At 63.0% G+C, this 57,671-nt stretch carries 41 protein-coding genes and 2 pseudogenes (1 of these 43 running past the window's edge); 34 read left to right on the top strand and 9 right to left on the bottom strand.

Annotation, left to right across the window (positions count from 1 at the left end; genetic code table 11):
- From BEN49_RS23935 to BEN49_RS23840, 20 genes are all read left to right on the top strand, one after another.
- A protein-coding gene (locus tag BEN49_RS23935; RefSeq protein WP_204376197.1) for a GNAT family N-acetyltransferase crosses the window boundary here: on the top strand, positions 1-163 show its 3' portion. It extends 467 nt beyond the left edge of the window; the window shows 163 of its 630 coding nt (coding positions 468-630); its start codon lies beyond the left edge, outside the window; its stop codon occupies positions 161-163.
- Positions 163-1,356, top strand: coding sequence for an argininosuccinate synthase (argG, locus tag BEN49_RS23930; RefSeq protein WP_070747325.1), 1,194 nt, complete (start codon positions 163-165; stop codon positions 1,354-1,356). The genes BEN49_RS23935 and argG overlap by 1 nt, the downstream gene beginning before the upstream one ends.
- Complete coding sequence (gene argC, locus BEN49_RS23925) at positions 1,343-2,326, top strand: N-acetyl-gamma-glutamyl-phosphate reductase (RefSeq protein WP_070747320.1); 984 nt, start codon at positions 1,343-1,345, stop codon at positions 2,324-2,326. The genes argG and argC overlap by 14 nt, the downstream gene beginning before the upstream one ends.
- Positions 2,327-2,392: 66 nt before the next feature.
- Complete coding sequence (locus BEN49_RS23920; RefSeq protein ID WP_070747319.1) at positions 2,393-3,556, top strand: aspartate aminotransferase family protein; 1,164 nt, start codon at positions 2,393-2,395, stop codon at positions 3,554-3,556.
- A 126-nt stretch (positions 3,557-3,682) separates the two neighbouring features.
- Positions 3,683-4,768, top strand: coding sequence for a glutamine-hydrolyzing carbamoyl-phosphate synthase small subunit (gene carA, locus BEN49_RS23915; protein WP_070747317.1), 1,086 nt, complete (start codon positions 3,683-3,685; stop codon positions 4,766-4,768).
- 475 nt (positions 4,769-5,243) lie between these two features.
- Positions 5,244-5,495: a GIY-YIG nuclease family protein gene (locus tag BEN49_RS23910; RefSeq protein WP_070747315.1), complete on the top strand. Its 252-nt coding sequence runs from the start codon at positions 5,244-5,246 to the stop codon at positions 5,493-5,495.
- A gap of 120 nt (positions 5,496-5,615) precedes the next feature.
- Positions 5,616-8,849 carry a carbamoyl-phosphate synthase (glutamine-hydrolyzing) large subunit gene (carB, locus tag BEN49_RS23905; protein ID WP_070747314.1) on the top strand — a complete coding sequence of 1,078 codons (3,234 nt, stop codon included), beginning with the start codon at positions 5,616-5,618 and terminating at the stop codon, positions 8,847-8,849.
- A 144-nt stretch (positions 8,850-8,993) separates the two neighbouring features.
- Positions 8,994-9,938: a Rossmann-fold NAD(P)-binding domain-containing protein gene (locus tag BEN49_RS23900; protein WP_070747312.1), complete on the top strand. Its 945-nt coding sequence runs from the start codon at positions 8,994-8,996 to the stop codon at positions 9,936-9,938.
- 189 nt (positions 9,939-10,127) lie between these two features.
- Positions 10,128-11,144, top strand: coding sequence for a LacI family DNA-binding transcriptional regulator (locus BEN49_RS23895; RefSeq protein WP_070747310.1), 1,017 nt, complete (start codon positions 10,128-10,130; stop codon positions 11,142-11,144).
- A gap of 307 nt (positions 11,145-11,451) precedes the next feature.
- Positions 11,452-14,520, top strand: a complete 3,069-nt coding sequence (locus BEN49_RS23890) for a SusC/RagA family TonB-linked outer membrane protein (protein ID WP_083326433.1) — start codon at positions 11,452-11,454, stop codon at positions 14,518-14,520.
- A gap of 30 nt (positions 14,521-14,550) precedes the next feature.
- The gene (locus BEN49_RS23885) at positions 14,551-16,230 is read left to right on the top strand and encodes a RagB/SusD family nutrient uptake outer membrane protein (RefSeq protein WP_070747306.1); all 1,680 of its coding nucleotides are present in this window, start codon (positions 14,551-14,553) and stop codon (positions 16,228-16,230) included.
- A 225-nt stretch (positions 16,231-16,455) separates the two neighbouring features.
- Positions 16,456-18,093 carry an alpha-L-fucosidase gene (locus BEN49_RS23880; RefSeq protein ID WP_070747304.1) on the top strand — a complete coding sequence of 546 codons (1,638 nt, stop codon included), beginning with the start codon at positions 16,456-16,458 and terminating at the stop codon, positions 18,091-18,093.
- Positions 18,094-18,416: 323 nt separating this feature from the next.
- Positions 18,417-20,654, top strand: coding sequence for a GH92 family glycosyl hydrolase (locus BEN49_RS23875; protein ID WP_204376196.1), 2,238 nt, complete (start codon positions 18,417-18,419; stop codon positions 20,652-20,654).
- Between the two features lie 175 nt (positions 20,655-20,829).
- Positions 20,830-22,338 carry a glycoside hydrolase family 28 protein gene (locus tag BEN49_RS23870; RefSeq protein ID WP_083326431.1) on the top strand — a complete coding sequence of 503 codons (1,509 nt, stop codon included), beginning with the start codon at positions 20,830-20,832 and terminating at the stop codon, positions 22,336-22,338.
- A 444-nt stretch (positions 22,339-22,782) separates the two neighbouring features.
- Positions 22,783-24,327, top strand: a complete 1,545-nt coding sequence (locus tag BEN49_RS23865; protein ID WP_239692085.1) for a tagaturonate reductase — start codon at positions 22,783-22,785, stop codon at positions 24,325-24,327.
- A gap of 217 nt (positions 24,328-24,544) precedes the next feature.
- Positions 24,545-26,197, top strand: a complete 1,653-nt coding sequence (locus tag BEN49_RS23860; protein ID WP_070747300.1) for a UxaA family hydrolase — start codon at positions 24,545-24,547, stop codon at positions 26,195-26,197.
- Between the two features lie 209 nt (positions 26,198-26,406).
- A complete protein-coding gene (uxaC, locus tag BEN49_RS23855) occupies positions 26,407-27,855 on the top strand; it encodes a glucuronate isomerase (protein ID WP_070747299.1) in 1,449 nt (482 codons plus the stop codon).
- Positions 27,856-28,024: 169 nt separating this feature from the next.
- Positions 28,025-29,041 carry a sugar kinase gene (locus BEN49_RS23850; protein WP_070747297.1) on the top strand — a complete coding sequence of 339 codons (1,017 nt, stop codon included), beginning with the start codon at positions 28,025-28,027 and terminating at the stop codon, positions 29,039-29,041.
- A 112-nt stretch (positions 29,042-29,153) separates the two neighbouring features.
- On the top strand, positions 29,154-29,807 hold the full coding sequence (locus BEN49_RS23845; RefSeq protein ID WP_070747295.1) for a beta/alpha barrel domain-containing protein: 654 nt from the start codon (positions 29,154-29,156) through the stop codon (positions 29,805-29,807).
- 104 nt (positions 29,808-29,911) lie between these two features.
- Positions 29,912-31,291: an MFS transporter gene (locus BEN49_RS23840; protein WP_070747293.1), complete on the top strand. Its 1,380-nt coding sequence runs from the start codon at positions 29,912-29,914 to the stop codon at positions 31,289-31,291.
- A 117-nt stretch (positions 31,292-31,408) separates the two neighbouring features.
- Here BEN49_RS23840 and BEN49_RS30340 read toward each other — a convergent pair whose 3' ends face one another.
- Together BEN49_RS30340 and BEN49_RS30335 are read right to left on the bottom strand one after the other, a co-directional pair.
- Positions 31,409-32,230 carry a trehalase family glycosidase gene (locus BEN49_RS30340; protein ID WP_262490253.1) on the bottom strand — a complete coding sequence of 274 codons (822 nt, stop codon included), beginning with the start codon at positions 32,228-32,230 and terminating at the stop codon, positions 31,409-31,411.
- Positions 32,227-33,045 (bottom strand): trehalase family glycosidase, encoded by an 819-nt coding sequence (locus BEN49_RS30335; RefSeq protein ID WP_094123217.1) that lies wholly within the window; start codon positions 33,043-33,045, stop codon positions 32,227-32,229. The genes BEN49_RS30340 and BEN49_RS30335 overlap by 4 nt, the downstream gene beginning before the upstream one ends.
- Positions 33,046-33,347: 302 nt before the next feature.
- On the opposite strand from BEN49_RS30335, the pseudogene BEN49_RS23830 reads away from it, so the two are divergent.
- Positions 33,348-36,022: pseudogene (locus BEN49_RS23830) on the top strand (MGH1-like glycoside hydrolase domain-containing protein).
- A gap of 122 nt (positions 36,023-36,144) precedes the next feature.
- On the opposite strand, the gene BEN49_RS23825 reads toward BEN49_RS23830, so the two are convergent.
- Both BEN49_RS23825 and BEN49_RS23820 read right to left on the bottom strand, forming a co-directional pair.
- Entirely contained in the window at positions 36,145-37,326 is a 1,182-nt protein-coding gene (locus BEN49_RS23825; RefSeq protein WP_239692084.1) for a tol-pal system protein YbgF, read from the bottom strand.
- A 277-nt stretch (positions 37,327-37,603) separates the two neighbouring features.
- Complete coding sequence (locus tag BEN49_RS23820; protein WP_239692083.1) at positions 37,604-38,638, bottom strand: Gfo/Idh/MocA family oxidoreductase; 1,035 nt, start codon at positions 38,636-38,638, stop codon at positions 37,604-37,606.
- Between the two features lie 84 nt (positions 38,639-38,722).
- On the opposite strand from BEN49_RS23820, the gene BEN49_RS23815 reads away from it, so the two are divergent.
- A complete protein-coding gene (locus BEN49_RS23815) occupies positions 38,723-39,148 on the top strand; it encodes a DUF983 domain-containing protein (RefSeq protein WP_239692082.1) in 426 nt (141 codons plus the stop codon).
- Here BEN49_RS23815 and BEN49_RS23810 read toward each other — a convergent pair.
- From BEN49_RS23810 to BEN49_RS23800, 3 genes are all read right to left on the bottom strand, one after another.
- Positions 39,108-40,469, bottom strand: coding sequence for an efflux RND transporter periplasmic adaptor subunit (locus tag BEN49_RS23810; RefSeq protein WP_070747289.1), 1,362 nt, complete (start codon positions 40,467-40,469; stop codon positions 39,108-39,110). The two genes, BEN49_RS23815 and BEN49_RS23810, sit on opposite strands and share 41 nt — an antisense overlap.
- A gap of 125 nt (positions 40,470-40,594) precedes the next feature.
- Complete coding sequence (locus tag BEN49_RS23805) at positions 40,595-45,112, bottom strand: CusA/CzcA family heavy metal efflux RND transporter (protein WP_070747287.1); 4,518 nt, start codon at positions 45,110-45,112, stop codon at positions 40,595-40,597.
- A gap of 198 nt (positions 45,113-45,310) precedes the next feature.
- Positions 45,311-45,724, bottom strand: a complete 414-nt coding sequence (locus BEN49_RS23800; RefSeq protein WP_070747284.1) for a hypothetical protein — start codon at positions 45,722-45,724, stop codon at positions 45,311-45,313.
- 513 nt (positions 45,725-46,237) lie between these two features.
- On the opposite strand from BEN49_RS23800, the gene BEN49_RS23795 reads away from it, so the two are divergent.
- From BEN49_RS23795 to ureG, 9 genes and pseudogenes are all read left to right on the top strand, one after another.
- A complete protein-coding gene (locus BEN49_RS23795) occupies positions 46,238-46,843 on the top strand; it encodes a hypothetical protein (RefSeq protein ID WP_070747282.1) in 606 nt (201 codons plus the stop codon).
- A gap of 216 nt (positions 46,844-47,059) precedes the next feature.
- Positions 47,060-47,299: pseudogene (gene ureA / locus BEN49_RS29955) on the top strand (urease subunit gamma); the annotation flags it as partial.
- Positions 47,300-47,435: 136 nt separating this feature from the next.
- Positions 47,436-47,792 carry an urease subunit beta gene (locus BEN49_RS29950; RefSeq protein WP_070747278.1) on the top strand — a complete coding sequence of 119 codons (357 nt, stop codon included), beginning with the start codon at positions 47,436-47,438 and terminating at the stop codon, positions 47,790-47,792.
- On the top strand, positions 47,789-47,989 hold the full coding sequence (locus tag BEN49_RS23780; RefSeq protein ID WP_070747276.1) for a type II toxin-antitoxin system HicA family toxin: 201 nt from the start codon (positions 47,789-47,791) through the stop codon (positions 47,987-47,989). Before BEN49_RS29950 ends, BEN49_RS23780 begins: the two co-directional genes overlap by 4 nt.
- 105 nt (positions 47,990-48,094) lie before the next feature.
- Entirely contained in the window at positions 48,095-48,475 is a 381-nt protein-coding gene (locus BEN49_RS23775) for a helix-turn-helix domain-containing protein (RefSeq protein WP_068230552.1), read from the top strand.
- 187 nt (positions 48,476-48,662) lie between these two features.
- Positions 48,663-49,172, top strand: a complete 510-nt coding sequence (locus BEN49_RS27350; RefSeq protein WP_125917191.1) for a hypothetical protein — start codon at positions 48,663-48,665, stop codon at positions 49,170-49,172.
- A 1-nt stretch (position 49,173) separates the two neighbouring features.
- Positions 49,174-50,889 (top strand): urease subunit alpha, encoded by a 1,716-nt coding sequence (gene ureC, locus BEN49_RS23770; RefSeq protein WP_070747274.1) that lies wholly within the window; start codon positions 49,174-49,176, stop codon positions 50,887-50,889.
- A gap of 105 nt (positions 50,890-50,994) precedes the next feature.
- Positions 50,995-51,669 (top strand): urease accessory protein UreF, encoded by a 675-nt coding sequence (locus tag BEN49_RS23765; RefSeq protein ID WP_070747272.1) that lies wholly within the window; start codon positions 50,995-50,997, stop codon positions 51,667-51,669.
- 139 nt (positions 51,670-51,808) lie between these two features.
- A complete protein-coding gene (gene ureG / locus BEN49_RS23760; protein WP_070747270.1) occupies positions 51,809-52,597 on the top strand; it encodes an urease accessory protein UreG in 789 nt (262 codons plus the stop codon).
- A gap of 184 nt (positions 52,598-52,781) precedes the next feature.
- Here the strand turns inward: ureG and BEN49_RS28530 are convergent, their stop codons facing one another.
- Both BEN49_RS28530 and BEN49_RS23755 read right to left on the bottom strand, forming a co-directional pair.
- Entirely contained in the window at positions 52,782-52,925 is a 144-nt protein-coding gene (locus BEN49_RS28530; RefSeq protein WP_158023067.1) for a hypothetical protein, read from the bottom strand.
- Positions 52,901-53,638 (bottom strand): urease accessory protein UreD, encoded by a 738-nt coding sequence (locus BEN49_RS23755; RefSeq protein WP_070747268.1) that lies wholly within the window; start codon positions 53,636-53,638, stop codon positions 52,901-52,903. The genes BEN49_RS28530 and BEN49_RS23755 overlap by 25 nt, the downstream gene beginning before the upstream one ends.
- A 372-nt stretch (positions 53,639-54,010) precedes the next feature.
- Here BEN49_RS23755 and BEN49_RS23750 point away from each other — a divergent pair, with 372 nt between their 5' ends.
- From BEN49_RS23750 to BEN49_RS30330, 3 genes are all read left to right on the top strand, one after another.
- Entirely contained in the window at positions 54,011-54,703 is a 693-nt protein-coding gene (locus tag BEN49_RS23750; protein WP_070747266.1) for a hypothetical protein, read from the top strand.
- Entirely contained in the window at positions 54,700-55,698 is a 999-nt protein-coding gene (locus tag BEN49_RS23745) for a PspA/IM30 family protein (protein ID WP_070747264.1), read from the top strand. Before BEN49_RS23750 ends, BEN49_RS23745 begins: the two co-directional genes overlap by 4 nt.
- A 90-nt stretch (positions 55,699-55,788) precedes the next feature.
- A complete protein-coding gene (locus BEN49_RS30330) occupies positions 55,789-57,567 on the top strand; it encodes an OmpA family protein (protein ID WP_070747262.1) in 1,779 nt (592 codons plus the stop codon).
- Positions 57,568-57,671: the final 104 nt, after the last annotated feature.

The following is a 57,671-nucleotide window of genomic DNA, read 5'->3' as shown; positions in this document are numbered from 1 at the left end:
GGAGAACGAGCGCAAAATGTGCCTCTGCACCGGCATGCTCTACGACGCGGCCGACCAGCTCGTGCAGGTGCAAGTGCCCGATTTTGCCGCCCTGGGGCCCCCGCCTTTCCCGGGGCCCCAGACCCCGCTTCCGACCCTGAAACTGACTCTGCCTCCTAAATGATGAAGAAAAAAGCCATTCTCGCCTACAGCGGCGGCCTCGACACGTCGTACTGCGCCGTGTATTTGTCGCGCGAACTCGACTTGGAAGTTCACACCGTCATCGTCAACTCCGGCGGTTTCTCGCCCGAGGAGCTGGCGGCCATCGAAAAGCGCGCCTACGAGCTGGGCTCGGTGCAGCACGAGGTGATTGACGTAACGCAGCGTTTCTACCACGATTGCCTGCGCTACCTGCTATTCGGCAACGTGCTGAAGAACGATACCTACCCGCTGAGCGTCAGCGCCGAGCGCATGTTCCAGTCGCTGGCCATTGCCGAGTACGCCCGCCAGAACAAGGCCGACTACATCGTGCACGGCAGCACCGGTGCCGGCAACGACCAGGTGCGTTTCGACGTGGCCTTCGCCGTGATTGCGCCCGATACCGAGATTATTGCCCCCATCCGCGACAAGAAACTCTCGCGCCAGGAAGAGATTGAATATTTGCAAAAGAACGGCTTCGAAATGAGCTGGGAGAAGGCGAAATACTCCATTAATGTGGGCATTTGGGGCACCAGCGTAGGCGGCGTCGAAACGCTGACTTCGCACCTGGCCCTGCCCGACAGCGCCTACCCGTCGCAGCCCACCGCTACGGAGGCCCAGCAAATCGAGATCACCTTTGAAAAAGGCGAGCCCGTGGCGCTTAACGGCGAAACGCTGGATTCGGTCACGCTGATCCAGCGCCTCAACGCGCTGGGCGCTAGCTACGCCATTGGCCGCGACACGCACGTGGGCGACACGATTCTGGGCATCAAGGGCCGTGTGGGGTTTGAGGCTCCGGCAGCGCTCATGCTCATCAAGGCGCACCACTTGCTGGAAAAGCACACCTGCTCGCGCTGGCAGCTGCTGCACAAAGACAACCTGGCCAACTGGTACGGCACGCTGCTGCACGAAGCGCAGTACCTCGACCCGGTGATGCGCGACATGGAGGCCTTCCTGGCTTCGTCGCAGGCCCGCGTGTCGGGCAAAGTGACGGTGCGCTTGCAGCCCTACCGCTTTGACTTGCTGGGCGTTGTATCGCCTTACGACATGATGCAGTCGAAGGCCGCTACCTACGGCGAAACCAACGACGCCTGGGACGCCCGCGACGCCAAGGGCTTCATCAAAATCTTTGGCAACCAGTTGAAAATTCACGCCAGCCTCGACGATGCAAACAATTAAGGCGGGCATCGTGGGCGGGGCCGGCTACACGGCCGGTGAGCTGCTGCGCATCCTGCTGCCGCACCCCAACGTGGAAATTGCGGCCGTGGTGAGCAGCTCCAACGCCGGGGCCCCCGTGGCCCTGGTGCACGACGATTTGCTGGGCGATACCGACCTGGTGTTTGCCAGTGAGTTATCGGGCGCGGAAGACGTGGTATTCCTCTGCCTGGGCCACGGCAACTCACGGGCTTTCCTAGAGAAAAACCCGCTGCCGGAAACTACGCGCGTCATCGACCTAAGCAACGATTTCCGCCTCGCCGCCGACCGCGACGTAGCCGGCCGTCACTTCGTGTACGGCTTGCCCGAGGCCAATCGGGAGGAAATCCGGGGCGCGACCAGCATTGCCAACCCGGGCTGCTTTGCGACCGCCATCCAGCTGGCGCTACTACCACTGGCCGCCGCTGGGGCCCTAACCGAAGCCGTGCACGTGTCGGCCCTCACCGGCAGCACGGGCGCCGGTAGGGCCCTGAGCGACACGGGTAACTTCTCGTGGCGTAACAACAACGTGTCGGTCTACAAAGCCTTCACGCACCAGCACTTGGGCGAAATTGGCGAGACGCTGACTGGTTTGCAGCCCGGCTTCGGCCGGCCCATTCACTTCATCCCGTACCGCGGCAATTTCACGCGGGGTATCTTCGCCTCGGTCTACACCACGTCGGATTTGCCGCTGGCCGGGGCCCAAAAGCTGTACCAAGAGTACTACCGCGACGCACCGTTTACGGTGGTTTCCGAGCGCGAAATTCAGCTCAAGCAGGCCGTTAATAACAATAAGTGCTTCCTGCACTTGGCCAAGCACGGCGACCAGCTGCTCATTACCTCCGCCATTGATAACCTGGTAAAAGGTGCCTCGGGCCAGGCGGTGCAAAACATGAATTTGTTGTTCGGCCTCGACGAAACCACGGGCCTGCGGCTAAAATCAACGCTCTTTTAATTACGCTGAGTCGTTCTTTCTTTCGAATAAAATGACCCAGCGTAATTAATACCTAATTAATCAGCCATGAATTTATTCGACGTTTACCCGCTCGTGGATATTACGCCCGTACGGGCCCTGGGGGCCCAACTCTGGGACGACAAGGGCCAGGAGTACCTGGATTTCTACGGCGGCCACGCTGTTATTTCCATCGGCCACAGCCACCCGCATTACGTGCAGCGCCTGACGGAGCAATTAAATAACATTGGCTTCTACTCGAACTCGGTTAAAATCCCGATTCAGCAGGAGTTGGCGCACAAACTGGGCCAGGTGTCGGGCTACGAGGATTACGCGTTATTCCTGTGCAACTCGGGGGCCGAAGCCAACGAGAATGCCCTGAAGCTGGCCTCGTTCCACACCGGCAAAAAGCGCGTGGTGGCTTTCAAAGGCGGGTTTCACGGCCGTACCTCGGGCGCGGTGGCAGCCACGGACAACCCCAAAATTGTGGCCCCCTTCAATGCGGGCCACGCCATTTCCTTCGTCGAGTACGACCTGAAAGCCGTGGCCGAAGTGCTGCGCGGCGGCGACGTTTGCGCCGTCATCATCGAGCCGATTCAGGGCGTGGGCGGCATCATCATGCCTTGCGATGATTTCTTGCAGGGCCTGTCGCTGCTCTGTGGGGCCCACAACGTGCTGCTGATTGCCGATGAAGTACAGAGCGGCTACGGCCGCAGCGGCAAGTTTTTCGCGCATCAGCATGCCGGCATCCGGCCCGATATTATTTCGGTGGCCAAAGGCATGGGCAACGGCTTCCCCATCGGCGGCATCCTCATTGCGCCCCAGTATAAAGCCTCCTACGGCCTGCTGGGCACTACCTTTGGCGGCAACCACCTAGCCTGCGCCGCCGCCCTGGCGGTGCTTGAAGTTATTGAAAACGAAGACTTGCTAGCGCACGCCACCGCCATGGGCGACCACCTCCGCACCGAGCTACTGGCCCACGCCGGGGCCCTGGAAATCCGCGGCCGAGGCCTGATGGTGGGCATCAAGTACGATTTTCCCATCAAGGAAATCCGCGACAAGCTGCTGTCGGAATTTCACATTTTTGTAGGCAACGCCTCCGACCCCACGGTGCTCCGGCTGCTACCGCCGCTTAATATCACGAAGGCGGAGGTTGACCGGTTTTTAGGGGCCCTGTATACATTGACGGGGAAGCCGGCAGAAGCTGTTCAACCAGCCTCGGTATTAGATTAATAGGATATAGAGACGCAATATTTTGCGTCTCTTTGTTTATCAGCCTTTTCCGAAACGACACATATTAATATGGTCTGCACGATGACGGCTTAATAACTTTGCGTCTCTAAAACAGCAACAACTTAGATGTCCCAAACAGTAAAACTCATCCTCGAAGACGGCACCGAAATCCAGGGCGAATCCTTCGGGGCCCTAACTTCCGCCGCGGGCGAAGTGGTGTTTAGCACGGCCATGACCGGCTACCCCGAAAACCTCACCGACCCGTCCTTCGCCGGCCAGATTCTGGTGCTCACCACCCCCATGGTGGGCAATTATGGCGTACCCGGCGAGGAGCTGTACGAGTCGATTTCCACCATTTTCGAGTCCGATAAAATCCACATTGCCGGGCTGGTGGTGAGCTACTACTCCGAGGAGCACAGCCACTGGCACGCCGCCAAGAGCCTCGGCGACTGGCTCAAGGAGTACAACATCCCTGGCATCTTTGGCGTCGATACCCGCATGCTCACCAAGAAGCTGCGCGAGAAAGGCGCCATGCTGGGCAAAATTGTGGCCGAAACCGACGTGCCAATGCACGACCCCAACCTCGACAACCTGGTGGCGCAGGTGAGCCCGGCTGGCGTGCAGCACTACGGCAGCGGCCAGCACAAAATCGTGCTCGTGGACTGCGGTACCAAAACCAACATCATCCGCTGCTTCCTGGAGCGCGACGTAGAGCTGATTCGCGTGCCTTGGGACTACGATTTCACGACCCTCGACTACGACGGCCTGTTCCTAAGCAACGGCCCCGGCGACCCCAAAATGTGCGAAGCCACCATCCAGCACCTCCAAAAAGCGCTGCAACAGGACAAGCCGATTTTCGGCATTTGCCTGGGCAGCCAGCTCATGGGCCTGGCGGCGGGCGGCGACACCTTCAAGCTGAAATACGGCCACCGCAGCCACAACCAGCCCGTGAAGCTCACCGGCACCCAGCACTGCTACATCACCAGCCAAAACCACGGCTTCGCGGTGGATACCGCCACCCTGCCGGCCGAGTGGGACATGCTGTTCGAGAACCTGAACGACGGCACCTGCGAAGGCATCAAGCACAAAACCAAGCCGTTCTTCTCCACCCAGTTCCACCCCGAAGCAGCTGGGGGCCCCCAGGATACGGAGTTTCTGTTTGATGACTTTTTGAAAGCGGTGGTGGAATATAAGAGCGCTAGCAAGGAATAGAAACTGTCGTTATGCTGAGCGCAGCGCAGCGGAGTCGAAGCATCTCTACCGCTTCGCTGAATACGTTACCCAGAGTCAATTATATAGTGTCCGCTCTTCATCAACTTCAACATGAAATTATTGGCCTTGTCAGTTTTGATGATGTTGACTTTCCGCAAGCATGTCGTGGGAAAATATGAAGGCGGCAGTCCACATCATTCGCATCTTATTGTAACGCTATTCAGTGATTCCACTTTCACATATTCAACTTGGTATCACAGTAGTCCTAAAACTACCCGAACCTATAAAGGCGTGTGGTACAAGTCACCAAACAAATTGGTACTAGACTCTGAAAAAGAGCACGGAATGTTTCATAACGAAACCTTCGACTTGAAAGGTGACACATTGCGATTATACTCTCGAAGAGATTCTATCGGAAATCCACGCTTTTACAGAGAGTACTTCACTCTTGTTCGCAAGCCATAATTAATTCAGCATGTACGTCTTGACCAATCAAACCCAAACCGTCCTCTACATCGGCGTTACCAACGACCTCATCCGACGACTTCATGAGCACAGCAGCAACCGAGGCGATGCCAGCAAATTAACCGGACGGTATCAGGCTGATTTACTCGTGTACTTTGAAACAGCCCCCGATGCCACGCAGGCCATAACACGAGAAAAGCAATTAAAAGGGTGGATGCGCCGGAAGAAAGACGCGTTAATTAATGCGCTTAATCCGAGTTAGCAGGCTATTGATTTAGAAACTTGGTAAGGCTGAATTTACTAAATCCAACGAAGCGGTAGAGATGCTTCGACTTCGCTGCGCTCCGCTCAGCATGACGTTCTTTTGAACACATACGACCTAATGAACAAACCCAACAAAGTACTCATCCTCGGCTCCGGAGCCCTAAAAATTGGCGAAGCCGGGGAGTTCGATTATTCCGGCTCGCAGGCCCTCAAGGCGCTGAAGGAGGAAGGCATCCGCACCATCCTCATCAACCCCAACATTGCCACTGTGCAGACGTCGGACAACATTGCCGACGACGTGTACTTCCTGCCCGTGACGCCCTACTTCGTGGAGGAGGTCATTAAGAAGGAGCAGCCCGATGGCATTTTGGTGGCTTTTGGGGGCCAAACGGCTCTGAACTGCGCCGTGGCCCTGTACCGTGCCGGCGTGTTTGAGAAGTACAATGTGCAGGTGCTGGGCACGCCCGTGCAGAGCATTATCGACACCGAGGACCGGGATATTTTCAAGGAGAAGCTGGAGCAGATTGGCGTGCTCTCGGCCCGCAGCGTGGCCGTGACCACAATGGACGACGCGCTGGCGGCCGGCGAGAAAATCGGTTTCCCGATTATCGTGCGGGCGGCGTTTGCGCTGGGCGGCCTGGGCAGCGGCTTCGCCAACAACCTGGAGGAACTTAGGGCCCTGGCCCAAAAATCCTTCACTACGTCCGACCAGATTCTGGTGGAAGAATCGCTGAAGGGCTGGAAGGAAGTGGAGTACGAAGTGGTGCGCGATGCCTATGATAACTGCATCACGGTCTGCAACATGGAGAACTTCGACCCCATCGGAATTCACACCGGCGAGAGCATCGTAGTGGCCCCATCGCAGACGCTCAGCAACCGCGAGTACCACAAGCTACGCAGCATCGGCATCCAGACCATCCGGCACCTAGGCATCGTGGGCGAGTGCAATATTCAGTACGCGCTGGACCCCGTTTCGGAAGATTACCGCGTGATTGAGGTGAACGCGCGCCTGTCGCGCTCCTCGGCGCTGGCCTCCAAAGCCACGGGCTACCCGCTGGCCTTCGTGGCCGCCAAGCTGAGCCTGGGCTACTCGCTGGCCGAACTGAAAAACAGCGTAACCCAGACCACTTCGGCCTTTTTCGAGCCGGCGCTCGACTACGTGGTGGTGAAGCTGCCGCGCTGGGATTTAGGCAAGTTTGCGGGCGTTAACCGCCAGATTGGCAGCGCGATGAAGAGCGTGGGCGAGGTCATGGCCATCGGCAAATCCTTCGAAGAAGCCATCCAGAAAGGCCTGCGGATGCTAGACACCGGCAAGCGCGGCTTCGTGGCCAACCGCCCCGAGGACGCGCTGGACAACGCCGCCATCGACCAGCTCTTGAGCGAGCCGAACGAGGAGCGCATCTTCGCCATCAACAGCGCCTTCGAGGCCGGCTACACGCTGGAGCAAGTGCACCAACTAACCAAAATTGACCACTGGTTTTTGCAGCGCCTCTACGGGATTTTTGAGCTAAGCAACCAGCTCGCCGCCGGCCGCAGCGCGGGCCTGCAAGGGCTGGAAACCAAGCTCCTGCGCGACGTGAAACGCGCTGGTTTCTCGGACCAGCAGATTGCCGTGAAGCTACTGGGCGAAGGCGACGTGAAGGCCGACGAGCTGTTGGTGCGTGCCTACCGCAAGGCCCTGGGCGTGCTGCCCGTGGTGAAGCAGATTGACACGCTGGCGGCCGAATTCCCTGCTAAAACCAACTACCTCTACACCACTTACTACGGCACCGAAAACGACCTGGAACGCGAAACCGCGCAGTCGGTGGTGGTGCTGGGCTCGGGCGTGTACCGCATTGGCTCATCGGTCGAGTTTGACTGGTGCGGCGTGCAGGCCGTGCAAACGGCCGCCGAGGAAGGCTACAAAACCATCATCATCAACTACAACCCCGAAACCGTTTCGACCGACTACGACGTCAGCGACCGGCTGTATTTCGAGGAGCTGAGCTTCGAGCGGGTGATGGACATTCTGGATTTTGAGCAGCCCGGCGGCGTCATCCTGAGCACCGGCGGCCAGATTCCGAATAACCTCGCTACTCGCCTGGCCGATGCCAACGCACCGATTCTAGGTACGGCTCCGGCCCGCATCGACGAGGCCGAGAACCGCCACAAGTTCAGCAGCATCATGGACGAGCTGGGCATTGCCCAGCCGCGCTGGAAGGAGCTGACCTCGCTGGCCGCCATGCAAGAATTCGTGCGCGAAGTCGGTTTCCCAGTGCTCATCCGGCCGAGCTACGTGCTATCAGGCGCAGCTATGAACGTGGTTTCCAATAACTTCGAACTGGAAGAGTTTCTGAAAACGGCCGCCGAGGTTAGCGCCGAGTACCCAGTGGTGGTGTCTGAGTTCATCCAGGAAGCCAAGGAAATTGAGCTAGACGCGGTGGCCGACCACGGCGCAATTGTGAGCTACGCCATTTCCGAGCACGTCGAGTTTGCCGGCGTGCACTCCGGCGACGCGACGATGTATTACCCGCCGCAGCGCGTATATGTAGGCACGGTGCGTAAGCTGAAAATTATCGCCGAAAAAATTGCCAAGCGCTACGAAATCAGCGGGCCGTTTAATATCCAGTTTCTGGAAAAGAACGGCACTATCCGGGTGATTGAATGCAACATCCGCGCGTCGCGGAGCTACCCGTTCGTGTCGAAAATATCGGGCAATAACCTGATTAAAAAAGCCACCCAGGTGCTGCTCGGCAAACACGTAGAGCGCGACGAAAGCGAGCGAATTTACGACTTGCCTTTCGTGGGCGTGAAGGCCCCACAGTTCTCTTTCACCCGCCTGCCCGGGGCCGACCCGGTGCTGCGCGTCGACATGGTGAGCACCGGCGAAGTAGGCTGCCTAGGCGACACCGCCGAAGAAGCCCTGCTAAAATCAATGCTGAGCGTGGGCTACAAAATCCCGCAGAAAACCGTGCTGATTTCCGGAGGGCCCATCATCTCCAAAGTGGCGCTACTCGCACCCACCGAGCTGCTGGTGAAAAAGGGCTACACTGTTTACGCCACGCAAGGCACGCACCGTTTCTTCGCCGAAAACGGCATCCCCAGCAGCCTGCTCTTCTGGCCCGACGACCATATGGAGCCCAACGTGCTCACGTATTTGAAGGAGAAGAAAATCGACCTGGTAATTAATATCCCCAAAAACCTGTCGAAAGGCGAGTTGGATAACGACTACAAAATCCGCCGCACCGCCGTGGATTTTGGGGTGCCGTTGCTGACGAATGCGCGACTGGCGAAGGCATTCATTCAGGCGTTCTGCACACTGGAAATGAAGGACTTAAAGATTAAGAGCTGGAACGAGTATAAGGCGATGTAGCCATCGTAGTGATAATAGGAGGAACGTCGTGCTGAGCTTTTTTAAGCATCCCTACCGCTTTGTTTTAATGACACTGCAATGAAACGGTAGATATGCTTCGACAAGCCCAGCATGACGTTCTGATTTTTTAAATAATCCACGCATATGAAAAACTTCACCTCCTTTGCCGATGCGGGCGACTACAAAGCCCTGTTGCAGCAGGCCCTGGAAATAAAGGCTAACCCTTACGGATACCAGCACATCGGCAAGAATAAAACCGTGGGACTGATATTTTTCAACCCCAGCTTGCGCACCCGACTTAGCTCGGTGAAAGCGGCTTATAACCTGGGGGCCCAAGCCTGGGTGCTGAACGCGGGAGCCGACTCCTGGACGCTGGAAATGGCCGACGGGGCGGTGATGAACGGCGGCACCCAGGAGCACATCAAGGACGCCATTGCGGTGATGAGCCAGTACTGCGACGTGCTGGGCGTGCGCACATTTCCTACCCTCAAGGACAAGGAGGCCGACTACAGTGAAGAGGTTTTCAACAAGATTCTACAATACGCCACGGTGCCGGTTATCAGCCTGGAAAGTGCTACGCTGCACCCGTTGCAGTCGTTTGCCGACCTGATTACGGTGGCCGAGACCAAGCAAAAGGCGCGCGTGAAAGTGGTACTGACCTGGGCCCCCCACGTGCGCGCCCTGCCCCAGTGCGTGCCCAATTCGTTCTGTGATTGGTTTTCAGAAATCGACTGGGTGGATTTTGTCATCACCCACCCCGAGGGCTACGAGCTGGACCCCAAGTTCACAAAGGGGGCCCGGATTGAGTACGACCAGCGCAAGGCCCTGGAGGGGGCTGACTATGTGCAGGCTAAGAACTGGAGCAGCTACCGTGACTACGGCCAGGTGCTCCAGAACGACCCGGCCTGGATGCTCACGCCCGAGCACATGGCCCTGACGGATAGCGCGAAATTCCTGCACTGCCTACCAGTACGCCGCAACGTGGAGGTATCCGACGCGGTGCTGGATGCGCCGGGCTCGCTCATCATCCAGGAAGCCGGTAACCGAACCATTTCCATGCAAACCGTGCTGCACGAGCTGCTGAAATAACCAGCGTAGCAGCGGAGTTGCGCACTGCCACCAGGGCCCGCCGGTAATCGGCGGGCCTTTTTTTGGTTAAAGATTGGGTAATACCGGCGTTTTCTTTACTGCCTGGCCCCGGAAAACCGTAGCTTTATTCACGCCAACCCGCCCCCTGCGCGACGGCCTTTTCTCACCCGGCCCCGCTTGTCTTCCCCAATGGACAAAGTCAATATTAAGCGCTTAGCCGAAGAGCTAAAGTTGTCCACGTCCACCATTTCCCGGGCCTTGCAGGACAGCTACCAGATTGGCGCGGAAACCAAGCAGCGCGTGCTGGAGCTGGCCAAAAAGCTCAACTACCAGCCCAATGCCCACGCCAGCAGCCTGGGGAGCCGCCGCAGCAAAACCATTGCCGTCGTCATCCCGGAAGTTTTCGATAGCTACTTCGCGCTGGCCATCAACGGAATCGAGGCCGTGGCCCAGGCCCGGGGGTACCACGTACTCATTTACCTCACCCACGAGCGGCTGCAGCTGGAGCAGGAAATTCTGCACGCCTTCCAGAGCGGCCGGGTGGATGGCGTGGTAATGTCGGTATCGGCCGAAACCACCTCCACGGCGCACATCCAGGCCCTGCGGGCGCAGGGTGTGCCGGTGGTATTTTTCGACCGCGCGGCCGACGACATCGACACGGCGCGGGTGACGACCAATGACGCCGAAAGCACCTACCAGGGCACCTGTCACCTGCTCGAGCGCCAGTGCACCACTTTGGTACTGCTTTCCATTTCGCGGCACCTTTCCATCAGCCGGCAGCGCATCGAAGGCTACCGCCGGGCCCTGGCCGAGCACGGCATCTCACAGCGCGACGACGTCATCGACTGCGGCCAGGACCCGGAAGCCAACTGCGAGTTAGTGAAGAACACCCTGGAAGCTCGCCCCGGCATCGACGGCATCATTTCCACCGTCGAGATGCTGACTGAGAGTGCCTACCAAGCGTGCGCTGCCCTGCACTTGCGCATCCCGCACGACGTGAAAGTGGTCAGCTTCTACAATGCGCGCTCGGCGGCTATTCTTAATCCTTCGCTGACCACCATCAGCCAGCCTGCTTTCGAGATGGGTAAGACCGCCGCGACGCTACTGCTCAAAGCCCTGCGAAACCCGAAAAGCACCCTGGTGGCCGAAAATGTCGTGCTGCCATCCGTACTCACCATCCGCAATTCGACGACCTTTGTTGGGTAGTGCAGGTGGGCAAATGCGGGGCCCCGGGGGCAAAGTTTACTGCGGGCGTTTCACTTTGTTAATCAACGCTTCATCTTCGGAAACAGGGCGAAAAGGCGAATTAATTGGCCTGGAGAGGACCTCCAGTGACCAAAACGTTTGTACCAGATTACGCAAGCGTTTGCGCAGATATAGCGTTGTCAATAGCATCTACTGCCGCGCTAGGGTATGTATTTCGTGGGCCTAATTGCTCACTTTTTATACCCTTTTTGTGTATGCGGACAACCTTTACGCGCTTACTAGCAGGCAATAGCTTAGCGGCCGCGCTCTGCTGCCTCAACTTCCCGGCACAGGCCAAGGTCGCGGCCCCGGCGGGCGGCTTGGGGCCCCACGCGTTGCCGGCGGCAGCCCTGCGCTGGGGGCCCCAACGGTAACGATTACCGGCAAAGTGACCGACGAAAAAGGCGAGAGCCTGCCCGGGGCCACGGTGCTACTGAAGGGCACTACCAACGGCACGACCACCGACATGAGCGGTAATTTCTCGCTCGCGCTGCCCACCGCGAAGGGGGTTCTTATTGTATCCTTCGTCGGCTACCAAACCATAGAAGTACCGATCAGCAACAACCTGGATATCAAGGTTGTCCTGAAGGCCGATGCCAAGTCGCTGGATGAGGTGGTGGTGGTGGGCTACGGCACCCAGAAAAAGCGCGACCTGACCGGCACCGTGGTGTCGCTCGAAAGCAAGGAGATTGTGAATTCCAAGGCACCCAACGCCCAAGAGGCGTTGCAAGGCCGCCTGTCGGGGGTAGACGTAAAACGCTCCTCGGGCAAGCCCGGCGCCGACCTGACTATCGAGATTCGGGGCGCCAACTCCATTGGCGGCAACACCCAACCGCTGTACGTGCTGGATGGTATTCCGGTGTCGAACATCAACGACATCAACCCGGCTGATATTGAGCGCATCGACGTGCTGAAGGATGCCTCTTCGACGGCCATTTACGGCTCGCGCGGCGCAAACGGGGTCGTAATTGTGACGACGAAGAAGGGCTCGGCCGGCGGCGCGCGCATCACCTACGACGGCTACGCGGGCTTTGTGGAAGCCTACAACCTGCCACCCATGATGAACGGGGCAGAATTTGCGGCCTACACCCGCGAATACAGCCGCACCCGCGCCATCGATCAAGGCCAGGACCCGGATGTGGTGGCCACCGATGAAAAGATATTTTCGGCTACAGAACTGCGCAACATCAAGAACAATAGCTTCACCAACTGGATAGACCTCATCAAGCAGCGCGGCCTGCAAACCAGCCACCTGCTTTCGCTTAACGGCGGCGATGGCAAAACCAACACCTTCTTGTCGCTCGGCTACCAGGACTACCAGGGCGCCGAGAAAGTAGCCGACCTGAAGAAGTACACCCTGAAAATCGGCGTTGATAAAACGCTCAGCGACAAGTTCAAATTTGGGGCCTCGACCTACGCGGCCTTCGTAGACAACAAGCCCGGCGGCTTCGAAGCGTTTCGGAGCGCCCACCGCCTGCGGCCCACCGGCAGCGCCTACAACGAAGACGGCAGCGAGCGTTTTATCGCCTTCGAAACCGAGGCGCAGGTTACCAACCCGCTCTTCGACTTCCGCAATGAAGTTCGGCGCACGCAGTACATCCGCCTCCTGCCGAACGTGTATGGCGAGTGGATGATCCTGAAGGACCTGAAGTTCCGGTCCACTTTCACCACCGATATCACGTACCAGCGGGGCGGCTCGTACTTGGACACCTATACCAAATCGCGGGCCGGCACCCAGCCCAGCAGTGCCAGCTACGACACGTACCACGTCTTCAACTACGACCAGGAGAACTTCCTGAGCTACGCCAAGGAATTTGGGCCCCACAGCCTCAGTATTTTAGCGGGCACCACGGCCAACTATTACCAGAACGACGCCAGTTCCACCAACGTTTCGGGCCTGCCTTACAGGTCGCTGTGGTACAACCTGGGCACGACTACGGCCGTGACCATTGGGGGCACCACTACCCCCCCTTCTACCGTTGCCACTAGCAACTACGCCAAGCAAACGACCATGTCGTACCTGGCGCGGGCCAACTACTCGTTCCACAACCGGTACTTGGTGACGTTGACCGGCCGCTACGATGGCAACTCCATCCTGGCCGAAGGCAAGAAGTGGGACTTCTTCCCATCGGCAGGCTTTGCCTGGGTAGCCAGCGACGAAGATTTCTTCAAGCAGTACGAATTCTTGAACCTGCTGAAGGCGCGGGTGAGCTACGGCGAATCGGGCAACGCGGCTATTTCGAGCAACAACCCGCTGGGCTTGAACCCCTACGCCACGCAGGTAACGGTGACGCCCTCGTACTACGACTTCAACGGCGTGACGGCCAATGGCTTTTCGCCCTCGGGCCTGGGCAACAAAAACCTGACCTGGGAGAAAACCCGCGAGTACAACGCCGGCCTGGAAATCTCGCTCTTCAAGGGCCGGATTTCGCTTGATGCGGACTACTACAACAAGACGTCGCGCGGCTCCATTCTGGTGCAGCAAATTCCGGCTGGCAACGGCTTCAACTCGGTGCTCTCCAACGTGGGCCGGGTGCGCAACGAAGGTGTCGAGCTGAACCTGAACACGGTGAACGTAACCAACAGTAAGTTCACCTGGAAAACGAACATCAACTTTGCCCACAACCACAACGAGATTCTGGACCTCTACGGCGACGGCAAAGACGACGTGGGCAACAGCTGGTTTATCGGCCAGAACGTGCGGTCGTACTACGACTACAAAGTGATTGGCGTGTGGCAGACCGACGAAGCGGTGAAGGCCGCCGAGTACGGGCAGAAGCCCGGCCAGTGGAAATTGCAGGATACCAACGGCGACGGCAAGATTAGCAGCGACGACCGGGTGGTGCTGGGCAACAACTCGCCCAAGTGGTTTGGGGGCATTTCCAACACCGTCAACTTCGCCAACTTTGACTTGAACGTGACCGTGTACACCCGCCAGGGCGTGACGGAATACAACCAGTTTCTGTCGGCGCACGAGTTTGGCGACCAGGGCCGTGCCCGCTTCAACTCCTTCAACCGCTCCTACTGGACCCCAACCAACCCGACCAATGAGTGGGCCAACGCCGCCATTGAGCAGGACGGCAACCGCCGGCGGGCTTCGGGCTACACCGATGCTTCCTACACCAAAATCAGCAACATTACCCTCGGCTACAACGTGCCGAAGGCCATGTCGGGCCGCTTTGGCGTGGGCGGGCTACGGCTGTACGCAACGGCTTACAACCCCTTCATCTTCACCGACTACGTGGGCTGGGACCCCGAAACGGCTAGCCTGAACACCTACGGGCAGCAAAGCTTCCGGACCCGCACCTTCCTCTTTGGGGTGAATGTGTCGCTGTAACCTAACCTTCTACAAGCCCACTCTTACTTTATGAAACGCTACATCAACGGCCTGTGCGCAACGGGCTTTCTGGCCCTGCTGGCCCTAACCGGCTGCAAGGACTACTTGACCGAAGAAAACCTGGGCGGCCTCACTGCCGAAACCTACTACGGCACCCCCCAAGGCTTCCAGGACCTGGTGAAATCGAATTACGCGCCCCTGCGGCCCCTGCTCGCCTACTCGGGCATGTTTTTCCTGGGCACCGATATCTTTACGGCGACGAACGTGGGCACGACCGATGCCTTCAACAGCTACGACAACAACCTGAATTCGAGCAACTACGACCTCGATTCGTACTGGAAAGAGGCCTACTACGCCATTCAGTTGACGAACACGACGCTCTTCTGGTCGACGCAGGTAGCGGGCCTGGACGTAGCAACGGTGGCCACCCGCGTGGCCGAAGCCAAGGCGCTGCGGGCCTACCACTACTTCCTGCTGACCGAAACGTTTGGCGACGTACCCCTGGTGCTGGCGCCTTCGACGCAGCCTTCGTTTGGCTTTACCCGCGCGGCGGAGAAGGACGTGTACGCCCAGATTATCAAGGACCTGACCGAGGCCACGGATGCCTTACCGGCTACCACCCCCGACTTTGGCCGCGTGACGAAGGGCATGGCCCAGCACCTCTTATCCAAAGTATACCTGACCCGCGGCTACAAGAGCTACGGCGCTGGCCAGGCCGACTTCACCAAGGCGGGCCAGCTCGCCGAGGCGCTTATCAGCTCGGGCACCTACGCGCTGAGCAGCAACTTTGCGAGCCTCTTCGACCCCAGCAACGCCGGCTTCCAGGTAAACCCGGAGGTTATTTTCTCGGTGCAGTACAATCCGAACGTCGAGAGCAACCGTTACTCCTACATCAACAACCCCGGCGCGTTAATCACGGGCAACGGCCTCCAGAACCAGTTCAACATGGAGTTTCAGACGTATCCGGCCATTGGTCGGAGCGCCTACTACAACAAGTCGAATCTCTACATTGCGCCTACTTCGTACCTGTACACCCTGTTTGACAAAACGCGCGATTCGCGCTACCAGGGCACTTTTGCGACGGCCATTTATGCCCAAATAGCGACGGCGGGCTTCGCATTAGGAGATACGGTGATCTACTTCCCCGACGTGCCTTTTTCGGCGGCCCGCAAGGCTACCAAGAAGTACTACGTGTACAACTTCGACGAGTACGAGACCAAGACCAGCTTTTCGCCCCGCTCGCTGCCCTTTGCCAAGAAGTTCCGGGAAGTGAACGTGCCCTACAGCGACGACAACAAGGGCGTTCGCGACACCTACGTGTTCCGTTTGGCTGAAACCTACCTCATTGCGTCGGAGGCGTATTTGAAGGCCGGTGACATGGCCAAGGCGGTGCAGTACTACAACGTGATCCGGACCCGGGCCGGCAAGCCCGGCACCAACCCCGCCACCAACCGCACCTACAAAGACGAGTTGAAGGCCACCAGCATCACCATCGACAATATCCTGGACGAACGCGCCCGCGAGCTGTTTGGCGAAGAGCTGCGCTGGTACGAGCTGAAGCGCACGGGCAAGCTGCTGGAGCGCGGCAATCTTTACAATAAGGAGCTGGCTAAATTCAACCGATTGAAACCCACCAACCTGCTGCGTCCCATCCCCCAAACCCAGATTGACTTGAACCGCGGCGACTTCCCACAAAACCCGGGCTACTGAGCAGCAGCTTCGTTGCCTTAATACATAGAACAGGCAGGCGGCCGCGCCCTCCCCAGCAGGCAACCGCCGGGGGAGGGGCGGCCGTTTCGCTGTACTGCCCCTCCTTCTGGACTGAAGTCGTCGCACCGGTTGTGCAAAGAGGAAGACCCCCAGCAAATGATTGGCCCGGACCGGACTTATTTGCACGGGCCCCGCTACCTTCCTACCCCCCTTTTATTCGCTACCATGAACCGACGCTCCATCGTAAAAGGCCTGGCCTCCGTAGTGCCAGCAGCCTTGGCAACCCAGGCGCTGGGCAAGTTTCGGCCATTTTTTGACTCCAACACCTCCGTTCCGGGCAAGTTTCAGCCCACTTGGGAGTCGTTGCAGCAATACCGCGCGCCCGAGTGGTTTCGGGATGCCAAGTTTGGCATCTGGGCGCACTGGGGGCCCCAGTGCCAGGCCGAGCACGGCGACTGGTACGCCCGCGGCATGTACGAGGAGGGCAGCGACAACTACAAGTACCACGTGCAGAAGTACGGGCACCCGTCGAAGTTTGGCTTCAAGGACGTTATCAACCAATGGAAGGCCGAGAACTGGCAGCCCGATGAGTTGCTGGCCCTGTACAAGCGGGCAGGGGCGCAGTACTTCATGGCGCTGGCCAACCACCACGACAACTTCGACCTATTTGATAGCACGCACCAACCCTGGAACTCAACCCGCCTGGGGCCCAAGAAAGACCTCATCGGCGGCTGGGCCAAGGCGGCGAAAAAGCAAGGCTTGCGCTTCGGGGTGAGCGTGCACGCTTCCCACGCCTGGAGCTGGTACGAAACGGCCCAGCGCGCCGACAAAACGGGGCCCCTAGCCGGGGTGCCCTACGATGGCAATACGCTGGCCGCGGCTGGCAAAGGCACTTGGTGGCAGGGCTACAACCCGCAGGACCTTTACGCCCAAAACCACCCGCTGGGCGAGGGCAGCCTCGAAGGCAAAATACAGTGGGACTGGGAAAAAGGCGTGACCGTGCCGCCGAAAGCGTACTGCGAGAAGTTCTACAACCGCACCATCGAGCTGCTCGATAAGTACCAGCCCGACTTGGTGTATTTCGACGATACGGCGCTGCCGCTCTGGCCCATTAGCGATGCGGGGCTGCGCATTGCCGCCCACATGTACAACACCAGCATGGCGCGCCACGGCGGCAAGCTAGAGGCGGTGGTGTACGGGAAAATTCTAAACGAGCAGCAGCGCCAGTGCATGGTCTGGGACATTGAGCGCGGCCAAAGCAACAAGATTGAGCCCCTGCCCTGGCAAACGGATACTTGCCTCGGCAGCTGGCACTACGACCGCCGCATCTACGATAAGCACGGCTACAAAAGCGCCCAAACCGTGGTGCACACCCTGATTGACGTGGTGAGCAAAAACGGCAACCTGCTGCTGAGCGTGCCCGTGCGCGGCGACGGCACCATCGACGACCAGGAGCGCGCCATTGTCGAAGGCATTGCCGCCTGGATGCATACCAACGGCGAGAGCATCTTTGGCACCCGCCCCTGGAAGCTATTTGGCGAGGGCCCGGCCCAGGAAGCCACTGCGCCGCTCAGCGCCCAGGGCTTCAACGAAGGCAAGGGCAAAGCCTTTGGGGCTCAAGACATTCGCTTTGCTACCAAGGGCCCGGTGCTGTACGCCACGGCCCTGGGCTGGCCCACCGACGGCCAGTTACTCATCAAGTCGTTGGCGGCGGGCAGCCCGCACCACCCCCAGGAAGTGAGCCGGGTGGAGCTGCTAGGCCACGGCCAGCCGCTGAAGTTTGAGCGCACGGCGCAGGGCCTCCGCGTGGTGCTGCCGGCGCAGGGCACCCAGTCCATCGCCTACGCTTTTAAAATCAGCTAAAAAACGTAGGCGTTACTATAAGAGCGCCGGCCACCAACCGGCTTTCATATTCGACAATAGCAAAAGCTGACTTTGCAAGACGTGGCTGTATCAAGCGCGCCGGCGCTGTCGGTAGTAGCCTTGCAGATGCAACGGGGCTAGCTGATGACGCCGATGAGCAAGCAGCAGGCGCTGCTGGTGGTCGCGGCCAAGGCGAAGCGGCCGCTGTAGTGCAAAGTCGTTCACCGTGTTGCCTCACTGCCTGAACAATAAATTTCCTACCCTCCCTGAAAGCCCCTACCCTCCTACTCTGCCTTGGCCTGCTGGGGCCCCTACCAGCCGCCGTGGCCCAGGCGCCCGACCTGGTGCGCTACGTGCAGCCACTGGCCGGCACGGCCGCCAGCACCACCCTGGGGGCCCTCAAGCACGGCGAGGGCACCGAGCACCTGGCCAACACCATCCCGGCCGTGGGCACGCCCTTCGGCATGACGCAGTGGACGCCCCAAACCCGGCCCTCGGAAACCAAATGCCAGGCCCCCTACTACTTCCGCGACTCGCTGCTGACCGGCTTCCGGGCCAGCCACTGGCTCAGCGGCTCCTGCACCCAGGACTACGGCAGCGTTACAATTATGCCCATCACGGGCCGGCTGCGGACCCAGGCGGCGGCCTACGCCGCTGGCTTTTCGCACCGCACCGAAACGGCCACGCCAGCTTATTACCAAGTCAGCCTGCCGAAGTACCGGCTGCGGGCCGAGATGACGGCGACCCCGCGCTGCGCCATGCTGCAATTCACTGCTGAGCAGGCGGATAGCTTGTACGTGCTCGTCGCGCCCAATAGCGACCAGGGCCAGGGCTTCGTGCAGGTGAATGCGGCGAAGGGCGAGGTGTGGGGCTACAACCCGGCGCACCGCATTTACCAGGGCTGGGGGCAGCCGGCGGGCTTCAGCGGCTACTTTGTGGTGCAGCTGGAGCGGCGCGGGGCCCGGGGCGGCACGTTCAGCGGCGGGCGCGCTTCGGGGGCCCTAAGCCTGAAGGACCAGAAGGACCTGGGCGCGTTTCTGGGTTTTAAGGTGGCCAAGGGCGAGACGCTGCGCCTGCGCGTGGGCACCTCGTTCAGCAGCCTGGAAGGGGCCCGGCGCAACCTGGCGGCCGAGGTGCCGGGCTGGGACTTTGCCGCGCTGTTGGCGCAGAACAAGGCCGTCTGGCAAAAAGCCCTGGGCCAGATTCAAGTGGAAACCGCGCTGGAGCGGGATAAGCGCATCTTCTACACCGCTATGTACCACACCATGCAGCAGCCCCGGCTGTTCAACGATGTGGACGGTACCTACCCAGTATTTGCCGGCAACTACCAGAATAAGAAGCTGCCAAAAGGCAATTACTACGACGATTTTTCGATGTGGGACATCTACCGGGCCGAGCTGCCGCTCTATGAAATACTGCGGCCGGCACTGGTGAATGACCTGGTGAACTCTCTCATTTTGAAAGGCCAGCAGGGCGGCTGGCTGCCGATTTTCCCGTGCTGGAACAGCTACACCTCGGCCATGATTGGCGACCACGGCACAGCGTTCATTGCCTCGGCCTACGCCAAGGGCATCCGCGGCTACGATGTGCCGGCGGCCTACCGCCTCATGCGCCAGAACGCCTTCGACCAGGCCGGCCCCGCCGACTACGCCAACGGCAAGGGCCGCCGGGCCCTGCCCTCCTACCTGCGCTACGGCTTCGTGCCGCTGGAGGACAGCGTGCAGGAAGCCTTCCACAAAAAGGAGCAGGTGAGCCGCACCCTTGAATACGGCTACGACGACTACGCCCTGGCGCAAGTAGCTAAGGGCCTGGGCAAAACCGCCGATTATGACACCCTAACCAAGCGCGCCCAGGGCTACCGCCGGGTGTTCGACCCGACCGTGGGCCTGGTGCGGGGCCGCCACGCCGACGGCCGCTGGGGGGCCCCGTTCCGGCCCGACGTGCGCGAGCCGTACATCACCGAAGGCACGCCGCGCCAGTACACGTTCTACGTGCCGCAAGACGTGCCCGGCCTGGCCCGGCTGATGGGGGGCCCCGCCCGGCTGGAAGCGGCCCTCGACACCCTGTTCACCAAAAACGAGTACTGGCACGGCAACGAGCCCGGCCACCAAATCCCGTTCATGTACAACTACACCGCCGCGCCCTGGAAAACCCAGCAGCAGGTGCGCCGCATTTTGGCCGAGGAGTACAGCGACGGCCCCGGCGGCCTGAGCGGCAACGACGACGCCGGGCAGATGTCGGCCTGGTACGTGTTTGCGGCCCTGGGCTTCTACCCGCTCGACCCGGTTTCGGGCGAGTACCTGCTGTGCGCGCCGCTGTTTGCGCGCACCAGCGTGCAATTGCCAGCCGGCAAGCGCCTGGAAATCATCAGCCACCGCGCCAGCCCCGGGGCCCAGTACATTGCCGCCGTGCGCTGGAATGGCCGGCCCTACGCCCGCAACTTCCTCCGCCACGCCGACCTGATGCAGGGCGGCAAACTGGAGCTGGACCTGCAAGCCGCGCCCGCCAAAAAGTGGGCGAGCGAAAAGCAAAGCTGGCCCTCGGGCCTCTCCGCTAACTGATATAAATGGCTGTTCAGGAAGTTATCAGACGGTCATGCTGAGCGGAGTCAAAGCATCTCTGCTGCACCACTACTCATGATTACTGCTGGTGGAGAGATGCTTCGGCTGCGCTCAGCATGACAATACTATTTGCCATTACCTTCCGCTCTTCAAACAGGCTCCAAATTCTTCTTTAATGCGTCTATCCGTTCTTCTCTTGTGCCTTAGCCTGGCCTGGGGCCTGCTGGCCTGCCGGGTCGAGCAGCCCACCACCAGCACCGGCACCGCTGCCAGCCTTTCACCGGCGGCGGTGGCTCCAGCGCGGGGGCCCTTCAATGTCCGCGACTTTGGGGCCCTGGGCGACGGCAAAACGGACGACGCTGGGGCTTTGCAGCGGGCCATCGACGCGTGCGCGGCGGCCGGCGGCGGGCGCGTGCTGGTGCCGGCGGGCGGCACGTTTCTGGCCGGGCCGTTTGATTTGAAGTCGCGCGTGGAGTTTTGCGTGGAAACCGGGGCCACGGTGCGGGCCAACCCCGACCCGCGGGTATACCAGAAAAGCGCCTTCCGGGCCAACCGGGGCGAGGGCACTATTTGGATCGGGGGCGAAAACCTGGAGTATGTCACACTGTGCGGCGGCGGCACGCTCGACGGCAACGGCGTTTCCTTCATGGGCGCGGAGCTGGACGACTCCTACGAGCTGAAGCCCTTTGTGGGCACCGACCCGCGCCCGCACCTGCTGACGCTGGTGGGCGTGAAAGGGCTGCGCATCCGCGATCTGCACATCCGCAACTCGGCCTACTGGACGCTGCACCTGGTGGGCTGCGACGACGTGGCCATTTCCGACATTACCCTGCTCAACAGCCTGAAAGTGCGCAACAGCGACGGCATCGACCTGGACCACAGCAAGAACGTGCGCATCGCCAACTGCTACATCGAATCGGGCGACGACTGCATCTGCCTGAAAAACCGGCGCGAGTACGTTGAGTTTGGGCCCTGCGAGAACATCACCGTCACGGGCTGCACGATGACCTCGCGCTCCTGCGCCATCAAAATCGGCTCCGAAAACGTGGACCGCATCGGCCACGTGGTGTTCGACAATTGCATCGTGAGGGCCAGCAACCGGGGCGTGGGCATCCAGAACCGCGACGAAGGCACCGTGGACAACGTGCTGTTTTCCAACCTCCTTGTCGAGTCGCACCTGTTTTCCGACGTGTGGTGGGGCAAGGCCGAGCCCATTTACGTGACGGCCTACCGCCGGGCCCCCGGCAACAACAAGGACGCCGGCTGGCGTTTTCCCCCGGGCCAAACCGAGGGCAAAGTGGGCGCGGTAACGAACATTTTTTTCAGCAACGTGAAGTGCCAGAGCGAGAACGGCATCTACGTGAGCGGCGAAACGGCCGATAGGGTGGCGGGCATCTACTTCGACCAGGTAGACGTGCAACTCAACAAAACCACGCCCATTGCCGGCGGCGTGTACGACCGGCGGCCCAGCCAAGCCGCGGGCCTCGTGCCGGGCCAAACGGCGGGCTTCTACTTCGACACCGCCACCAACATCACCGTGCGCAACAGCTCGGTGCGCTGGGGCCCCAACCGCCCCACCTACTATGGCCACGCCCTGGAAAGCCACGGCGTAACGGGCCTCGTGCTGCAAAACCTAACCGGCGAATCGGCCTTCCCAGCCCGGCTCGCGGCCATCAAGAAATAAGTTAAGAAGCTTCATTTAGGGCTTCGGCAACACGTCATGCTGCGCTGCGCGCTGCATGGCGGTCAATTTTGAATTTTCAGACTTCCTAAATAGCTGCGAAAGCACCTCCAGCGCTGAGGTTTGGCATCACCGTTTAATTGAGGTGCTGCCGTTATTCAGCGGGGCTTTTCGTTTTGGGAGCAACGTAGAAATATTTTAACTCAAACCTGACCGTTTAGGAAACCTTGCTAGAAACGTTTGCGCGAATAAATAGGGCCCGGTGGGGCTTTTGCGGTTTATGGGCCCCCAACCGGGGGTAATATTGCCTTGCCCTAGCTTGGGGCAGTTGCCGGGGGCGCGGCCGGCACCTGGCCCGCAAAGCTCCTGGCCCAGGACTACCCCAAGTGGCAGCAAAAACAAGCCAAACCCCACCGGCCAGTAGCCGGCGCTTTATTCTAATTTCCGATGATGCCTATTCTAACGCCCGACCTGTTGCGGACCGGCGCCGCCAGCGCCGCCGTAGCACTGCCCGATCCGGCCCTGCTCAGCCTCCCCGAAAAAGTACTACAATTCGGCACGGGCGTGCTGCTGCGCGGACTGCCCGATTTTTTCATCGACAAGGCCAACCGCCAGGGCCTGTTCAACGGCCGCGTGGTGGTCGTGAAGTCCACCGATGGGGGCGACGCTGGCGCCTTTGCCCGCCAGGGGGGCCTGTACACGGTGTGCGTGCGGGGCATGGAAGACGGCCAGGCCGTGGCCGAGAACGTGGTGTGCGCCGCCATCAGCCGGGTGCTGTCGGCCCGCAGCGAATGGGCCGGGGTACTGGCCTTCGCCAGCAACCCCGATTTGCAAGTGGTCATCTCCAACACCACCGAAGTAGGCCTTGAACTACTTGACGGCGAAGACATTCACGCCGCACCGCCGCGCTCGTTCCCGGGCAAGCTGCTGGCCGTGCTGTGGGCCCGGTTCCAAGCCTTCGAGGGGGCCCCGGATAAGGGGTTGGTCATCGTGCCCACCGAGCTGGTGCCCGAAAACGGCACCAAGCTGCGCGCCATTTTGCGCACCCTGGCCGAGCGCCAGGCCCTGGGGCCCGATTTCCTGCACTGGCTGGACACGGCCAACGACTGCTGCAACTCGCTGGTGGACCGCATTGTGCCCGGCGCGCCGGCCCCCGGGGCCCTGGCCGCGCTGCATGCCGAGCTGGGCTACGCCGACGAGCTGCTCATCAGCGCCGAGGCCTACCGCCTGTGGGCCATCGAGGGCGGCGAGCGGGTGCGGCAGGTGCTGAGCTTCGCACCCGCCGACCCCGGTATTTTCATTCAACCCGACATCACGCTGTTTCGGGAACTGAAACTGCGCCTGCTCAACGGTACGCACACACTGAGCTGCGGGCTGGCGGTGCTGGCCGGCTTTGGCACGGTGCGCGCGGCGATGGATGACCGCAACATGGCCTCGTTCGTCCAAAACCTGATGCTGGCCGACCTGCTGCCCGGCATCCCCTACCCCATCGACGAAAAAGTGGGCCAGCGCTTTGGCCTGCAAGTACTCGACCGCTTCCAAAACCCCGCCGTGGAGCACCGCTGGCTGGCCATCACCCTGAACTACAGCGCCAAGCTTCAACTGCGCGTGGTGCCCACGCTGGTGCACTACAGCCGGCAGTTCGGGGCCGTGCCGCAGTACGTGGCCCTGGGCTGGGCGGCGTACCTGCTATTTATGCGGGGCGAAACGCAGGACGAAAAAGGCACCTGGCACGGCCGCCTGCCCGACGGCACCCCCTACCCCATCAACGACGAGCAAGCCGGCTACTTCGCCGATTTGTGGCAGCGCCTGCCCGTGCACATGCTCACTGCCAGCGCGTTGGCCAACGTGTCGCTGTGGGGCCAAGACCTGGGGGCCCTGCCCGGCTTCACGGCCGCCGTAACCCAGCACCTGGCCCTGCTGTTGACGCACGGGGCCCCGGCCGCCGTGGGGGCCCTGCTGGGCCGCGCCGTGCCCGCGCCAGCCTTGTAAAACGGCGTGGCACTCCGTTGCCGTGCGCACGTTAAAAGAAGTGCCAATCCGTTTTACAATACCCGATAAACCGCTCCGGGGTTGGCCTTTTTGCCCGGCGGCCCTGGGCACTCTGGGGCCCCGGGGGCACCTTTGCGGCGGGCTGATACGTAGCAAATACGTACATCCGACGCTCAGCAGCCTTCCTGGTTTATTATTCTAGCTCGCTCAATTCGTTATGAAACACCTGGTTGCGAGAATCCATCCTGCCGATAACGTGCTGGTGGCCCTTACGGACCTACCCATCGGCACGCCCGTGACGGCCGGCGGCTTCACCGTGACCACCACGGCCGCCATTCCGGCCAAGCACAAGCTGGCCATGCACCCGCTGGCCCCCGGCGACGCCGTGACCATGTACGGCGTGCTGGTGGGCCGCATGCGCCAGGCCGTGCCCGCCGGCGGCCTGCTCACCACCGCCAACATCCAGCACGCCACCGACACCTACGAGGAAGGCCAGACCCGGGCCCCCTGGGCGGCCCCCGACGTAACGCACTGGCAGGGGCGCACTTTCCAGGGCTTCCACCGGGCCGACGGGCGTGTGGGCACCGCCAACCACTGGCTGGTGGTGCCGCTGGTGTTCTGCGAGAACCGCAACATTCAGGTGCTGCAAGAGGCCTTGGTAGACGACCTGGGCTACGGCCGCCGCAAGAGCTACCAGCCCCAAACCCAGGCCCTGATCGAGCTGATGCAGGCCGGCAAGTCGGTGGAGGAAATCTTGCAGGCCGACCTGGCCGGGGCCCTGAACGGGGCCCCCAAGCCGCGCCTGTTCCCGAACGTGGACGGCGTGCACTTCCTGACCCACGAGGGCGGCTGCGGCGGCATCCGGCAAGATGCGCAGACGCTGTGCGGCCTGCTGGCCGGCTACATCACGCACCCCAACGTGGCCGGCGCCACCGTACTCAGCCTGGGCTGCCAGAACGCGCAAGTGGCCATGCTGCAAGCCGAAATCGCCAAGCGCGACCCCAATTTTAGCAAGCCCCTCTTCGTGCTGGAGCAGCAGCAGCTGGGCACCGAGGAAACGCTGGTGAGCCAGGCCCTGCGCCAAACCTTCGTGGGCCTGATGCAGGCCAACGGCCAGCGCCGCCAGCCCGCGCCCCTCAGCAAGCTCACGCTGGGCCTGGAGTGCGGCGGCTCGGACGGCTTTTCGGGCATTTCGGCCAACCCCGCGCTGGGCCACGCCTCCGACGTGCTGGTGGCCCTCGGGGCCTCCGTCATCCTGGCCGAATTCCCGGAGCTGTGCGGCGTGGAGCAGGAAATCGTGAACCGCTCGGTGACGCCCGAAACGGCCCACCGCTTCACCTCGCTGATGAAAGCCTACAGTGATAGCGCCGTGGCCGTGGGCTCGGGCTTCGACATGAACCCCTCGCCGGGCAACATCCGCGACGGGCTGATTACCGACGCCATGAAGTCGGCCGGGGCGGCCCGTAAGGGGGGCTCGTCGCCGGTGGTGGCCGTGCTCGACTACCCCGAACTGGTGACGCAGCCCGGCCTGAACCTGCTCTGCACACCCGGCAACGACGTGGAAAGCACCACCGCCGAGGTGGGCTCGGGCGCCAACATTGTGGTGTTCACCACTGGCCTGGGCACGCCCACCGGCAACCCCGTGGCCCCCGTCGTCAAGGTCAGCTCCAACACCAAGCTGGCCCTGCGCATGCCCGACATCATCGACCTGAACACCGGCACCGTCATCGACGGCGAGGAAACCATCGAGCAGGCCGGCGAGCGTATCCTCGACTACCTGGTGCGCGTGGCTAGCGGCGAAACCGAGGTCAGCGCCGTGCGCCACGGCCAGGAGGATTTCATCCCGTGGAAGCGGGGCGTTTCTTTGTAGCCTCTACAACATACAGATACAGGCAATCCCCAGGCCTCATGCCCATTTGGCGTCCGCGAGCGAAGCATCTCTACTGCACAAGTAATCCAATTGATTTAACGAAGCGGTAGGGATGCTTCGGCTGCGCGGGCGCCAGATGGGCATGACGGCCTGGGGGCCCGGTTCACTGCTCACTGTTAATTGATAACTGCTAATTAATAACTGACCTTATGAAGCCCTTTTTGAACGACGATTTCCTGCTGCAAACCGACGCGGCGCGCCAGCTCTACCACCAGCACGCCGCTACGCAGCCCATCATCGACTACCACTGCCACCTGCCGCCCGACCAGATTGCCCAGGACCGGCAGTTCGACAACCTGACGCAGGTGTGGCTCTACGGCGACCACTACAAGTGGCGCGCCATGCGGGCCAACGGCGTGAACGAGCGCTTCATCACGGGCGACGCCTCGGACTGGGAGAAGTTTGAGAAGTGGGCTGAAACGGTGCCCTTCACCGTGCGTAATCCCTTGTACCACTGGGCGCACCTGGAGTTGCAGCGCTACTTCGGCATCACCGAGCTGCTCGATAAAAACAGCGCCCGCCGCATCTACGACGCCTGCAATGCCCAGCTGCGCACGCCCGAATTTTCGGTGCAAAGCCTGCTAGCCAAAATGCGCGTGGAAACCGTGTGCACCACCGACGACCCCGCCGACGCGCTCGAACACCACCGGGCCCTGGCCGCTAGCAGCCTGGCCACGCGCATCCTGCCCACCTTCCGCCCCGACAAGGCCATGACGCCGGAAGCGGCCGACTACAACCAGTACCTCGACCGGCTGGGCGCGGCGGCGGGCGTCGAAATCCACACCTACGCCGACCTGCTGGGGGCCCTGCGCCAGCGCCACGACTACTTCGCCGCCCACGGCTGCCGCCTGTCGGACCACGGCCTGGAGCACCTCTACGCCGCCGACTACACCGAGGGCGAAGCCGCGGCGGCCTTTGCCAAAGCGCGCGGCGGCTACGAGCTGGACACGTTCGAAATCAACCAGTTGAAGTCGGCGATGCTGATTTTCCTGGCCGAGTTGGACTGGGAGAAAGGGTGGACGCAGCAGTTCCACCTGGGGGCCCTGCGCAACAACAACTCGCGCGCCCTGCGCCAGCTGGGCCCCGACACGGGCTGGGACTCCATCGGCGACTTTGGCCAGGGCCGGGCCCTCTCGCGCTTCCTCGACCGGCTCGACAGCCAGGACCGGCTGGCCAAGACCATCATCTATAACCTCAACCCCGCCGACAACGAGCTGATTGCCACGATGATTGGCAACTTCAACGACGGCTCGGTGGCCGGCAAGGTGCAGTTCGGCTCCGGCTGGTGGTTCCTGGACCAGAAAGATGGCATGGAAAAGCAGCTCAATGCCCTGAGCAACATGGGCTTGCTGAGCCGCTTCGTGGGCATGCTCACCGATTCGCGCAGCTTCCTGAGCTACCCGCGCCACGAGTACTTCCGCCGCATCCTGTGCAACCTGCTGGGCAACGACGTAGCGAATGGCGAGCTACCCGCCGAAATCATGCCCTGGCTGGGCGAAGTGGTGGAAAACGTGAGCTACCGCAACGCCAAGGCGTACTTTGGCTTCGAGCAAGGGGCCCCGGCGGCGCAGCCCGTGGCGGAGCAGGCGCACGCTTAACCCATATTTGCCGGCAGTTAAGCGGCGCGAGCGTGTACCGCCAAGCTGTGCTTGGCCTCGCCCCAGGGCCCCCACGGGCAGCATACGCGAGGCCAAGCACAGCTTGGTGGTACACGCTTGCGCCGCCCAACTACCAATAATTCAATCCCCAACAATCTAATTATCAAGTATGAAGCAAATCGTGACGTTCGGCGAAATCATGATGCGGCTCTCGCCGCCGAACCACGAGCGGCTGACCCAGGCCCCGGCCCTGGCCGTGACTTATGGCGGCGGCGACGCCAACGTGGCCGCCGCCCTGGTGCAGCTGGGCCAGCCCGCCGCGCACGCCGGCTGCTTCCCCGCCAATCCGCTGGGCCACGCCGCAGCCGAGCACTTCCAGCGCTACGGCGTGGACATGCAGCACTGCGTGTTCAGCGAAAACGGGCGGCTGGGCCTGTACTTTCTGGAAGTGGGGGCTTCGCTGCGCCCCAGCCGCATCGTGTACGACCGGGCCGAATCATCCTTCGCCCACCTCAACCCGGCGGCGTTTGATTGGGCTAAAATTTTGGACAACGCCCGCTGGCTGCACTGGACAGGCATCACGCCGGCTATTTCGGCCAGCACGGCGCAGGCCTGCGGCGAGGCCATTGCCGAAGCCCGCCGCCGCGGCCTCACCGTGTCGGCCGACGTGAACTACCGCCGCAACCTGTGGCAATACGGCCAGCGGGCGCAGGACGTGATGCCGCCCCTAGTGGCCGGCTGCGACCTAGTGGTGTGCACCGAGGGCGACGCTGAGGACCTGTTCGGCATCCAGCCCGCCGCCGGGGCCTCTAATTCCTTTGTGTCGATGGCCGAACAGCTCATCGCGCGCTTCCCTCGAATCAAGCAGGTCATCGCCACCAAGCGCGAGACCCAGAGCGCCTCGCACGAGCGCATCCGGGGGCTGCTGTACCAGGGCGGCGAGTACTACGAAACAGCGCCTTACGACATCGCGCCGGTCATCGACCGCATCGGTGGGGGCGACTCGTTCATCTCCGGCTTCATCTACGGCACCACGGTGCACCCCGCCGACCCGGCGCGGGCCCTGGCTTTCGCCACGGCAGCTTCGGCGCTGAAGCACACCATCGCCGGCGACATTAACCTGGTATCGGCGGCGGAGGTGGAGCACATTGTGGCGGGCAACACCACCGGGCGGCTGTTGCGCTGATGGTTAGGGGCCCGTAGGAGGCCGGCTACCGCAAACGTTCCCGGCGTTTTTTCTAGGACCGGGCCCCGGATTAGGTCATCTTCGCACAATCGTTTATCCTTTGCCAAGGCCCATGCCCCAATTCTCTGCCGCCGATGTGGTGGCCCGCACGCTGCAAGCGCCGCTGGTTCCCGTTTTTTACCACGCTGACGCGGCCCACGCCCAGGACGTGGTGCGGGCCTGCTACGCGGGCGGCGTGCGGGTGTTTGAGTTCACCAACCGGGGCCTCCAGGCCTTCGAGGTTTTCCAGGAACTAGCCAAACTCACCACCGAATTGCCCGAGCTAATCCTCGGCATCGGCACCATCTACACCGCGGCCGATGCCGAGCGCTTCATCGGGGCCGGGGCTGCCTTCGTGGTACAGCCCGTAACCACGGCCGAGGTAGCCGGTACCTGCCGCGCCCACGGCGTGGCCTGGGTGCCGGGGGCCCTCACGCCCAATGAAATCTACGCCGCCCAGCAGCTCGGCGCGGGCCTGGTCAAAATCTTCCCCGGCAACCTCGTGGGGCCCGACTACGTGCGCGCGCTGCGGGGCCCCATGCCCCAGGTGCCGCTGATGGTGACCGGTGGCGTGGAGCCCACCACCGCGAGCCTGAGCGAGTGGTTCGGGGCCGGCGTGAATGCGGTGGGCATTGGCTCGCAGCTCTTTAAGGGTGCGGCCGACCCGGCCACGATTACCGGGCACGTGGCCCCGCTCATGCAGTTTCTTTCCTCATTTAACAATTAACAATTACCATTTAACAAACCGGTAGCTGGCGGTCAAAACCCTGATTTATTGCCCGTTAATTACTGCTAAATATTAAATGCTAACTGTTAAATGACCTTCCGCCCATGAATCCCGCCCTTCGCAGCTCACCGCCCCCACCCGTGGCCGCCGCCCCCGGCATTGGCCGCTACCGCTGGACCATTTGTTCGTTGGTGTTTTTTGCCACCACGATCAACTACCTCGACCGGGCGGTTATCTCGCTGCTGAAGCCTTACCTGGAGAAGGCGTTCAGCTGGAATGCGGGCGACTACGCCAACATCGAAATTGCCTTTAAGCTGGCCTACGCAGTGGGCATGGTGGGCGCGGGCCGCATCATCGACAAGCTGGGCACCAAGAAAGGCTATGCCCTCTCGACGGCTCTGTGGAGCCTGGCGGCCATGGGCCACGCGCTGGTTAGCAGCACGTTGGGCTTCGGGGTGGCGCGGGCGTTTCTGGGCATTACGGAGGCCGGCAACTTCCCGGCGGCCATCAAAACCACGGCCGAGTGGTTTCCGCAGCGCGAGCGGGCCCTGGCCACGGGCATCTTCAACTCGGGCTCGAACGTGGGGGCCATCATTGCCCCGCTCACCGTGCCGCTCATCGCCGTCACCATCGGCTGGCAGTGGGCGTTCGTCATCACCGGGGCCCTGGGCTTCGTGTGGCTGCTGCTGTGGAACAAGCACTACGAGACGCCGGCCACTCACTCCAAGCTCAGCAAAGCCGAGTTCGATTACATCAACGCCGACATTCCCACCGGCCTGCCCGCCGAGGGTGTGGTGGAGGAGAAACCCAAGGCCTCGTGGGGCCGCCTGCTGGGCTTCCGCCAAACCTGGGCGTTCGTGATTGGCAAGTTCATCACCGACCCCATCTGGTGGTTCTACCTGTTCTGGTTGCCCGACTTTTTGGGCAAGCAGTACCACCTCACGGGCACGGGCATTGCCCTGCCGGTGGCGGCCGTGTACTTGCTTTCGAGCCTGGGCAGCGTGGGCGGCGGCTACCTGCCGCTGGGCTTTATCAAGCGCGGCCTGCCCGCGTTTCAGGCCCGCAAGTCGGCCATGCTCCTCATTGCCTTCTGCGTGTTCCCGATTGTATTTGCGCAGTATTTGGGCGAAACCAATATGTGGCTGGCCGTAGGCGTGATTGGCATTGCCGCGGCGGCTCACCAGGCCTGGAGCGCCAACATCTTCACCACCGTGTCGGACATGTTTCCGAAGCGGGCGGTGGCCTCCGTCACGGGCATTGGCGGCATGGCCGGGGGCCTGGGCGGCATTGCCCTCACGGCCCTGGTGCAGAAGCGCATGTTTGTGCACTACGAGGCCATCGGCCAGCTCGACAAGGCCTACTTCATCATGTTTCTGATTTGCGGCGGGGCCTACCTGGTGGCCTGGGTGCTGATGTTTACGCTGGTGCCGCGCATGGAGCCCATCGTGCTCGACGACGACGACATCCTTCCCACTGCCGCCTAACCTATTCGTTATCAGTTATTCATTGTCGGGTTGATGTAAGTGGCGAAGCCCGTACCACCAAGATCAGCTTGGTGGTACGGGCTTCGCCACTTACATCAACCCGGTAACAACTAAAACCTACAGCGGCTTACCGGCTTCGGGGTAGCGGTTCAGAAGCCAGAGCAGCGTGCCGTTGGTCCAGCCGAAGCCGTCTTGCAGCGGGTACTCGCCGCCGCCGGCCGCGGTGTTCACGTCCAGCACGTTGTATTTCTCCAGCAGCTTACCGGTTTGGGTGAACACGCGCGCGTTCAGGGCGCTCCAGCGCAGGGCCACGGTGCGGGCCAGGGCGGGCTGGTTGTACTGGCGCAACCCGCTGATGGCCATCCACTGCAAGGGGGCCCAGGCGTTGGGCGCGTCCCACTGCTGGCCGGTGCGCAGGGGCGTGGTCACGAGGCCGCCGGGCTTGAGGAAGTCGCGCTCCAGACCGGCTGCTACCAGCTTGGCCTGGGCGGGGCGGGCCAAGCCCAGGGCCAGCGGGAACACGCCCGCCAGCGTGGGGCGGGCCGAGCGCCGCCCGGTGCGCCAGTTGTAGTCGAGGAACCAGCCGGTGGCGGGGTCCCAGCAGTATTGCAGCAGGGCCTGGGCGCGGCGGGTGGCCTTCTGCTCGAAGGCGGCGGCCTGCGCGGCGTTGCCCTGCTGGCGGTAGCCACGGACAATGGTTTGCTCCAGTCCGTAGAGCAGGCAGTTCAAATCAACGGCCACCAAATCGGTGGTTTGGATGGAACCCAGCGTATTATCGGGCCCAAACCAGCGGCTGCTGAAATCCCAGCCCGAGGCGGCCGCTGCCCGGATGTTGCGGTAGAACGCGGCCGGGGCCTGGCGGCTCAGCTTGGCGGCGGCCACGTCTTCGGCGTACGATTCTTCGCGGGGCTCGGTGCTGGCGTCCCAGTAGCGGTTCAGCAGGGCCCGCCGGGCAGGCGCACCACCGGGCCGGCGGCGGTGCCGGCGCGCACGGCATCGGCGCCGGCCATCCAGTAGGCGTACTCGCCCAGCAGGGCCCCCTGGTAGCGGCGGCGCACGGTGTCGCCCTGGGCGGTGGCCAACAGCTCCACCATTTGGGCGAAGAACGGCGGCTGCGAGCGGGTGAGGTAGTAGGTGCGGTTGCCGTTCGGGATGAAGCCGTAGCGCCCGATGAGGTAAGCAAAATTGTCCACCATGTCGCGCACCAGGCCCACGCGGTGGGCGTCCACCAGGCCCAGCATGGTGAAGTACGAATCCCAGTAGTACACCTCCCGGAAGCGCCCGCCGGGCACCAGGTACGGGTGCGGCAGCGGCAGCAGCGACGAGCCCGGGGTCACGGCCGCGGCGTCGGGCCGGCGTTGTAGCACCGTCCACAGCGTGTCGAGGTGGGCGCGCAGGCCCGCGGCCACGTCGCTGCGGTAGATGTCCGTGCCCGCCACCGGGGCCTGGAAGTAGGTGTCGGTGAAGGCTTTCAGGTCGAAGCCGGGCTTCTGGTGCTGCTGCGCGTAGGCGGCCACGATGGTGGCCACCGGGGCCTTGGGCAGCGCATCGACAAACGTTTTGCCGTCGCGGTACACGTGCCCGAGCTGCACGGCCTCGAACAGGCCGGGGTATAGCTGCCGGGGCGACAGCGGCAGCGCGCGGGCGGCGGCTGGGGTTGCTTGGGCGGTAGCGGCCGGAGTGGCCGCGGGGGCCTGGGCGTGGGCCGCGCCCGCGAGCAGGGCGAGCCCGAGGATGTACAAGTAGTTGCGCATGGACAAGAGGCGTTGGGATGGGAACGGGCTGGCAAGTTCGGTGCTTTTTGGCCAACGGCCGCGGGGCGGCGCAAGGGCCCAGATGGGACCCCGTTGGGAGCGGTTCGCGCATTTTTTGCGCCCTTTATTTTTTGCGCCGGCGCCCGCCAAAACCGCTACCACGGGCCCCTAGATGCCCTTTGGTGGCCGCCCTACACTCGCGCTTAGCCGGCTGCCAGCGCAACCCCGTGCGCTGGGGTGCGTTTCTTTGCGGCAACGCGCCACCCGGCGAGGCCCCTTGCCCCGCCCCGGCGCCCACCCACATGGAAGAACAACGACGCCTCGCCGCGGCCACCGCGAAAACGGCCCCCTGGAAGAAATTTGGCCCCTACCTCACTGAGCGCCAGTGGGGCACGGTGCGCGAAGACTACAGCCCCGACGGCAACGCCTGGGGCCACATCACCCACGAGCGCGCCCGCGCCTACGCCTACCGCTGGGGCGAAGAGGGCCTCGGCGGCATCTCGGACGACCAGCAGTACCTGTGCTTCGCCGTGGGCCTCTGGAACGGGCAGGACGACCAGCTCAAGGAGCGCCTATTTGGCTTGACCAACGGCGAGGGCAACCACGGCGAGGATGTGAAAGAGGCCTACTACTACCTCGACAGCACGCCCACGCACTCCTACATGCGGATGCTGTACAAGTACCCGCAAGCCGCGTTTCCTTACGAAGCACTACGCCGGGAAAACGCCGCCCGCAGCCGCCAGGAGCCGGAATACGAGCTGATTGACACCGGCATTTTCGACGAAGGGCGCTACTTCGACGTGTTCATCGAGTACGCCAAGGCGGGGCCCGACGACCTGCTGGTCTCCATCACGGCCCACAACCGGGGCCCCGTGGCCGCGCCGCTGGCCATCCTGCCGCAGCTCTGGTTCCGCAACACCTGGGCCTGGGGCTACGACGCTGCCCGCCCCACCCTGGCCGCCGGCCCCGCCGGCACGGTGCGCGCCGAGCACCCCGCCCTGGGCCGCTACCAGCTGTACTGCGACGGCCCCGCCGCCCTGCTGTTTTGCGACAACGACACCCGCCCCGTGGCCGTGCCCGAGCCGGGCACCGACCCCGACGCGCACCTGCTGGGGGGCCCTACCTACGACCCCGCCACCGGCGCGTACTACAAAGATGGCATCAACCGCTACGTGGTGGAGGGCAACGACGGGGCCGTGAACCCCGCCCAGCGCGGCACCAAGGCCGCCGCCTGCTACACCGCCACCGTGGCCCCGGGCCAGAGCTACACCGTGCGCCTGCGCCTCAGCCAGGCCGAGCTGGGGGCCCCATTCGCTGATTTTGAGGACGTGTTTGCCGCCCGCCGGCAGGAGGCCGACGTGTTTTACGACTGCGTGCAGGAGGGCTTAGTGGGCGACGATGCCCGCAACGTGCAGCGCCAGGCCTACGCCGGCATGCTCTGGAGCAAGCAGTTTTACTACTACGACGTGGCCCAGTGGCTCGACGGCGACCCCGCCCACCCCGAGCCGCCGCTGCCCGCCGCCCGCCGCCGGGGCCGCAACGCCACCTGGCGGCATTTGCACAACGCCGACCTCGTCTCGATGCCCGACAAGTGGGAATACCCTTGGTACGCGGCCTGGGACTTGGCTTTCCACTGCCTGCCGCTGGCGGCGGTGGACGCCGAATTTGCCAAGAGCCAGCTGCGGCTGCTCTGCAAGGACGGCTACCTGCACCCCAACGGCCAGATGCCGGCCTACGAGTGGAAGTTTGAGGACGTGAACCCGCCAGTGCACGCCTGGGCCACCTGGCGGGTGTACCAGATGGACAAAAAGCTCAACGGTGGCCAGGGCGACCACGCCTTTCTGGAGGCCGTTTTTCAGAAGTTGGTGATGACTTTTACCTGGTGGGTGAACCGCAAGGACCGCGACGAGCGCAACATCTTCGAGGGCGGCTTTCTGGGGATGGACAACATTGGGGTGTTCGACCGCAGCTCGCCGCTGCCCACGGGCGGCAAAATGGAGCAGAGCGACGGCACCAGCTGGATGGCCATGTTCGCCCTCAACCTGATGCGCATGGCCCTGGAGCTGGCACAAACCAACCCCGTGTACCAGGACATGGCCAGCAAGTTCCTCGAGCACTTCCTCTACATCGCCGACGCCATGACGCACGGCGGCGGCGGCGAGTTTAACCTCTGGGACGAGCAGGACAACTTTTACTACGACGTGCTGCACGCCCCCGACGACTCGCGCACGAGCCTGCGCATCCGCTCGATGGTGGGCCTGATTCCGCTCTTCGCCGTGGAAATACTGGACGATGACCTGCTGGGGGCCGCGCCGCAGTTCATGGCCCGGGCCACCTGGCTGCTCAACCACCGGCCCCACCTGGCCGCCCTCGTGGGCCAGCTGCAACTGCCCGGCCAGGTTACCCGCCACCGCCTCAGCCTGCTGCGCCGCACCCGCCTGCGCCACGTGCTCACGCGCATGCTCGACGAGCAGGAATTCCTGAGCGACCACGGCATTCGCTCGCTCTCGCGCCACCACCTGGCCGCGCCCTACCAGTACCACACCACCGAGAACTCGTTTGAGGTGGCGTACCTGGCGGGCGAGTCCGACTCCGACATGTTCGGGGGCAACTCGAACTGGCGGGGCCCCATCTGGTTTCCGGTCAACTACCTCATCATCGAGTCGTTGCAGCGCTTCCACCACTACTACGGCGACTCGTTCACCATTGAGTACCCCACCGGCTCGGGCCAGGAGCTGAACCTGCACCAGGTGGCCGCCGCCCTCGCCGAGCGCCTCGCCAGCCTGCTGCTGCGGGGCCCCGACGCCGCCGCCCGGCCTTTGCCCAGTCCGAGCTGCTGCAAACCGACCCGCACTTCAAAGACAACCTGCTCTTCCACGAGTACTTTGACGGCGACAACGGCAAAGGCCTGGGCGCCAGCCACCAAACCGGCTGGACCGGCCTCATCGTGCGGCTGTTGCAGCAGGCGCAGCACTAGGGCCACGGGGGCCCTAGGATAGTTTCCTGGTCAATAATCCGGTCATGCTGAGCGCAGCGCAGCATGACCGTTTTTTTTCGTTAGAATAACTCCTCGTGCCTTCCCCCGGAGCCCCATTGCCCCTACTTTTTGCGCGGCTTGAGGTACTGCTGAGCCTCGGCGCGCAGGGGCAGGGTTTTGTCGGCGTGGTCGAGCACGGCTTGGTAATAGCGGCGGGCGGCGGTGGCATCGTGCTCCTGCACGGCTATTTTGGCCAGGTTGCCGTTGGCGTAGGAGTAGTAGCGCTGCTGGGTTTGGTTGCTGATTTCGGCGAATACGATGCAGCGCAGGTAGTAGTCCTTGGCGGCCGTCAGGTTGTGGTAGATGAACTGGTTGTAGTAGCCCATGTAGTAGGCCGCGTAGCGCCCGCTGGTGGCCTCGTAGCCGGGCAGGCCCAAGTTGATTTTGTCGAGCAGCTGGCGGCTCACGGCCTCGCCCGCCCCGATGTTGCCCGTCACGAAGCACAGCTTGGCGTACTCGCGCTGCACGTAGGCATTGTCGGGAAATTCAGCCAGCAGGCCGGCGCAGATTTGCAGGGCCCCCATGGGGTTTTTCTCGCGCGTACTCTCCAACATATCAACGAGTTGGATCTTGGACTCGGTGCGGGTGTAGAAGCCCTCGGTGGCCACCGTGCGCACCTGCTGGAGACCCAGCACGCGGTTGCCCTTCGGGAAAAAGACCAGGACGGGCTTTAGCCAGGGGTGCGCCTCGGTTATGACGTCGGCGTAGTAGTTAAACAGGCCCTGGCCGAGCAGAAACTCGGGGCTGAGGCCGTTGGCTTCGCGGCTGCGCTCCAGGTAGTTGAGGGCCCGCTTGCTGTAGAGGCTGGCCTTGGCGTAGGAGCTGCGCTCGCCAAACAGCCGCGCCTCGAACCCGTAGGCCGCCGACAGGAAGAAGCAGGCTTCGTAGTTCTTATCGTCGGCGTCGTAGCGGCGCTTGGCCAGGGCAATGGTCGTATCCATGTAGGCCAGGAACAGCCGGTCGTACTTCGTGTCGGTGAAGTTGCTGGGCATCATCTTCCACCACACGTTCAGGCCCAGCAAAAAGTAGGGCATGGGGTGGTGCGGGTAGCGCCGGCGCAGCGACCGAAACTGCCGCTCGGCGCGGTCGAACTTGAAGTTGTAGAGGTTGGCCACCGCCCCGCCCAGCTCCCCGCGGATGTCGGGGTCGAGCAGCAGCCAGCCCTGCGTGTCCACGGCCTGCGGGGCCACTGCCACGGTGTCGAGGGCCACGGTGCGGGGCTGGCGCACGGTATCGGCCGGCACCTGGGCCAGGGCCCCCAGGGGCCCCAGCAGCAGGCAAAACAGGTAAAATAGCTGTTTGATAATCTTATAAATATAAATTACAATGGCTTAAAACGGGGTGGTCCGGCGAATTGCCCGCAGGGCTTCGTCGGGCCACTCTTATCACTGGGCAGGGCCCCATTCAACCGCCAGAGTGGCCCGACGACTGAAAAAGTCGCCGGACACCCCGTGGTCAGACCACTACCGATTAGTCAACAACAGAGGCACTTCGGCTGCGTGATGGCCAGCAGACCAACTGCTACGCCTCGGCCGGCTGTTCCAGGATTTCCAGTTGCCAGGCTACTTCGTCGGCGCGCACCGGGTAGGGGTGGTTGTGGCGGATGGTTTGGGCCACAGCGTCGAACAGGCCCAAATAGTTTCCGGAGGGGGCCGGGTCGGGCTGGGTGCTCAGGCCATCGTCGGGGCCCGCCAGGGTGAGGTGGCCGTCGCTGCCGGGCAGCTCGTGGCCGTAGGCGGGGTCGGTGGGGCGCAGGCCGGCCAGCAGTTGGGCCTCCTGGGGGTCGGTGCGGCCCTTTTGGTAGCTGCCGCGGGTGCCGTGCAGCACGTAGGCCGGGCCGGGGGCGGCCACCAGCAGGCCGGCCGTCAGCCACACGTTCAGGCCGGCGGGGTAGCGCAGGTGGAAGCTGAAAAAGTCGTCGATCAGGCCCCCGGGCCGGTAGTGGCCCTGCACCTTGCGCACGCCCAGCGGCCGCCCAAACAGGCTAATGGCCTGGTCCACCAGGTGGGGCCCCAGGTCGTAGGCCAGGCCCACGGCGGGACCGGGCGTTTCCTTGAAAGGCTTGGGGCTCAGGGCCGTCTTGTAGCGGTCGTAGCGGAAGTGGGCTTCGATGAGCTGGCCGAGCTGGCCGCTCTCCACCACGCGGCGCACGGCCCCGAAGTCGGTGTCCCAGCGGCGGTTTTGGTAGGCCAGCAGGTGGCGGCCCTGCTCTTGGGCCAGGGCCCCCAGGGCCTGCCACTCAGCGGCCTTGGCGGCCACGGGCTTCTCGATGAGCACGTGCTTGCCGGCCAGCAGGGCCTGGCGGGCCTGCTCGACGTGCAGGCCGCTGGGAGTGTTGATTATGACCAGCTCGAGGGCGGGGTCGGCCAGGAATTCGGCCACGCTGGGGTAGCTGCGCACGCAGGGGTAGTCGGCGGCCATGCGGGCGTCGTGGCGCTCAACCACGGCGGATAGTTCGAAGCCGGCGTGGGCGGTAATGAAGGGCGCGTGAAACAGCTTGCCCGACATGCCGTAAGCCAACAGGCCGGTGCGGATGGGTGCGGAGGAAGGCATCATACCCAAAACTACCGCCCCCGCCCCGAACGCGGCCGCCCCAGCTGCTGGGGCCCTACTTTTACGCCTTTCCCCGCCGCCCCGCCCATGGAACCCGAAACCGAACCAGCGAACACCTCCTCCACCCTGGCGCTGCTGGGCCTGCGCTGCCCGCGCTGCCACGAGGGGGCCCTATTTCTGCACCCCGCCACCAGCCTCACCAAGTTTACCGACATGCCCGCCGCCTGCCCCGTGTGCGGCCTGAGCTACGAGCCCGAGCCGGGTTTCTACTTCGGGGCCATGTACATCAGCTTCGGCTTCGCGGTGGGCATTTTCTTCGCCGTCGGCATCGCCCTCTACTTCCTGGCCGGCGACCCGGATACGTGGGTGTACGTGTCGGTGGTGGCCGCCCTCACGCTGGTGGCCACGCCGTTGGTGTTCCGCTACTCCCGGGCCATCATGCTGTACCTGTTCGGCAATAGCGGCTACGACCCTAACTGGGCTCGCTTCCACCGCCGCCACATGGGCGAATAGCCCAAAAATGTAGCTTGGACTTTGTAGTCCGAGCGGGAGCGCAGCGAGCATCTCGCAGCAACAATCGTTGCATACCGCCTGCTCGCTGCGCTCCCGCTCGGACTGCAAAGTCCAAGCTACTTAATCGCCGCCTTCGCCTTTGCGCAGCTCGGCGTCGAGGAAATAGGCGCCTTTGCGCACCAGCTTCGTGGTGTCGGGCAGCGGGTCGAGCACGGTCACGGCCACGTCGCCGTGCTGGGGCAGGCTGGCGCGCACCTTCACGCGGCGGAACACGGTGCGGCCCGAATCCTGGCCCACGGCGCGGAAGATGTAGCTCAGCTCGCCGGCCTGGATTAGGGCTTCTTCGGGCAGGTGCGCACCGGGCCCCGGCGGTTTGGATGCGGGCGGCCACGAACTGGCCGGGCAGCAGGTCGGTGCGCTCGGGCTCGAGGTGGGCGTGCACGCGCACGGTGCGGGCGTCGTCGTCGAAGGCCTTGCCCACCAGGAACACGCGGGCCGTTAGTTCCTCGTCGCGCCCGGTATTCTGCACCTTGAACAGGATTTTCTGGCCCACCTTCACCTGGGCCACGTCCTTCTCGAACACCTTGAGCTCCAGGTGCAAGTCGTCGCGGTTCAGCACCTCCACCAGCACGTCCTGGGGCCCCACGTACTGGCCGGGGTTGATGTTGACGGCCTTCACGTAGCCGGCGATGGGCGAGGTGAGCGGCACGCTCTGCACGATCTGGCCCGTGGCGTCGAGGCGGGCCACCGAGATGCCCAGCAGCCGCAGCTGGGCAGCGGTGGCGCGCAGCGTGGCCTGCTCGGAAGCGTAGTCGGCGCGGGCCATTTGCAGCTTGCGCTTGGCCCCCACGTCCTCCACGTCGAGGATGCGCTGGCGCTCCAGGTCCTCGGCCAGGAAGCGCACCTTGGCCTTGCTCTGGAGGTAGGTTTCCTGCATGGTGAGGTACTCGGGCGAGCGTAGGGTGGCCACCGTGGCGCCGGCCCGCACCCGCTCGCCGGGCAGCACCAGCACGGTTTGCACGTAGCCGCCCATCACGGCCGTGATGGACACGCGGTTCTGGGGCGGCACTTCCACCGAGCCGTTGGCCTGCACTTCGGTGGTCATGTTCTGCCGCTCAAAGGTGCCGAAAGTGATGCCCGCCGCCTGCTCCTGGGCGGGGCTCACGCTGATTTGGTCGGGGTTGGCGGGGGCTGCGGGCGCGGCGGCCTGGCCGGGCGCATCGGCCTCGGCTTTTTTGGCGTCGTCGCCGGACTTCGAGCCGCAGGCCGTGAGCAGCGCCAGGGCCCCCAGCACGGGGTAAAGGTTGAGGTTGAAAGGCATTTTGGTTGTGGTCGATTTTTTTTAGATAGAAAGCGGCGCGTAGCAGCTCAACTGGGTCTCTTTTTAGAACGGGGCACATCGGGCCGTAGAGACGCAAGGATGCGTCTCTAGGCCGATGTGCCCCATTACTTCCCGGGGCCCTGGGCCGGTGGCAAGTCCGTACCCGTCAGGGCCTGCACGCTCACCACCAGGTCGTTGTAGCGCTGGGCCTGGTCGAGGTAATTGGTTTGGATTTGCCAGGCGGGCTCGGTGTTCACCACGTAGGTCACGTAGTCGATGTCGCCGGCGCGGAAGCTTTTTTCGGCGGTGCTGATGATGAGGCGGGCCTGGGGCAGGGCCAACTGCTCATAATAATCGAGCGAGGCGCGGGCCCGCCGCAGCTGGCGGCGCAGGCCTTGCAGTTGGGTGCCGAGCTGGCTAGTGGCGTAGGCAAGCTGGCCGGTGGCTACCTGCTCGCCGAGGCGGGCGGCAGCCACCCGCGCCCGGCCGGCGCCGCCCAGCAGCGGCACGGCCAGGCCCAGCTGCACCACGCTCAGGGCCTGGTACTCGGGCCGGAGGGTTTGCTGGAAGTAGCCGGCCCGCACGTCGGGCAAGCGGCGCAACTGGTCCACCCGCGTTTGCTGCTGGCTCACGGCCACTTGCTGGCGCAGCAGGCCTAGGGTAGGGTTGCTTTCGGGCGAGAGGGCGGCCGTATCGGCGGCCGTGAGCGGGGCCACCAGCGCGTCGGTGGTGTCGATGGCGGCCGGGGCGGGGCTGCCTAGCAGTTGGCCCAGCTGCGACCGCTGCACCTCCAGGTCGGAGAGGGCGGTGAGCAGGCGGTTTTCCAGCTCGCGGGCGCGGGCCTCGGCGGCCACCTGTTCGAGGCGGTTGGTTTCGCCCACCTGGTAGCGGATGAGGGCGGCGTGGGCGGCACGGCGGTACAGGCTGTCCTGGCGGCGCAGCAGGGCCACCCGGCGGTAGCTCACCAGCAGGCCGTAGTAGTTGCTGCGAATGGACTGCACCAACGCGCGCTGGCTCAGGCGGGCCTGCTGTTCGGCCGTCACGCTTTGGCCTTGCAGCAGCTTGCGCTGCGCGACGTACACCCCCGGAAAGGCCGCCTGCTGGATGACGTTGAACGTGTGGTCGTTTAGGGGCCCCGAAATCTGGCCGAGTTGGAAATCGACGATGGTGCGCGGGGCTTCCAGGCCGGTGCGCACCAGGGCTTGCTGCTGCTGGGTTTGCAGGCCGGCGGTTTGCAGCGACTGGTTTTGGGCCCCGGCCGCTTGCAGGGCCCCACTCAAATTCAGCGGCCGGCCGGCCGTCGAGCCCAGCGTGTTTTGGGCCTGCGCCGGGTGGCTTAGGGCCCCCAGCAGCGCCAGCAGCAGGGCGGTGGCCACGGCAGCCGCGGGCTTCACGGCCGGCGCGGGGCTGTGGTTGGGGCCCGGGGCGTTAGGGCCCTGCTGGCCGGCGGGGCCCGGAGCGCCGGGGCCCTGGGGTGCCTCCCCCGTCTCGGCGGCGCGCTTGGCGTCGGTGGCGGCCTGGGCGGCATCGCGGGGGTTGGGCTCGCCGTCTTTCGTGAAGAGGCCGTAGAGCACCGGCAGCACCACCAATGTGAGCAAGGTGGCCGAAATGAGGCCCCCGATGACCACCGTGGCCAGCGGCTTCTGCACCTCCGCGCCGGCTGAAGTGCTCAGCGCCATCGGCAGGAAGCCCAGCGAGGCCACGCTGGCTGTGAGGATCACCGGCCGGAACCGCTCCTCGGTGGCGCGCAGGATTCGGTCGCGCACGCTGGCCACGCCCTCGGCCGCCAGCTCGTTGAGGCTGGCCAGCAGCACGATGCCGTTGAGCACGGCCACGCCAAATAGGGCAATGAAGCCCACACCCGCCGAAATGCTGAATGGCATCCCCCGGGCCCACAGCGCCACAATGCCGCCAATAGTGGCCAGCGGCACGCCGGTGAAAATCAGCAGCGCCTGCTTGATGGACCGGAACGAGAGGTAGAGCAGCAGGAAAATGAGCAGCAGCGAGACCGGCACGGCTACTTTGAGGCGCTCGATGGCGTGGTTCAGGTTTTCAAATTGCCCGCCGTAGACGATGGTGTAGCCGGGGGGCAGCCGGAGGCCCTGGCCGAGCTTGCCCTGGATTTCCTGCACCAGGCTCTGCACGTCGCGGCCGCGCACGTTGATGCCGATGTTGATGCGGCGGCGGGCGTCGTCGCGCGAAATCTGGATGGGCGCGTTGCGGTAGGCCACGGTGGCCAGCTCGTCGAGCGGGATTTTTTGGCCGCCGGGCGCATCCACGTACAGGTCTTGCAGGTTGCCCAGGCCCTGGCGGTGGGCGCTGTCGAGGCGCATCACCAGGTCGTAGCGCCGCTCGCCCTCGTACACCTGGCCCGCCACGTCGCCGGCGAAGGACGCGCGCAGAATCATGTTCAAGTCGCTCACCTTCACGCCGTACTGGGCCAGCTTCTGGCGGTCGTAGGTCACGCGCATCTGGGGCAGGGCCGCAATCTGCTCCACCTTCAGGTCGCCCACGCCGGCCAGCGGGCGGATGAGGCCGGCGGCCTCGTTGGCCTTGTCGTAGAGCACGCCCAAGTCGTCGCCGTAAATCTTGATGCTCACGTCGGACTTCACGCCCGAAATCAGCTCGTTGAAGCGCATCTGAATGGGTTGCTGGAACTCCATGCTCACGCCGGGCACGCCGGCCAGGGCGGCCTGCATCTTGCCCGCCAGCTCCTCGCGGGTGCTGGCCGAGGTCCAGAGACTGTGGTCTTTGAGGATAACCATCTCGTCGCTGTCCTCCAGCGACATCGGGTCGGTGGGAATTTCGGAGGTGCCGCTCTTGCCCACAATCTGCTCAATTTCGGGGAATTTGCTGCGCAGGATTTGCTGCACGCGCAGGTTGGTGGCCACGGTCTGGCTCAGCGACGAGCCGGGGGCCAGCGTCACGTTCAGGGCAATGTCGCCCTCGTCGAGCTGCGGGATGAACTCGCCGCCCATGCGCGAGAATATGAAGCCCGCCAGCACCAGCAGCGCCACCGCCGCGCCCACTACCACCACCCGGGCCCCCAGGGCCCAACGGATGATGGGGTCGTAGCCGCGGTGCAGAAACTTCATGATGCGGTACGAAACCGTCCCCTCTTCCTTAATGTCTTTCTTCAGGGCCCAGGCCGTGACGGCCGGTACGTAGGTGATACACAGCAACATGGCTCCCAGGATGGCGAAGCTCACGGTGAGGGCCATCGGCCGGAACATCTTGCCCTCGATGCCGGTGAGCGAGAGGATGGGGAAGTACACGATGAGGATGATGAGCTGCCCGAACAACGCCGACGACATAAGGCGCGTGGCGGCCACCTCGGTCATGTCGTCCATGGTTTCGCGGGCGGCCTGCGCGCGCTGGTGCACGAGGTGGAAAATGACGGCCTCCACGACAATCACGGCCCCGTCCACGATGAGGCCGAAGTCCAGGGCCCCCAGGCTCATCAGGTTGGCCGACACGCCGAACAGGCTCATCATGCCCAGCGCAAACAGCATGCACAGCGGAATCATGGTGGCCACCACCACGCCAGCGCGCCAGTTGCCGAGCAGCAGCAGCAGCACCACCAGCACAATCGCGCCGCCCTCGATGAGGTTGTGCTCCACGGTGGCAATGGCCTTGTCGATGAGCTTGGTGCGGTCCAGAAACGGGGTAATGACCAGGCCCTTGGGCAGCGTTTTCTGGATTTCGGCCACCTTCACCTTCACGTTCTGGATGGTGTGCTCCGAGCTGGCGCCCTTCAGCATCAGCACCACGCCGCCCACGGTTTCGCCCTGGCCGTTGCGCGTCATGGCGCCGTAGCGCACGGCGTGGCCCATGCGCAGGGTGGCCACGTCGCGCACCAGCAAGGGGGCCCCAGCGGCGGCCTGCTTGATGACGGTGGCGCCCACGTCATCAAGCGAGTTGGCCCGGCCCTCGCCCCGGATGAAGTAGGCGTTGGGGCCCCGCTCGATGTAGGCGCCGCCGGTGTTGGCGTTGTTGTCCTGCAAAGCCGCGTACAGCTCGGCCACCGTCACGTCGTTGGCAGCCAGGCGGGCGGGGTCCACAGCCACTTCGTACTGGCGCAAGTAGCCGCCGAAGCTGCTCACGTCCACCACGCCGGTGGTGCCGGCTAGCTGGCGCTTCACAATCCAGTCCTGCACGTCGCGCAGCTTGGCCAGGTCGAACTGCTTTTCGTAGCCCGGCAGCACCCGGATGCTGTACTGGTAAATCTCGCCCAGGCCCGTGGTGATAGGCGCCATGGTGGGCACGCCAGCCCCGGCGGCCAGGTCGGCCTCGGCCGATTTCAGCTTCTCGGCCACCAGCTGCCGGGTCTGGTAGGTAGTCATGTCATCGGGGAAAACGACGGTAATCACCGAGAGCCCAAAGCGCGAAATGGAGCGAATTTCCGTTACGCCCGGTACGGTGCGCAGCTGCAACTCCAGCGGCACCGTGATGAGCTGCTCGACCTCCTGCGCGGCCAGCGCGTTGCTCTGGGTGATGACCTGCACCTGGTTGTTGGTGACGTCGGGGATGGCGTCGAGCGGCAGGTTGGCCGCCGAAAACCCGCCCCAGGCGATGAGGGCCAGCACCATGAGCGCCACCAGCAGCTTGTTGCGGACGCTGGCGGCAATTATTTTTTCAAGCATAAAAGACAGGAACAGGGCCCCGGCGCAGCCGCCCGCTGCGCAGACTCTAAAAGTCCGCGCGTCAGCCGTTCAACGCGCGGACTCACAGAGCCCGCGCTACACCCAAACCACTAATTTTCAATTCACTAAACCCCATCACTATTCAACCCAGTCCCTTCGGCCCAACCGGGCGCACTATCTCCAGGGGCGGCCGCCGGGCTACGCTCGCGGCGGTTGCAGCAGCGATGCGCTGGGCCGGAAGCGGTACAGCCCGGCCCACGCGCTGCGGGGCCCCGGCACGGCCCGGGGCACGCGGGGCGCCCAGCCCAGGTGCGGCGCGGGCGCCACCAAAAACGCTACCGCTCCGCAGCTGTGGTGGCAGCGCAGGGGCAGGTTGTGGTGGTCTTGCCGGTGGCGGGCCGAGAGGGTGCAGCCCGTGTAGTGCACGCTGCCCGCCCCGTAGTGTTCCGCCAGAAACTGCCCCAGCGTAAGGCCCCCGCCCGCTGCCGAGTGGTGGAAACGGTAGTGCCGCGCCAGCTCGGGCAGCTTGGCCAGCTCGCCCAAGTCGTTCTCGGGCACGCAGCTACCCAGCAGCATCAGCAAGCTCAAGCAGAAGGCGGCGAGGCGTTTCATTAGCGGCAGTACCCGGTTGGGGCCCCGATGGTTTGGGACGAAGCGCAAATTTAAGGTGTTTTTAAGGGGTCGCCTAGGGCACGCCAGCAGCAGACTGGCCCCGGGCTACCCGCTTTTCCGCGGGCTGCCCGGTAATCGCTGGGGCCCCCAGCCGGGTTTGGGGAAGGCCGGATTACAAGCAAAAAGAACGTCATGCAGAGCGCAGCGAAGCATCTTTCCCGCAGCAGCAATTATGATTATTCAGAACAGTTTTAGGAGCCCTGGGGGACCTCACCCCCGGCCCCTCTCCAAAAGAGAGGGGTGCGTTCAATCTGCTTGTTAAGGTACTGGCACCCCTCTCTTCTGGAGAGGGGCCGGGGGTGAGATTCCCCCAGGGGCCCCACACCGGCGCAACGGCCCGCGAATCCCCCCAACGATTACCGGGCAGCCCGCCGAAAAAGCGGGCTGCCCGGCCCACCGAATCTACCCTGGGGCCCCTATCTTGCCGGCTCACCTTGCCCCTGCTGCTTCGGCATGGAAAGCTTTTTGCCCGTTGTATTTGCCTCGGTGGCCGGCCTGGGCCACGCCCTGGAGCCCGACCACGTGCTGGCTGTGAGCAACATGGTGTCGCGGCGCGACGCCCTCACCCCCGCCCTGCGCGACGGCCTGTTTTGGGGCCTGGGCCACACGCTCATGCTGGCCATTATTGGGGCGGTGCTGCTGCTGGGGCGCGTCACGTTCCGGCACTGGGGATACTTCGAGGCGCTGGTGGGGCTGGTGCTCATCGGCATGGCCGTGCACCGCCTCTTCACCGAGCACGCCGCCCGACCGCCGCGCTTCAACCGCACGGCCCACGGCTGGGCGTTTGCCGTGGGGCTGGTGCACGGGCTGGCCGGCAGCGGGGCCCTGGTGGTGCTGGTGCTCACCGAAATCCGCAACCCCTGGCTGGGCCTGCTCTACATTGTGGTGTTCGGCCTGGGCTCGGTGGCCGGCATGTTCGGGGTGGCGGGCCTGCTCAGCATCCCCTTCACCCAGCGCATGCGCTTAAGCCGCCGCCTGCGCCGCACGTCGGTGTGGCTCTCGTCAGTAGTGTGTATCGCCTACGGCGGCTGGATGGTATACAGTAATTTGATTGTTTAATAATTAGGGCCATAATTATTTTAATTACTTGCCACCTAATCGGCTGTCATGCTGACGAAGGAAGCATCTTATCAGCGCTGCATCGTTGCTCAGCATATCATGCAATCGTGAAAAGATGCTTCCTTCGTCAGCATGACAGACGATTGCAAAGCCAAATAAAACTTAGGGCCCCCAGCGCCAACCATTCAACGCCCAGCAATTAATTAACTCCCTCCCATGCACCTCGCCCCCAAAGACCTCGACAAGCTGGTGCTGCACCAGGCGGGCTTCGTGGCCCAGAAGCGCTACGCCCGCGGCCTGCGCCTCAACTACCCGGAAGCCGTGGCCCTCATCGCCACCCAGCTGCTCGAATTCATCCGCGACGGCGAGCGAGTGGCTGTGCTCATGGACAAGGGCAAGCAGCTGCTGGGCCTGGCCGACGTGCTGCCCGGCGTGGCCGACCTCGTGGCCGAAGTGCAAATCGAGGGCACCTTCCCCGACGGCACCAAGCTCGTGACCGTGCACCACCCCATCTGCCGCGACCACGGCGACCCCGCCCTGGCCCTCTACGGCTCGGGCCTGGCGCGCACGCCCACCGCCGCGGGGCCCCGACATGGTCGTCAACGCCCAGCCTGGCGAATACCTGCTGGCCGACGGCGACATCATCCTCAACGAAAACCGCCCCACGGTGGCCATCGAAGTGATAAACATGGGCGACCGGCCGGTGCAAGTCGGCTCGCATTACCCCTTCTTCGAAACCAACGCCGCCCTGCGCTTCGACCGCGCCGCCGCCTACGGCTTCCGCCTCAACATCCCGGCCGGTACCGCCGTACGCTTCGAGCCCGGCGAACGCAAGCGCGTCACGCTAGTAGCCCTCGCCGGCGAGCGAATCGTGCACGGCGGCAACGGCTGGATTGACGGGTCCCTGGACGAAGCGGGCAGGAAGGAGGCAGCGCTGGACAACCTATGAAAAGCTCGGAACTCTACCGGCTGCTGACCCGGGACGGTTGGTATAAAATCGCCCACACGGGCAGCCACATCAAGCTGGCGCACGCCACCAAAAAAGCCCTCACCCGCAGCGGATACCTTGAATTTCCGCTGCACGGCAGCGCCGAGGTGGGCAAAGGATTGGCCGCGGTACTCCTGAAACAGGCGGGGCTCAAATAGCCGAACCTATTTTTCAAAAAAAGGTAGTTAATATACTACCTTTACAAAAGAGCGAGTAGCCAATTTATAGCGCGACACTACTGGCCACTAACAAAAGCCGAACCGATGAAAAAGTACGAAATGATCGTCGAGCGCACCGCCACCGGGTACAGCGCCTACAACGAAGGCGAAGGGGCCTACACGGTGGGCACCAGCTTCGAGGAGTTGAAAGCCAACATGGTGGAGGTACTGAACCTGGCCCTGAGCGACACGGGCCGCACCGTGGGTATCGGGGACGTGAAAATCACCTATGATTTGAAATCGTTTTTTGATGCCTACAAGGTCATCAACGCCGCCGCACTCGCCAAGCGCCTGGGCATGACGCAAAGCCTGCTCAGCCAGTACGTTTCCGGCAATAAGAAACCCAGCCCCACCCAGACGCGGCGGATTCTGGAAGGCGTGCGCGCCGTGGGGCGCGAGCTAGCCGAGATGGACTTTGCTTTTTGAGGCCCCCGGCCGCTTCGGATCCAGCGAACGCAAGCGCGTTACGTTGATGGCCCTCGCCGACGAGTGAGTCGTACACGACGGCAACGAGTGGATTGATGGAAAGATGGCCGATGAGGGGAAGAAGGCATCTATCTTAAAAGCTGAAAAGTAGCTCCTAGAATTATATCAGGTCCTCCTAGTATGCAATATGGAAAAGTTGGTCCAGAAAATTAATGACACATTAGCGCTGGTGCTTATGGCAGTAGCAATTAGCTTATTAATTCTTATCATCCTACCTACTGTTCCATTCTTTTTAATTTACTTCTACTTCAGCGACAAGCAGTTTGAAAAAAAGAATAAGTTATTTCTGGAGCGAATGAATGGTGCCCGTTTCTTCTGTTATAACAGTCGCAAAAGCAGCGTCGAATTTGCCAGAGAAGTTATTGTACCTGAACTAGACCCCTCGGTCTATGTTGTTTTTGTAAATGGGAAAAAAGTTGATTTTGGTGCAGATAGCCAATATATTTCGAGAATCCTACACAGAATCAAGGAGCAAAAAGGATTTCCATATCTGCTGAAAATTGATGACGCGCGAGTAACTGATGTTTCCGTGAATAATCAATTCTATAGCATCATGATTGGGCGAAAACCAGTAGAACCACTCCTAGAAAGAATTAACGCTTTTTTCTTTTCCGCGCCAGTTATTTCTTCAAATTAATATGTCCCTTCCCCTCGACCGCCGCGCTTACGCTGAAATGTACGGCCCCACCACGGGCGACCGGGTGCGGCTCGGCGACACCGACCTGCTGATTGAGGTCGAGAAAGACTACTGCCAGTACGGCGAGGAATGCAAGTTTGGCGGCGGCAAGGTGCTGCGCGACGGCATGGGCCAGGCCGCCGGCATCCCGCCGGATGGGGCCCTGGACCTGCTCATTACCAACGCGCTGGTGCTCGACTACACCGGCATCTACAAGGCCGACGTGGGGGTGAAGGCCGGGCGCATTGCGGGCATCGGCAAGGCCGGCAACCCGCACATCATGCCCGGCGTGACGCCCGGCATGACCGTGGGCGTGACCACCGAGGTAATTGCCGGCGAGGGCCTGATTCTCACCGCCGGGGCCATCGACTGCCACATCCACTTCATCAGCCCCCAGCAGATACCCGAGGCGCTGGCCTCGGGCATCACCACCATGGTGGGCGGCGGCACGGGGCCCGCGGCCGGCACCACGGCCACCACCTGCACGCCGGGCGCCTTCTACCTCGAAATGATGCTGAAGGCCACCGAGGCCTACCCGCTCAACTTCGGCTTCCTGGGCAAGGGCAACACCTCCAAGCCCGAGGGCCTGCGCGAGCAAGCCGAGGCGGGGGCCCTGGGCTTCAAGCTGCACGAGGACTGGGGCACCACGCCCGCCGCCATCGACCAGTGCCTGGCCATTGCCGACGAGTACGACGTGCAGGTGTGCATCCACACCGACACGCTGAACGAGAGCGGCTTCGTAGAAAACTCCACCGCCGCCTTCAAGGGCCGCACCATTCACGCCTACCACACCGAGGGCGCGGGGGGCGGCCACGCCCCCGACATCATCAAAATCTGCGGCGAGCCCAACGTGCTACCTTCCTCCACCAATCCCACGCGCCCCTTCACGGTCAATACGTTAGACGAGCACCTCGACATGCTCATGGTGTGCCACCACCTCGACCGCAACATCCCCGAAGACGTGGCCTTCGCCGAGAGCCGCATCCGCGGCGAAACCATTGCCGCCGAAGACATTTTGCACGATATGGGGGCTCTGAGCATCATCAGCTCCGACTCGCAGGCCATGGGCCGGGTGGGCGAGGTCATCACCCGCACCTGGCAAACGGCCCACAAAATGCGCCAGCAGCGGGGCCCCCTGCCCGAAGACGCGCCCGGCCGCCACGACAACTTCCGCGCCCGCCGCTACGTGGCCAAGTACACCATCAACCCCGCCCGCGCCCACGGCTTCGCCGACGAAATCGGCTCGGTAGAAGTAGGCAAATGGGCCGACCTGGTGCTCTGGAAACCCGCGTTTTTCGGCTCGCGTGCCGAGATGATCGTCAAGGGCGGCGTCATCGTGCAGTCGCAGATGGGCGACGCCAACGCCTCCATCCCCACGCCGCAGCCCTCGTTCTCGCGCCCCATGTTTGGCTCCTACGGCCAAGCGGTGGGCCCCACGTCGATGGTATTTGTATCCGCGGCCTCGGTGGCGCACGTGCAAGCCACCTACGGCCTCACCAAGCAAGTAGTAGCCGTGAAAAACTGCCGCAACATCGGCAAAAAAGACATGGCGCTAAACGACTACCTGCCCAATATCGAAGTAGACCCCGAAACCTACCGCGTGACCGTAGACGGCGTGCACCTGACCTGCGAGCCAGCCGAGAAATTGCCCCTGGCGCAGCTCTATAATCTGTTTTAGGCCGCACGCACTGTAGCGTGGACTCTGCGAGTCCGCGCGTTTGAACGTCAATTGTATTAATGGTGCAACTCGCGGGCTTGCAGAGTCCACGCTACATTCTTTTCCTTGTCCCAGTTCGTCCGCCTGCTGCACCTCGTTGATTCGGCCTTGCCCACCGGCTCGTTCGCCTATTCCTACGGGCTGGAAAGCAGCCTCACTTTCGGGCTAATCGATACGCCGTTTAAGCTCCGCAATTACCTCTATGCCTACTTGCAGCAAGTAGCCAGCCTGGAAATCCCGTTTATTAATTCCTGCTTCGCCCTGCCCGAAGGCACCGATGAAATGCGCGAAATGGCCGCCGATTACGACGCCCTGCTACTAGTACCCACGCTGCACCGCGCCAGCATCGTGCAGGGCAAAAACTGGCTGAAGCTATTAACTACATTTTATCCCGAAGCTAAATTAGAAGAATTAATTAACTGGTTCGGGGCCCAAAATCTGCCGTTGCATTTCACCCTCAGCTTTGCCCTCACGCTGCGCCGGGCCGGCTTCGCGCAAGCCGATTTACAAGCCGTATTCCTGCACATGTCCCTACGCGACCAGCTCAGCGCCGCTGTGCGCCTGGGCTTCCTAGGGCCCCTGGAGGGTCACCGCCTACAACACGATTTCTATACCGTATTCGAGCACCTGCTGGCCGCTCACGCCGGCCACGACTACACACAAGCCGCCCGCTTCGCCTTCATGCTCGACGCCGCACAAGTGCTGCACGAAGACATTTATTCCCGGCTGTTCCAGAATTAATTACCACCTCTTGTCATTCCGAGCACAGCGAGAATCTGGTTTGTCATTTTTGCGCAATTGTGCACCCAGATTCTTCGCTGCGCTCGGAATGACAAAACGCACATTTCCACATCCTTCACATTCTTACACTTAACAAAGAATGGCTTTCGTTGACAAACTCGCCTTGCTGCTCCACGGCCACAGCCACGAGGCCTACGACTCGCCCGGCGACTTCCAGGAGCGCGAGACGCGGCGGCTCCCCTCCTACCGCGACTTCCGCAAGCGGGCCTTCACGGTGGGGATTGGGGGGCCCGTGGGCACGGGCAAAACGGCGCTGCTCAAGGCACTGTGCGAACGGCTGCGCAGCGAATTCGAGTTGGGCGTGGTCACGAACGACATCTTCACCCGCGAAGACGCTGAGTTTCTCATCCGCCACAGCGCCCTCACGCCCGAGCGCATTGTGGGCGTCGAAACCGGCGGCTGCCCCCATGCCGCCATCCGCGAGGACATTTCCGTCAACATGGACGCGCTGGAAGGCTTGATGGTCAGCTTCCCTGCGCTCGATTTCTTATTCGTGGAAAGCGGCGGCGACAACCTGGCCGCCCACTTCAGCCGTGAGCTGGTCGATTATTCCATCTACGTCATCGACGTATCGGGCGGCGATAAAATTCCGCGCAAAGGGGGCCCCGGCATCACCCAATCCGATTTATTAATAATTAATAAAATTGATCTCAAAGACCTCATCCGCGCCGACCTCGGCGTGATGGAGCGCGACTCCAAACGCATGCGCGGCGAGGGCCCCTTCATCTTCGCCCGGGCCCTGGATGGCTTCGGTTTAGAGGAGATTATTGGCCACATCCACGCGGCCAAAGCGCGGGGTTTCGCCGCCGTCAGCCCCGAGCGACGCCCCAGCACCAGTAGCGTGGCCTCAGCGAGTCCGCACATTTAAACGGTCGCCGAACGGGCTGTAGCGCGGACTTTGTAGTCCGCGGCTCTCGCTTCGTCCTACCAATTCTAGCAGCGACCGTTCAACCACGCGGACTCGCAGAGTCCACACTACACTGTAATCACCGCTCAACGGCCGTTCAAAGCCGCGGACTACCAAGTCGCGCTACAGGCCGTCTAGCGACTGTTCAATATTTCCGAGCCAGCGGGTTGTGCCCCAAAAACTCTTCCTTCGCCAGCGTTTGCAGCAGGTGGTGGTAGATGAAGTCTGCGTCTTGCCGGTGGTGGGCCAGGGCGCGCAGTACTACTACGCCGGGGCGCGCCGCGGCCACCGCCAGCACGCAGGCGCGGCCTGCCAGGCGGAAGTGCGGGTCGTCCTGCACCGGCATTTTGAGGGCGTGCAGGGCCCCGGCCAGCGCGGCAAAGCGCGGCGCTTCGGGGGCCCCACCAGGTACACCGTCAGCATGGTTTCGTACCGGTCGAAGTTGGCGGGCGCGGTAGCGATGTGCTCGGCGGGGTCGAAGTGGAAGCGGTCGAGCACCAGCGGCCGGCCAGCCACGCTGATGCGCGTTTCGGACGTGAAATTTTGGAAGGCAAACCGCTCGCCGAGGTCGGTGCGGCCGGCGGCCCACCAGTCGGCCAATAGCAGCAGGGCCCCGGGGGCCAGGTCCCAGCGCTGGTGCTGGCGGTAGCGGCTGTCGGCCTGGGGCACCACGGGGTCGGGCAGCACGGCGGCCAGGGCCCCGGCCTCCAGGGTGCCGGCGAAATGCTGCGCCGCCCACTGCCCATCGATGGACTTGAACACCTTGGTGTTGGCCTGGGTGCTCAGGCATAGGCGCGTGCCGGCCCCGCCATGAATGCGCAGGCGCAGGTCGTCGCCAGCCACCAGGCCACCGCCATAGCTGGAGAGCACCACGTGGCAGGCCGCGTGGGCCGCGCCGGGGTTGAGGATTTTGAGCGGTTGGATGCTTTTGCTGGCCACGAGGCGTGTGCGGCCCTGCACCTGGGCCACGGCCAATTCGCTCCATTCGGCGGGGGTACTCATCGGGGCAAAGTAAGCGGGCAAACCGACTAAGAACTGTCATGCTGAGCCTGCGAAGCATCTTATCCCTGCTGAACGACCTATTCTACACTGATAAGATGCTTCGCAGGCTCAGCATGACAGTTCCTATTATTAATAACATATATGTATGCAAACCCGCGCCACTAGGGCCCCCGAACCCCCTTTTCCGTTGCGGTTATGAAAAAATCGGATTTTCATTATGAAAAAATAACCCCTTTTTACGGCTGTAATTTAATTTTATAATTAATTATTTGATTGAATGTCAATTACTTAAATAATTAATTAAGCATTGGCTAGCACGCGGCATCTGGATTGGCAATAGGTGACCATCCCCCACCAACCGCTGCTTCCGCCATGCTCCTGTTTGATAACCTCGCCAAAGCGGCGAAGGACTTCTTTGTCGAAGACGACGCTGCTGCGCCGGCCGCGGCAACTCCTGCGCCGCTGCCCTCCCCAACTCCGCTGGCGGTGAGCCCCACTGGGGCCCCGGCGCAGGCCGAGCAGCGGCACCTCGACCACATGGCCCAGCTGCTGGCCGCCGACCACGACTTCGGGGCCTACCTGAAAATTGTGAAGAGCCTGACCGGCAGCGGTATGGCAGGGCCCCTGCTCTACCAAACGGCCTTCAACGCCTACAGCGCCGTCACGGGCCACGACCTGCCCGCCCTGCTGGCCTCGGCCGACCGCCTGGCCCAAACCCTGGCCGACGACCGCGCCCGGGTGCTGGCCCGCCACCGCCAGAAGCTGGGGGAAACCGCCCCGCCGCCCGGCACGCCCCCCAGCCCCCTGGCCCAACTCGCCGGCCAAGAGGCCCAGCTGCAAGCCACCGTGGCCGACCTCACCCGCCAGCTGGCCGAGCGTGGCCAGCAACTGGCCACCGCGCAGCAGGCCCTGGCCGCCGAGCGCCAGAAGGCCCAGGGGGCCCTGGCGTCCTACGAGTTGGCGCAGGCCGCGGCGGCGGCCGAGGTGCAAGCGCACCGCCAAGCCACACAGTCTTTTCTGATGGCTCCTTCTTCCGATAAACCTCTAACTACCAACCAACAATGAACACGCTCCCCGTTTTTTCTTCTTCTGAGCCCACCGGCCTGCCCAAGTGGCAGCAGCCCGAAAAGGTAGCCGGCTGGGTGGTACTGGCCGGCCTGGGGGCCGCCGGGGCCTACGGCTGGGGCCACATCGTGCCCTTCCTGGTGGCCATGGTGTTCGACACCGTGCGGCTGGGCATCGGGCTGGGGGCCCTGTTCGTGCTGTTTTTGCTGGGCACCAACAAGCGCATCCAGGCCGGATTTTGGTACGCGGGGCAGCGCATTTTGCGCACCGCGGCGGGCATTTTCGTCAACACCGACCCCATCGGCATCATGGAGGACTACATCCGCACCACCGAGCAGGAGGCGCGCAAGATGGACGCCGAAGTGGGCCACATTGAGGGGGCCCGCGAACTGGTGCAGCGCAAGCTGGCCGCCAACGCCGCCCAAACCCGCGAGTACCTGGCCCTGGCCGACGCCGCCACCCGCCAGGGCGAAAAGGACGCCGCCGACAGCTACGCCAGCCGCGCCGCCCAGCTCCAGGAGTACAGCCAGCGCCTGCAGCCCATGGCCACCACCACGGCCAACGTGAGCGTGGTGATGCGCCAGATCCTGAAAGCGGCCCTGCGCCAGATCGACGCCAGCAAGTTCAAGGTCAACCTTTTGAAAGACGAGTACGAGTTGGTGAAGCGCACCAGCTCGGGCATGCGGGCGGCGATGAACATCCTGCGCGGCGACCCCGACAAGAAGTACTTCTTCGACCTGGCCACCGACCGCGTGGCCCAGGACATGGCCCAGCAGCTCGGCCAAATCAAGCAGGCCATGCGCTACTCGCAGGAGTTCGTGAAGGAGATGGACATCCAGAACGGCGTGATGAGCGCCCAGGGCCAGCGCCTGCTGGAGAAATACCAGAAAGGCGATTTCAACGCCCTGATGACCAACGACAAAACCCCGGCCCAACCCGCCGCCGCCACCCTTAAAAAAGCTTCCGATGATGCCTATTCTAGTTTGCTTGACTAGCAGCGCCCTGGCGCAATGCGCGCTGCTGCTGCTGGGCTACTAACCCGCCCGGGGCCCCTTCCTCTCAACTCTTTTTTTGCTTCAACTACAATGACCACTCGCGGTAAAATCGTAATCGGCGCCTTGCTCGCCGTGCTGCTCTACTTTGGCATCAACAAGCTGGTTGCCAGCGGCAGCTTCTTCAAACCAGCGGAAACCCAGTCGGTGCTGCTCAGCTCGATTGAGCTGCCGGCCGCCACCGGCGGGACCCGCACCAACCTGGCCGTGCCGCTGGCCCCGCTGCCCGGCACGGCCCCGGCCGAAAAAGGCACCGCCCTCACCTGGGAGGTGATGGCCTGGAACAGCCAGATGGCCGCCATGCTGGCCAACGGGGGGCCCCGCACCACGCAGGGCTCGGCGCTGGCCGCCAACGGCTTGGACGTGCAAATCAACCGCCAGGACGACGTGGCCAAAATGCAGGCCGACCTGGTGAAAAACGCCCTCGACCTGCAAAGCAATCCGCAAGCCCCGGGCCTGGTGGTGAGCATCATGGGCGACGGCCTGCCGGCGTTTTCGTCGGTGCAGGCGCAGCTGGCCAAGGCCGGCACCGGCCTGGCCGTCATCCCCTACAGCGTGGGCAAGTCGTTTGGCGAAGACAAGCTGATGGGCCCCAAGGCCTGGCTCGACAACCCCAAGGCGGCCCTGGGCAAAACCATTGCCTGCTACCTGCGCGACGGCGACCAGAACATTGCCCTGAAGTGGTGCGCCGACAACGGCCTGAAAGTCAACCCCGACGAGACGACCTACGACCCGCAGGCCGTGAACTTCATGGCCGCCGCCGACTTCCTGGCCGCCGCGGAGAAGTACATCGTGGGCAAGCCCGAAAGCCGCGCCCAAGTCATTAACGGCCGCAACACCGGCACCCGGGTAGACGTGGTGGCCGACGCCGTGGCCACCTGGACGCCCGGCGACGTGAACATCGCCAAGCAAAAGGGCGGCCTCGTCAACATCGTGTCCACCAAGGACTACTCCAACCAAATGCCCAACATCATGGTGACCACCAAGCGCTGGTACGACGCCCACCCGCAGCAGGTGCTGGGCCTGATTACGGCCCTGGCCGTGGCCGGCGACCAGGTAAAAAGCCACCCCGAAGCCCTGGCCCGCGCCGCGGATATTTCGGCCCAGGTGTACGGCGACCAGGACAAGCCCGGCGCCTACTGGCTGAAGTACTACAAGGGCACGAGCGAGGCCGACCAGACCGGCGAAGTGGTAGAACTGGGCGGCAGCAAGGCCTTCAACTTCAGCGACAACCTGGCCTTGTTTGGCCTGGACAACGGCGGCACCAACATCTACGCCGCGGTGTACAAAACCTTCGGCGACGTGCAGAAGAAGCTGTACCCCAAGGAGCTGCCCACCTACGTGCCACTCGACGAGATGCTCGACCTGGGGCCCCTGCGCAAGTTGCAAGCCCAGTACCAGGGCAAGGCCGTGGCCCCGGCCGAAACGCCCAAGTTTGCCGCCGACGACGAAATCAGTCGCCGCGTGAGCCAGCGCGTGTGGGACATCGAGTTCAACACCGGCCAGAGCACCTTCACGCCCGCCGCCCAGCGCCAGCTCAGCCAACTGTTTGACGACCTCGTGGTGGCCGGCCGCCTGAAAGTGGCCGTGCACGGCTACACCGACAACGTGGGGGCCCCCGCCCAAAACCTGCGCCTCTCCGAAACCCGGGCCCAGGCCGTGGCCCAGTGGCTGGCCCAGCAAAGCGCCAGCGCCTTCCCCACCGGCCGCGTGCAAGTGTACGCCCACGGCGCCGCCGAGCCCGTGGCCCCCAACGCCACCGAAGCCGGCCGCGCCCAAAACCGCCGCGTCGAAATCGTGCTCGGCAACTAAATAGGGTCGTCCGCAGGCCAAGAAACTGCCCATAAAAGAACGTCATGCAGAGCGCAGCGAAGCATCTTTTAGCGCCAGCGAAGCATCTTTTAGTCGCCAGTCAA

The sequence above is a fragment of the Hymenobacter coccineus genome, assembly GCF_001816125.1.
GTDB classification, from domain to species: Bacteria; Bacteroidota; Bacteroidia; order Cytophagales; family Hymenobacteraceae; genus Hymenobacter; species Hymenobacter coccineus.
This window is presented reverse-complemented; position numbering and strand designations above follow the sequence as displayed.

What these genes read in the sequence shown, in the direction of transcription:
- argG (WP_070747325.1), top strand. Translation starts at nt 163, where the DNA reads ATGAAGAAAAAAGCCATTCTCGCCTACAGCGGCGGCCTCGACACGTCG.
- argC (WP_070747320.1), top strand. Translation starts at nt 1,343, where the DNA reads ATGCAAACAATTAAGGCGGGCATCGTGGGCGGGGCCGGCTACACGGCC.
- BEN49_RS23920 (WP_070747319.1), top strand. Translation starts at nt 2,393, where the DNA reads ATGAATTTATTCGACGTTTACCCGCTCGTGGATATTACGCCCGTACGG.
- carA (WP_070747317.1), top strand. Translation starts at nt 3,683, where the DNA reads ATGTCCCAAACAGTAAAACTCATCCTCGAAGACGGCACCGAAATCCAG.
- BEN49_RS23910 (WP_070747315.1), top strand. Translation starts at nt 5,244, where the DNA reads ATGTACGTCTTGACCAATCAAACCCAAACCGTCCTCTACATCGGCGTT.
- carB (WP_070747314.1), top strand. Translation starts at nt 5,616, where the DNA reads ATGAACAAACCCAACAAAGTACTCATCCTCGGCTCCGGAGCCCTAAAA.
- BEN49_RS23900 (WP_070747312.1), top strand. Translation starts at nt 8,994, where the DNA reads ATGAAAAACTTCACCTCCTTTGCCGATGCGGGCGACTACAAAGCCCTG.
- BEN49_RS23895 (WP_070747310.1), top strand. Translation starts at nt 10,128, where the DNA reads ATGGACAAAGTCAATATTAAGCGCTTAGCCGAAGAGCTAAAGTTGTCC.
- BEN49_RS23885 (WP_070747306.1), top strand. Translation starts at nt 14,551, where the DNA reads ATGAAACGCTACATCAACGGCCTGTGCGCAACGGGCTTTCTGGCCCTG.
- BEN49_RS23880 (WP_070747304.1), top strand. Translation starts at nt 16,456, where the DNA reads ATGAACCGACGCTCCATCGTAAAAGGCCTGGCCTCCGTAGTGCCAGCA.
- BEN49_RS23870 (WP_083326431.1), top strand. Translation starts at nt 20,830, where the DNA reads ATGCGTCTATCCGTTCTTCTCTTGTGCCTTAGCCTGGCCTGGGGCCTG.
- BEN49_RS23865 (WP_239692085.1), top strand. Translation starts at nt 22,783, where the DNA reads ATGATGCCTATTCTAACGCCCGACCTGTTGCGGACCGGCGCCGCCAGC.
- BEN49_RS23860 (WP_070747300.1), top strand. Translation starts at nt 24,545, where the DNA reads ATGAAACACCTGGTTGCGAGAATCCATCCTGCCGATAACGTGCTGGTG.
- uxaC (WP_070747299.1), top strand. Translation starts at nt 26,407, where the DNA reads ATGAAGCCCTTTTTGAACGACGATTTCCTGCTGCAAACCGACGCGGCG.
- BEN49_RS23850 (WP_070747297.1), top strand. Translation starts at nt 28,025, where the DNA reads ATGAAGCAAATCGTGACGTTCGGCGAAATCATGATGCGGCTCTCGCCG.
- BEN49_RS23845 (WP_070747295.1), top strand. Translation starts at nt 29,154, where the DNA reads ATGCCCCAATTCTCTGCCGCCGATGTGGTGGCCCGCACGCTGCAAGCG.
- BEN49_RS23840 (WP_070747293.1), top strand. Translation starts at nt 29,912, where the DNA reads ATGAATCCCGCCCTTCGCAGCTCACCGCCCCCACCCGTGGCCGCCGCC.
- BEN49_RS30335 (WP_094123217.1), bottom strand. Translation starts at nt 33,045, where the DNA reads ATGCGCAACTACTTGTACATCCTCGGGCTCGCCCTGCTCGCGGGCGCG.
- BEN49_RS23820 (WP_239692083.1), bottom strand. Translation starts at nt 38,638, where the DNA reads ATGATGCCTTCCTCCGCACCCATCCGCACCGGCCTGTTGGCTTACGGC.
- BEN49_RS23815 (WP_239692082.1), top strand. Translation starts at nt 38,723, where the DNA reads ATGGAACCCGAAACCGAACCAGCGAACACCTCCTCCACCCTGGCGCTG.
- BEN49_RS23810 (WP_070747289.1), bottom strand. Translation starts at nt 40,469, where the DNA reads ATGCCTTTCAACCTCAACCTTTACCCCGTGCTGGGGGCCCTGGCGCTG.
- BEN49_RS23805 (WP_070747287.1), bottom strand. Translation starts at nt 45,112, where the DNA reads ATGCTTGAAAAAATAATTGCCGCCAGCGTCCGCAACAAGCTGCTGGTG.
- BEN49_RS23800 (WP_070747284.1), bottom strand. Translation starts at nt 45,724, where the DNA reads ATGAAACGCCTCGCCGCCTTCTGCTTGAGCTTGCTGATGCTGCTGGGT.
- BEN49_RS23795 (WP_070747282.1), top strand. Translation starts at nt 46,238, where the DNA reads ATGGAAAGCTTTTTGCCCGTTGTATTTGCCTCGGTGGCCGGCCTGGGC.
- BEN49_RS29950 (WP_070747278.1), top strand. Translation starts at nt 47,436, where the DNA reads ATGGTCGTCAACGCCCAGCCTGGCGAATACCTGCTGGCCGACGGCGAC.
- BEN49_RS23780 (WP_070747276.1), top strand. Translation starts at nt 47,789, where the DNA reads ATGAAAAGCTCGGAACTCTACCGGCTGCTGACCCGGGACGGTTGGTAT.
- BEN49_RS23775 (WP_068230552.1), top strand. Translation starts at nt 48,095, where the DNA reads ATGAAAAAGTACGAAATGATCGTCGAGCGCACCGCCACCGGGTACAGC.
- BEN49_RS27350 (WP_125917191.1), top strand. Translation starts at nt 48,663, where the DNA reads ATGGAAAAGTTGGTCCAGAAAATTAATGACACATTAGCGCTGGTGCTT.
- ureC (WP_070747274.1), top strand. Translation starts at nt 49,174, where the DNA reads ATGTCCCTTCCCCTCGACCGCCGCGCTTACGCTGAAATGTACGGCCCC.
- ureG (WP_070747270.1), top strand. Translation starts at nt 51,809, where the DNA reads ATGGCTTTCGTTGACAAACTCGCCTTGCTGCTCCACGGCCACAGCCAC.
- BEN49_RS23755 (WP_070747268.1), bottom strand. Translation starts at nt 53,638, where the DNA reads ATGAGTACCCCCGCCGAATGGAGCGAATTGGCCGTGGCCCAGGTGCAG.
- BEN49_RS23750 (WP_070747266.1), top strand. Translation starts at nt 54,011, where the DNA reads ATGCTCCTGTTTGATAACCTCGCCAAAGCGGCGAAGGACTTCTTTGTC.
- BEN49_RS23745 (WP_070747264.1), top strand. Translation starts at nt 54,700, where the DNA reads ATGAACACGCTCCCCGTTTTTTCTTCTTCTGAGCCCACCGGCCTGCCC.
- BEN49_RS30330 (WP_070747262.1), top strand. Translation starts at nt 55,789, where the DNA reads ATGACCACTCGCGGTAAAATCGTAATCGGCGCCTTGCTCGCCGTGCTG.